The 49849-nt window shown below is 50.6% G+C and carries 45 protein-coding genes, 1 tRNA gene and 1 riboswitch; of the genes, 27 read left to right on the plus strand and 19 right to left on the minus strand.

Annotation, left to right across the window (positions count from 1 at the left end; all coding sequences use genetic code 11):
• Nucleotides 1–42 precede the first annotated feature (42 nt).
• Complete coding sequence (locus tag HYT77_08700; GenBank protein ID MBI2068073.1) at nt 43–3423, plus strand: S8/S53 family peptidase; 3381 nt, start codon at nt 43–45, stop codon at nt 3421–3423.
• Here HYT77_08700 and HYT77_08705 read toward each other — a convergent pair.
• Entirely contained in the window at nt 3420–3839 is a 420-nt protein-coding gene (locus HYT77_08705; GenBank protein MBI2068074.1) for a hypothetical protein, read from the minus strand. The genes HYT77_08700 and HYT77_08705 overlap by 4 nt on opposite strands.
• A gap of 200 nt (nt 3840–4039) precedes the next feature.
• On the opposite strand from HYT77_08705, the gene HYT77_08710 reads away from it, so the two are divergent.
• A complete protein-coding gene (locus tag HYT77_08710) occupies nt 4040–4750 on the plus strand; it encodes a carboxypeptidase regulatory-like domain-containing protein (GenBank protein ID MBI2068075.1) in 711 nt (236 codons plus the stop codon).
• A gap of 13 nt (nt 4751–4763) precedes the next feature.
• Here the strand turns inward: HYT77_08710 and HYT77_08715 are convergent, their stop codons facing one another.
• Genes HYT77_08715 through HYT77_08725 form a run of 3 tightly spaced genes read right to left on the minus strand, consistent with a single transcriptional unit; the run spans nt 4764 to nt 6732 of the window.
• A complete protein-coding gene (locus tag HYT77_08715; protein MBI2068076.1) occupies nt 4764–5168 on the minus strand; it encodes a hypothetical protein in 405 nt (134 codons plus the stop codon).
• Nucleotides 5169–5192: 24 nt separating this feature from the next.
• Nucleotides 5193–5759 carry a DUF1802 family protein gene (locus HYT77_08720; protein ID MBI2068077.1) on the minus strand — a complete coding sequence of 189 codons (567 nt, stop codon included), beginning with the start codon at nt 5757–5759 and terminating at the stop codon, nt 5193–5195.
• Nucleotides 5728–6732 (minus strand): flippase-like domain-containing protein, encoded by a 1005-nt coding sequence (locus tag HYT77_08725; protein ID MBI2068078.1) that lies wholly within the window; start codon nt 6730–6732, stop codon nt 5728–5730. The genes HYT77_08720 and HYT77_08725 overlap by 32 nt, the downstream gene beginning before the upstream one ends.
• Before the next feature lie 94 nt (nt 6733–6826).
• Here HYT77_08725 and HYT77_08730 point away from each other — a divergent pair, with 94 nt between their 5' ends.
• From HYT77_08730 to HYT77_08750, 5 genes are all read left to right on the plus strand, one after another.
• Nucleotides 6827–8254 carry an NTP transferase domain-containing protein gene (locus tag HYT77_08730; protein ID MBI2068079.1) on the plus strand — a complete coding sequence of 476 codons (1428 nt, stop codon included), beginning with the start codon at nt 6827–6829 and terminating at the stop codon, nt 8252–8254.
• A gap of 1 nt (nt 8255) precedes the next feature.
• Complete coding sequence (locus tag HYT77_08735) at nt 8256–9224, plus strand: radical SAM protein (GenBank protein ID MBI2068080.1); 969 nt, start codon at nt 8256–8258, stop codon at nt 9222–9224.
• 156 nt (nt 9225–9380) lie between these two features.
• Nucleotides 9381–9464 (plus strand) — tRNA-Leu (locus HYT77_08740).
• A complete protein-coding gene (locus tag HYT77_08745) occupies nt 9424–9924 on the plus strand; it encodes a hypothetical protein (protein ID MBI2068081.1) in 501 nt (166 codons plus the stop codon). The genes HYT77_08740 and HYT77_08745 overlap by 41 nt, the downstream gene beginning before the upstream one ends.
• 35 nt (nt 9925–9959) lie before the next feature.
• On the plus strand, nt 9960–11303 hold the full coding sequence (locus tag HYT77_08750) for a glucose-6-phosphate isomerase (GenBank protein MBI2068082.1): 1344 nt from the start codon (nt 9960–9962) through the stop codon (nt 11301–11303).
• On the opposite strand, the gene HYT77_08755 is transcribed toward HYT77_08750, so the two are convergent.
• Both HYT77_08755 and HYT77_08760 read right to left on the minus strand, forming a co-directional pair.
• The gene (locus HYT77_08755) at nt 11300–12064 is read right to left on the minus strand and encodes a hypothetical protein (GenBank protein ID MBI2068083.1); all 765 of its coding nucleotides are present in this window, start codon (nt 12062–12064) and stop codon (nt 11300–11302) included. The two genes, HYT77_08750 and HYT77_08755, sit on opposite strands and share 4 nt — an antisense overlap.
• Nucleotides 12064–12930 (minus strand): TIGR02147 family protein, encoded by an 867-nt coding sequence (locus HYT77_08760; GenBank protein MBI2068084.1) that lies wholly within the window; start codon nt 12928–12930, stop codon nt 12064–12066. Before HYT77_08760 ends, HYT77_08755 begins: the two co-directional genes overlap by 1 nt.
• Before the next feature lie 300 nt (nt 12931–13230).
• Here HYT77_08760 and HYT77_08765 point away from each other — a divergent pair, with 300 nt between their 5' ends.
• Complete coding sequence (locus HYT77_08765; protein MBI2068085.1) at nt 13231–13989, plus strand: hypothetical protein; 759 nt, start codon at nt 13231–13233, stop codon at nt 13987–13989.
• Between the two features lie 10 nt (nt 13990–13999).
• Here HYT77_08765 and HYT77_08770 read toward each other — a convergent pair whose 3' ends face one another.
• From HYT77_08770 to HYT77_08800, 7 genes are all read right to left on the minus strand, one after another.
• Nucleotides 14000–15067: an acyltransferase family protein gene (locus HYT77_08770; protein ID MBI2068086.1), complete on the minus strand. Its 1068-nt coding sequence runs from the start codon at nt 15065–15067 to the stop codon at nt 14000–14002.
• The gene (locus HYT77_08775) at nt 15064–16065 is read right to left on the minus strand and encodes an NAD-dependent epimerase/dehydratase family protein (protein MBI2068087.1); all 1002 of its coding nucleotides are present in this window, start codon (nt 16063–16065) and stop codon (nt 15064–15066) included. The genes HYT77_08770 and HYT77_08775 overlap by 4 nt, the downstream gene beginning before the upstream one ends.
• Entirely contained in the window at nt 16062–17384 is a 1323-nt protein-coding gene (gene thiC / locus HYT77_08780; GenBank protein MBI2068088.1) for a phosphomethylpyrimidine synthase ThiC, read from the minus strand. Before thiC ends, HYT77_08775 begins: the two co-directional genes overlap by 4 nt.
• A 140-nt stretch (nt 17385–17524) precedes the next feature.
• A complete protein-coding gene (gene thiH / locus HYT77_08785; protein ID MBI2068089.1) occupies nt 17525–18481 on the minus strand; it encodes a 2-iminoacetate synthase ThiH in 957 nt (318 codons plus the stop codon).
• Entirely contained in the window at nt 18478–19320 is an 843-nt protein-coding gene (locus HYT77_08790) for a thiazole synthase (protein ID MBI2068090.1), read from the minus strand. Before HYT77_08790 ends, thiH begins: the two co-directional genes overlap by 4 nt.
• Nucleotides 19321–19324: 4 nt before the next feature.
• The gene (gene thiS, locus HYT77_08795) at nt 19325–19528 is read right to left on the minus strand and encodes a sulfur carrier protein ThiS (GenBank protein MBI2068091.1); all 204 of its coding nucleotides are present in this window, start codon (nt 19526–19528) and stop codon (nt 19325–19327) included.
• A riboswitch (TPP riboswitch) is annotated at nt 19518–19620 on the minus strand. It overlaps the preceding gene by 11 nt.
• Before the next feature lie 31 nt (nt 19621–19651).
• Nucleotides 19652–20446 (minus strand): MBL fold metallo-hydrolase, encoded by a 795-nt coding sequence (locus tag HYT77_08800; GenBank protein ID MBI2068092.1) that lies wholly within the window; start codon nt 20444–20446, stop codon nt 19652–19654.
• Nucleotides 20447–20522: 76 nt separating this feature from the next.
• Here HYT77_08800 and alr point away from each other — a divergent pair, with 76 nt between their 5' ends.
• The 8 genes from alr to purH all read left to right on the plus strand — a co-directional run bounded on the left by alr (nt 20523) and on the right by purH (nt 32815).
• Nucleotides 20523–21644 carry an alanine racemase gene (gene alr / locus HYT77_08805; GenBank protein MBI2068093.1) on the plus strand — a complete coding sequence of 374 codons (1122 nt, stop codon included), beginning with the start codon at nt 20523–20525 and terminating at the stop codon, nt 21642–21644.
• Entirely contained in the window at nt 21580–22416 is an 837-nt protein-coding gene (locus tag HYT77_08810; GenBank protein MBI2068094.1) for an ABC transporter permease, read from the plus strand. Before alr ends, HYT77_08810 begins: the two co-directional genes overlap by 65 nt.
• Nucleotides 22416–23144 (plus strand): ABC transporter ATP-binding protein, encoded by a 729-nt coding sequence (locus HYT77_08815; GenBank protein ID MBI2068095.1) that lies wholly within the window; start codon nt 22416–22418, stop codon nt 23142–23144. Before HYT77_08810 ends, HYT77_08815 begins: the two co-directional genes overlap by 1 nt.
• Nucleotides 23145–23158: 14 nt before the next feature.
• Nucleotides 23159–24412 carry an MCE family protein gene (locus tag HYT77_08820; protein MBI2068096.1) on the plus strand — a complete coding sequence of 418 codons (1254 nt, stop codon included), beginning with the start codon at nt 23159–23161 and terminating at the stop codon, nt 24410–24412.
• 179 nt (nt 24413–24591) lie between these two features.
• Nucleotides 24592–27366 (plus strand): DUF11 domain-containing protein, encoded by a 2775-nt coding sequence (locus HYT77_08825; protein ID MBI2068097.1) that lies wholly within the window; start codon nt 24592–24594, stop codon nt 27364–27366.
• A complete protein-coding gene (locus HYT77_08830; GenBank protein ID MBI2068098.1) occupies nt 27363–30077 on the plus strand; it encodes a hypothetical protein in 2715 nt (904 codons plus the stop codon). Before HYT77_08825 ends, HYT77_08830 begins: the two co-directional genes overlap by 4 nt.
• An 8-nt stretch (nt 30078–30085) precedes the next feature.
• Nucleotides 30086–30796: a hypothetical protein gene (locus HYT77_08835; GenBank protein MBI2068099.1), complete on the plus strand. Its 711-nt coding sequence runs from the start codon at nt 30086–30088 to the stop codon at nt 30794–30796.
• A gap of 351 nt (nt 30797–31147) precedes the next feature.
• Nucleotides 31148–32815, plus strand: a complete 1668-nt coding sequence (purH, locus tag HYT77_08840; protein MBI2068100.1) for a bifunctional phosphoribosylaminoimidazolecarboxamide formyltransferase/IMP cyclohydrolase — start codon at nt 31148–31150, stop codon at nt 32813–32815.
• On the opposite strand, the gene HYT77_08845 is transcribed toward purH, so the two are convergent.
• Nucleotides 32812–33762 (minus strand): hypothetical protein, encoded by a 951-nt coding sequence (locus HYT77_08845; GenBank protein MBI2068101.1) that lies wholly within the window; start codon nt 33760–33762, stop codon nt 32812–32814. The genes purH and HYT77_08845 overlap by 4 nt on opposite strands.
• Before the next feature lie 133 nt (nt 33763–33895).
• On the opposite strand from HYT77_08845, the gene purD reads away from it, so the two are divergent.
• Genes purD through HYT77_08865 form a run of 4 tightly spaced genes read left to right on the plus strand, consistent with a single transcriptional unit; the run spans nt 33896 to nt 37630 of the window.
• Complete coding sequence (purD, locus tag HYT77_08850) at nt 33896–35164, plus strand: phosphoribosylamine--glycine ligase (protein ID MBI2068102.1); 1269 nt, start codon at nt 33896–33898, stop codon at nt 35162–35164.
• Entirely contained in the window at nt 35161–35670 is a 510-nt protein-coding gene (purE, locus tag HYT77_08855; protein MBI2068103.1) for a 5-(carboxyamino)imidazole ribonucleotide mutase, read from the plus strand. Before purD ends, purE begins: the two co-directional genes overlap by 4 nt.
• Nucleotides 35667–36314, plus strand: coding sequence for a threonylcarbamoyl-AMP synthase (locus tag HYT77_08860; protein ID MBI2068104.1), 648 nt, complete (start codon nt 35667–35669; stop codon nt 36312–36314). Before purE ends, HYT77_08860 begins: the two co-directional genes overlap by 4 nt.
• Nucleotides 36311–37630: a DUF1015 domain-containing protein gene (locus HYT77_08865; GenBank protein ID MBI2068105.1), complete on the plus strand. Its 1320-nt coding sequence runs from the start codon at nt 36311–36313 to the stop codon at nt 37628–37630. Before HYT77_08860 ends, HYT77_08865 begins: the two co-directional genes overlap by 4 nt.
• Here HYT77_08865 and HYT77_08870 read toward each other — a convergent pair.
• Nucleotides 37558–37920, minus strand: a complete 363-nt coding sequence (locus HYT77_08870; GenBank protein ID MBI2068106.1) for a DUF721 domain-containing protein — start codon at nt 37918–37920, stop codon at nt 37558–37560. The two genes, HYT77_08865 and HYT77_08870, sit on opposite strands and share 73 nt — an antisense overlap.
• A 43-nt stretch (nt 37921–37963) precedes the next feature.
• On the opposite strand from HYT77_08870, the gene dksA reads away from it, so the two are divergent.
• Nucleotides 37964–38329 (plus strand): RNA polymerase-binding protein DksA, encoded by a 366-nt coding sequence (gene dksA, locus HYT77_08875; GenBank protein MBI2068107.1) that lies wholly within the window; start codon nt 37964–37966, stop codon nt 38327–38329.
• 5 nt (nt 38330–38334) lie between these two features.
• Here the strand turns inward: dksA and HYT77_08880 are convergent, their stop codons facing one another.
• The 4 genes from HYT77_08880 to HYT77_08895 form a co-directional block, all read right to left on the minus strand.
• Nucleotides 38335–40224 carry an ATP-dependent helicase gene (locus HYT77_08880; GenBank protein MBI2068108.1) on the minus strand — a complete coding sequence of 630 codons (1890 nt, stop codon included), beginning with the start codon at nt 40222–40224 and terminating at the stop codon, nt 38335–38337.
• A 30-nt stretch (nt 40225–40254) separates the two neighbouring features.
• Nucleotides 40255–42921, minus strand: a complete 2667-nt coding sequence (locus HYT77_08885; protein MBI2068109.1) for a beta-propeller fold lactonase family protein — start codon at nt 42919–42921, stop codon at nt 40255–40257.
• Between the two features lie 97 nt (nt 42922–43018).
• Nucleotides 43019–43507: a Rieske 2Fe-2S domain-containing protein gene (locus HYT77_08890; GenBank protein MBI2068110.1), complete on the minus strand. Its 489-nt coding sequence runs from the start codon at nt 43505–43507 to the stop codon at nt 43019–43021.
• A gap of 42 nt (nt 43508–43549) precedes the next feature.
• Entirely contained in the window at nt 43550–44815 is a 1266-nt protein-coding gene (locus HYT77_08895) for a nucleoside transporter (protein ID MBI2068111.1), read from the minus strand.
• 113 nt (nt 44816–44928) lie between these two features.
• Here HYT77_08895 and HYT77_08900 point away from each other — a divergent pair, with 113 nt between their 5' ends.
• From HYT77_08900 to HYT77_08925, 6 genes are read left to right on the plus strand one after another with little or no spacing between them, the layout of a single operon-like run.
• Nucleotides 44929–45426, plus strand: a complete 498-nt coding sequence (locus HYT77_08900; protein MBI2068112.1) for a nucleotidyltransferase — start codon at nt 44929–44931, stop codon at nt 45424–45426.
• A 2-nt stretch (nt 45427–45428) separates the two neighbouring features.
• Entirely contained in the window at nt 45429–45629 is a 201-nt protein-coding gene (locus HYT77_08905; protein MBI2068113.1) for a hypothetical protein, read from the plus strand.
• A gap of 13 nt (nt 45630–45642) precedes the next feature.
• Entirely contained in the window at nt 45643–47136 is a 1494-nt protein-coding gene (locus HYT77_08910) for a PAS domain-containing protein (GenBank protein ID MBI2068114.1), read from the plus strand.
• Between the two features lie 42 nt (nt 47137–47178).
• A complete protein-coding gene (locus HYT77_08915; GenBank protein ID MBI2068115.1) occupies nt 47179–47553 on the plus strand; it encodes a response regulator in 375 nt (124 codons plus the stop codon).
• Nucleotides 47543–48178, plus strand: a complete 636-nt coding sequence (locus tag HYT77_08920; GenBank protein ID MBI2068116.1) for a hypothetical protein — start codon at nt 47543–47545, stop codon at nt 48176–48178. The genes HYT77_08915 and HYT77_08920 overlap by 11 nt, the downstream gene beginning before the upstream one ends.
• A gap of 13 nt (nt 48179–48191) precedes the next feature.
• Nucleotides 48192–49589: a sigma-54-dependent Fis family transcriptional regulator gene (locus tag HYT77_08925; protein ID MBI2068117.1), complete on the plus strand. Its 1398-nt coding sequence runs from the start codon at nt 48192–48194 to the stop codon at nt 49587–49589.
• Nucleotides 49590–49849 lie beyond the last annotated feature (260 nt).

Raw genomic sequence — 49849 nt, forward strand, 5'->3', positions numbered from 1 at the left:
ACCTTGTTAATTTGGCATTGATTATGCATCATCTAAGACCCTGTGAGAGAGATGCTCAAACGGTTTGCCTTTGGGCTGATTATTCTGCTCCCCCTTTTCCCCTTAATTTTATTGGCTGGCTCCCCAGTGATCAAACAACCGGTCCCGATCAAAAATATTGCGGGAATCAAACCAACTTGCGGGAAGAAGGTCTGTATTACTGTCGAGTCTACAGAAAATCTGAAAAAAGATTTCCCAAAACTCTCTTTGGAAGGAAAACCGATTGCTATCATGGTTGGGCCGAATAAAAAACCACAGAGGTTCATCCCTGATCAGATTATTTTCAAGCCACGCGACCTGGCCCACTTAAAGACTTTTCTCAAAAGGACGAACGCAAAGATCCTTCATGACGGGACACTGGCTCTCCCCCCTCAACGAGCAGGATTAAACAATCCAAAGATTCGTCCCAAAAAAAGTGGTTATTACCTCCTCAAAATACCGGCTTTCACTAGACCGAATTCAAAAGAATTTGCGAAACTGATGGAATCTCAATTGAAGTCGGCAAATGGGACCTATCGGTTGAATCAAGAAGGATTGGCCCTCACTCATTTCATCTTGAAGGAAACGGCACGAGGAGAAAAAGTATCGCCCAATGTAATCATTGATTCAGCGGCGCAACCTGATGTCATGAGCTTTACGGAGGAAGAACTTGTTGATGACCTTTTCCTTGATGCCTTCGATTTCCCAGGAGTTGGCACCCCTTATGGTGTTAATCTCCAGAAGGCATGGCAGTATATTGATCTCCTGCAACCATCAGCCGCAACAGCAAACCCCAACACAGAGGAGCGAGACACGATGGTCAAGGTCGCCTTCATTGATGAGGGATTCAGGGCTGTCCCCGATCTCATTTCCACTGATCTCACATTGGATGGCTGGGATTCGGAATGTTCTACATGGGATAATGGGCCCTGGTATTATTCGCACGAACCGGTTTGTACTGAGTGGAACGTTGATTACAGTGTTATAAACGAACCGATCATCTCAGCCGTAAATTCGTCCACATGTCTAAACGACATCTGTTGGCATGGGTTTAATGTTGAAAGCGTCGCCGCCTCGAGGATCAACAACTCCGTAGGTATTGCCGGGACCGGTGGACAGGTCATCTATCCGATCCTCATGCAGCGTGGCAATTTAATTACTCGCAGACCCACAACCTACGAAGATGCCTGGCTCGTCCTAAGTGCCACGATGCCAGAGTGGGGCACACAGATTATCAATATGAGTTTTGGCATGATTGATGACGGGTCAGAGACGTTTGACTATAATATAGACCCTTTAAGGGAGGCGGTTGGTGCAGCAGTCGACGCGGGAGTCATTGTCGTCGCCGCTGCCGGTAATGAGAGTGTCAGTCTTGATCTTCATGCGAGCACGGTCTGTGGAGTTGACGGGATCATCTGCGTCGGTGCCGGAGATACGGCACGATGGGTCGTACGCGGTGTCTTTCGCAGTGTAGAGCTACCCGCTGGAGGTGGTGTCGGAGTCGAATGTGTGGCTCCCGATCCCGAAGGGCCAGCGACATTGACTGATTGTGATAGAGCTGGTTCCAATTGGGGAGGGAACGTCGACATCTGGGCCCCTGTCCCCCTAAAAACTCTTAATGCACCAAAATGTGATACGGATTATCCCTGTTCCACTCCCGAAGAGATTGAGGCAAGACCAATCAATGTCAGTAGTGGAAGTGCAACTTCTCATGCAACTCCTTATATCACTGGTGTCATTGCGATGATGAAGGCATTGAAACCCTCACTGACAGCGGATGAGGCAAGAATGATTCTGAGAGATACAGCGACACCGAGCGACGATCCTCTCGTCACGCCCGGTTATGTCAATCCCTACAAGGCGATCCAGCATGTGATGGAGCTTCAAGGGCTGACACTTCCCGATGACGGAAATGACACCCCTGAAGAATCGATTGCAACCAGTATCGGACTCGCCCCAGAATCGTCAGCATTAGGATCGATCATCCCTGGAGGGGATGAGGATTTTTACACCTTTACCTTTCCTGACACCTATTCATCGCTTCGCATTGAATTGCTAGCGGGAAATCACGAGATCAATGGACCATTTTATGCCCACCTTTATACAGATGGTTACTTGCTCGGCGAACCTTTTTTCTCGGTCACCCCTTATCCGGGTGGGTCTTATGATGCCTCTTTGGTCCCTCCTCGCCAAAGATATGACGTGAAGATAAAGGGACTTGACGATACCTTCGGTAATTATCGTCTTCGATTCATTCGGAGTAACGGCGCCGTTTCACCCGATCGTTATGATGATCAATCTCCCACGGGAGAGGCTCGAAATGACCGACGGGAAGATGCCGCAAGACTCGGTATTGATTCCGGAGGTGAAATCACACGAGAGGATCTGATCAGTCCCTTCGGGGCAAGGGTCATGGATCTGAATTTCGATCGGGCCGCCGGAGGCACGAGTCCGTATCCTGCCGACCCTGAGGATCTCGACATTGATTATTTCATTCTCGAACTCCCCTCAGAGGTACCAACAGGTCAATTTGGGATACTTGGAACCGACTGTCTTTCAGACGATGCCCTTACATCGATGGAAGCGGAAATAGAAGGTCTTAGGGGTCGCGATATGGACCTCAACTATTCACCAGGATATCTCCAGGTCTATGCAGAACCTTACCATTACTTGGATCATGATTGGCCTGAAAGTATTCATATCGAGCTTTTCAACGGCGACACATGGGCCCCGCTCGAACTCGAATCGATTCCACCGATCGATTTTGGACTCCCCGGTTATGATACCAGAGAGGAAGGAACAGATATCACCCTCACTGGACCGCCTGTACTCACATGTCCTCGTCAAAAGGTTCCATCAGGCCGTATCGGAATAAAAGTGACCTCAACAGGTACAGCAGAACCAAGAAATTTTTACAATCTCACATTGAAGTATCGAGGATGGGGAATCTATCCTGTAGAACACCGAAATCCACTTCCCCCTTTGGAGCTCCTGCTCGATATTAGCCGCCTGCTGGCTCTCTTTAAGGATTTTGACCTCACGGGGGGTAACTCCGAAAAGTGGTTCTCGTTTCAATATCCTAAAATTCTTGACAAATGTGCAAACACAGCCTGCCCTGATCCACTACCGGATTATTTTGTCATCAGTCTTCAGAATGAACTCAGGGACTTTATTTTCGAGGTCATGACTGACTCCACCTGTCATCTCAATACAAGGTTCCTCGATAACCAAAAAAGTCCGATACACGCCCGTGAAAAAATGGAGATACGAAAGGATGGCCGACGAGAAACGAAAGGGTTTCAGATCGACAGGCTCACAAAAGGAAAATATCTCATTGAGATCGACGGCAGCTCTCCTTGTCCCTATCAGATAAGAATGGGGAATAAGAGACGTCAAAAAGGTTAATAATAAGGGATATAATTACAGGCCTCGGCTTCAGTCTCTGTAGAATTCAGGATCTGAATTCCCAAAGTTGTACGATCATCGAGTTGATAAGTAATTGTTGATTGGCATCTTTGCATGTTGTCGACAGGGGAAGTCCAATACGTAATGGTGGTACACTGACCACTCTCGACGATTCTTTTCAATTCTTCCAGATCTTCAGGCGGATTCTCAAATACCTGATCACCCCATGTCTGAGATAAATTCGGTCGATGGCTAGCAGCATTGATACGAGCCTCAATCTCCTCACAATTGTTATAATATTGATTGTTTAAACACTCCCGATCCCCTTTGGCGCACGACTCCTCAGCCGCTCTGCCACCACAAGCCCAGGCCAATGACGCCCCTACTGCGGCCAAGACTGTTAAGAATCGACTCATTGAGAACCCCCCTTTTTAATAATTCTTACCAAGAGACACATCATGTGTTATCGATTTCGAATCAAAAAAGTTGCTTCCCCAAAAAGTCTTCTTAAAATTCATCGTGTTAACCTGTTACCTGCTAGTTGACACCTTTTCTTCACTTTGCTACCAAGGCGCAGGCATTGAACAAATATTCAAACAGAACAAGGAGGAATAATATGAAGGCTTTAAGGTTACTCACGTTGGTTGCGGTTCTCTTGGTGTCAGGTCTCTTGCTTCTTCCGGAATTACACTCTCAGGGAGCCGCGGGAACGATCAAGGGGACAGTCAAGCTGACAGGGACCCCCCCTGCGGTCAAGCCGCTCAAGAAACAGGCCGACCCGTACTGTGCCAAAAACCCCTCCAATGATGAGACGGTTGTTGTCAATGGCAATGGGACCCTCAAGAATGTGGCCGTGAGGATCAAGGGACCTGTTGTAGGCGCTGTCGCCTCCCCTACAACTGTTAATGTGACTCTGGATCAGAATCAGTGCATGTATGTCCCTCGTGTTGCTGCCTTGGGGTTGGGGCAGAAGCTTAGTATCAAGAATAGCGATCCGGTTCTCCACAACGTTCATTGTTATAATGGACCGCAGACCTGCTTCAACCAGGCCCAGATGAAGGGGGCGAAGGATATTGAGAAGGAGCTGGCCCCTGGTCTCTACAAGATGAAGTGTGATGTCCATCCCTGGATGACCGGTTACGTCGTTGTGGGTGAAAATCCATTTGTTTCCGTTACGGGGGGTACCGGTGAATTTTCGCTCGCCAATGTTCCCGCTGGAACCTACACCGTAGAGGCCTGGCACGAGCTGTACGGAACTCAAACAGCTCAAGTGACGGTCGCTGCCGGTGGAGCCGCAACGGCTGATTTTACGTTTGCAGTGAAGTAGGGAAGAGACGAAGTTATTTACTGTCGGTAAAAACACCGAGACAGAATCCAATGGTGCTGCCGAGGAGAACTCCGCCAAGAGTTCCTCCGAGAACAGCCCCGAGACCTCTCCATAGTCCAAGGCCGTTTCTTGCCTTGATAAGGCCAAGCGTAAAGCCGACATCCCCTGCCAGGAAACCTCCAATGAGAGAGAAGGTGACGGGCCTTTTTATTCTGTCTTGGTAACCTTGTCCCGGATTGAGGCACTCCAGGCCATAGCTCCCGATGAGTCTTTGCAACGCCTCAGGATCATTGGGATCATGCGGCAGATCTTCCATTTCGGGGATGCCATTTTTATTGCCATATTTCGACTGGTCAATGTTTTGGCAGAGTACGGGAATACAATGGCAGACATCAGATTGAATCGGGGTCAAGGCCACAGGTTTGTTCTCCTATCACCCCTTTTATCGTTTGATGAGGGAGAGAGATTGCTGAAAAAATTCACTGTCCGACAAAACGGGTCTAAGCCCGAGAGGAACAGTTAAAGGGGGAGAGATCGTTACCCACGATTTGCAGCCCCGATAAGAGGTCTTCATCGGCAGTTCGATCATTTGAGGAAGTTCATAGACCCGGAGGATAAGGAGGGTCAGTCGGCCGTCCCCTCGATAATCAAAGCGACTTTCGAGAAAGGAGTTTGTCCAAATATGTTCTTTAAGAAGGTGATGCAAGGAACGTTTATCTTGACACACAACGGTAGCCGTCACTTCCGCAAAATATTGAAGGAGAATTTTTCCTTGTGACTCTTCGGAACCGATGAGCTCAAGATCAAGATAAAACTCCGGCTTAATCTCTTCCCGGTTTTGGTGGAGGGTCGTCGGAAAAAGAAAGAAACTCCGGTTTTCCACGACAAATCCTTCTGTCTCCTCGGAGATCCCCCCTTTTCGTGCAACAAAGATCTGCCGGCCCTCACCGAGCGCCTTGCAGACAATTGCCCACTCTTTAAGAAGCTTGTTGCAGGTTTTTTCCTTCATCTCTTTTCCTCACAACGGCTTCCCTCTTGAAGGTCAGGGCGATCGCTGCCCCGACAAAATACCAGAGCCCCGAATTCAGTTTTCTCAAAAGTTCCAGTGAAACTCCTGTGGCAGGATCGAACCCGAGCCAGTGAAACAGGACGCCATAAGTTCCCTCCAAAATGCCGAGGTTACCAGGAAACAGAAAAAAAAGAACGGTCATGAGAAGCGACATGGAGGAGAAGATAATCGCCTCAAGAAAACCTAAGGGAATGTTCAGAAACTTAAGCAGAAGGAAAATTTCAAGGGCGACCGTCAGGCGGGCGACAACGATAATCCCAACCGCCTTCAAAAAGTCGGAATGTCCCTTTTCGTAATAACGTCGTATCGAGGTGTCGATCTCCTTCGTTTTTTCAACCCAGGTTGGTTTGATCCATCTTTTAAAACCGATTCTGCCCAGAAGATTCAGCAATGATTCAAAGGCGGTTTTTTTCTGGTGTGAGATAATAAAAAAGAGTCCCGCAAAAAGGAGGCCGACAAGGAGCCAAAGGGTTAATTGGGGCAGAAGAGAAAGGGGGAGTCGGAAGCTGGCCAGCATGAGTCCCAAAAGAACGATAATCCCCCCACCAAAGGTCATGACGGTCCGGTCGATGATGACGGATCCAGCCTGATCGGTCCTTGAGAGCCTTTTCCCCATGAGAAGGATTCGGGCCGTGTCTCCGCCCAAAAAGTGGACAGGGGTCGATCGGGTGATCAGTTCGCCGGCTACCTTGATCTGAAATAATTTGCCCAGGGAATAGCTGTTTGGTGGCAGAAACATTCTCCAGGCGATCGTGTAGAGAATATAGCGTGGGAACCCTATCAGAAAGACCCATCCTAAATTCCAGCCAACCAACCTGATATTCTGGAGAATTTTTGAAGGCCCCAAGACATAAATGATAGAAGTGGCGAGTCCGATCGCGAAGAGAAGAAAAAAAAAGCGTAGGAATTTCACGGTTTGCACTTGGGGTATCAAGAGAACTCTCTTATTGTAAAGGGAAATAGCGATTGACCGGGGATCGTTGCAGAGGTAGGTTCCGCGACTCCATATGGTCCAGGCTGTTATCATTGCCGCCGGAAAAGGGAATCGTCTCCGAAAAGAGAATGGGCGTTTACCTAAGCCGCTTTATTCCGTTGCGGGCCTCCCGATTATTGAAAGGGTGATTCTCTCTGCCAAGAAGGCCGGGATTTCTGAATTTGTGATTGTTATTGGCTGGGCAGGAGAAAGAATTCAACGGTGGCTGGAAGGTCGGCAGAAAAAACTGGGGGTTCGTCTCCAGTTTGTCGTCAATCCTGAATGGGAGAGGGCAAACGGTTTCTCACTGCTGAAGGCAAAGGATCATTTGAGAGATGACTTTGTTCTCCTCATGTCAGACCATATCTTTGATTGGAAGATTCTGGAGAATCTTCTTAAACGACCGCCAGCGCCCGATGAGATGACGTTGGGTGTTGATCGTCGTCTGGAAGAGATTTTCGACGAGACTGATGCGACGAAGGTGAGGACGGAGGGAGACCGGATTCGCGTGATTGGCAAGGAGATCGGTCCGTATGATGCGATTGATACGGGTCTTTTCTATTGTTCGCCTCTTTTTCTGAAGGCCGTGGAGAAGAGTTGTAGAGAAGGGAATGGGAGTATTTCGGAGGCGGTCCAGGCGATGGCGGCTGAAGGGAAGGGAAAGATTTTTGATATTGGCAACCGGTATTGGCAGGATGTCGACACGCCGGAGGCCCTCAAAGAGGCCGAGAGGATTCTTTTTCAGGCGGCGCGGAAGCCGGCAACGGATGGATTTGTGTCGTCGCTTCTCAACCGAAAAATTTCCGGAGTGATTTCCCGCATGCTCATTCGGCTCCCCGTTACCCCGAATCAGATCACCTTTTCATCATTTTTGATTGGTCTGCTCTCCTCCTTTCTCATTTCGCGCGCTGATTATCCCAGTGTCGCACTCGGGGGGCTCCTCTTCCAGTTCGCCTCGATCTACGACGGCTGTGATGGTGAAGTGGCAAAGATCAAAATGGCCCAGTCAAAACTCGGGGAATGGATGGATACCGTTTCTGACAATCTCACGTATCTTGCCTTTTTTGGTGGTGTTTTGATTGCCAGCCTTCGGCAGGGGATTTTCCCTCACACAGTTTCGGTGGGGATCTCGGCACTGACCGGGATTGTTCTATCGATGTTTGTGATGGCCTTTTATTTGATACGGTATACGACTTCCGGCAGTTTTGTGACGGTGCAACAAGACTTGACGAGTGATATCAAAAACCGGCAGCAACCGTCCCTCGGCCGTCTTTTTATGTCTCTCAAATTTCTCGTCAAAAGGGATTTCTTCGCTTTTCTTTTTATGATCCTCTGTCTCTTCAACAAACCACACTGGATCCTTGTCTTCTGGGCGATTGGGGCCAACGCCTTGTGGCTGACGCTGCTCTTTTTGAAGAAAGAGTTTACGCGGGCCAGAACAACGCTACAACCTCAAGATTAGCATGCTATCGAAACAGCTTTCGACCGCGAGAAAAATAGACGGTTTTTATAAATACCTTCATCTCAAGATGAAGGGCGGCGGCCCCCGCCTCATCAACCTCGAGGTGACGAAGCTCTGCAACGCGCAATGCGATTTTTGCCCCTGCTGGGAGATCAAGGACTATCCACAGCTCAAGGATTATGGTCCGGTTATGGAGAAGTTCAAGCCGATCGTCCTCTCCCTGAACGGCGGAGAGCCTCTTTTACGTAAGGATTTGATCGATATTATCGATCAGGTTCGGCCTCATTGTACCTATTTGACTTTGATTACCCATGGACAACTGCTGACGGAGAAGAAGTTCAAGGAGTTCTGGGATCATGGTGTCGATCAGGTCTCTATTTCAAGAAATTATATCGATGCGACCCACGATGAAGAACGCCACCTGCCCGGTTTGACAAAACATTTTGAAAATCTCATCCCCCATTTAACACGCCAGGGATTCGATAATATCGTTTTTAATACGGTGATTATGGATCGGAATATCGATCATATTGTCCCTCTTGCGAGGCAGGCCTATGAATGGGGGGCGAAGATCTCTTTTAGTTCCTATAGCTCGATGAAGAACGACCGGCCGGAGTATCAGGTTCGTGAGGCGGGGCTTCAAAGGCTCAAGGAGGTTGTTGAGGAAATTCTTGTTTTAAGAGGGAAACAGGGGAACATCCTGACCTCCGAGTATTATCTGAAAAAGATTCCGGAATACTTTGAGAATGGTTATGTGAACGACTGCCGGGCCGGTCTTAATTTTATCCAGATGACACCGGATGGTTATATCAAGAGGTGTTCCGAGATGCCGGTCATGATGCATTGGTCTGACTATGAGCCGAAAAAGGTAGAGCAGCCGAACCCCTGCAATGTCTGCTGGCTCTCCTGTCGTGGGGAGACAGAGACCCCGTTGACGGCGGCTCGGATTTGGGAGTTTATAAAGCATTAATGGAGATATGGTTGATCAGCTTTTGGTTAGTACATTTTTGTTGATAAACCATAAGTATTTCTAACTTTTAGCGGGTACAGTCGTATCCGCTAAAAGTTGAAATACTCTAACTTTTAGCGGGTACAGTCGTATCCGCTAAAAGTTGAAATACTATAGGCCGCCTTGGCGGAACTGGTAGACGCGCCAGACTCAAAATCTGGTGGGGGCAACTCCGTCCCGGTTCGACTCCGGGAGGCGGCACAAAAACTTTGACTTCGGGACAATTTTCAAGTTCTACTCCGTCCCTGTCATGGGGAAATCGTTCTTTTTTCTCTTGTTTGTCGTGCTGATCGCCTCGTGCGGGGGGGCTGAAGAGGAGTTTGCTCTCTCGTCTTCCCTCGATGAACCGGTGGATGAAGAGGAGTTTTCCCCTTCCGACACCCTCAAATCGGCCGTTACCAACACCGGGGCCACTGTTGCGGCAGAGGCCGGCTATATTACGGATGGAGCGACCATTACGATTCCGGAAGGTTTTGCTGCCTCACAGTGCGTCTTCACAGCAGCGCTCGCTAACGTCAGCGGCTCGGCTATTTCCTCAAGGGCTACCGTGAATCCGACGACCGGCCAGGTGACCTGCCGGTCGGTGGTTCAGGAGAGGGAGGAAGTTCAACCAACGGAGAAGAGTTGTGTCGCCTCTTATACTGTGATCTGCGCCAAATGACCTCTTTTTCTGATATCACCCTAGATTTTAATAACATGATGGCCGACCGGGTCGGACCGGGCGGAATCCAGGTCTCGGAGATCGACGAGTTGATCCCGGGTTTACGCCAGATCTATCAAGGGCATACGGATTTAAGAAGATTAGGACAGTTGCCGTTCCGCGACCTCCCTTATCAGGAAGAACAGGTCGAGCTTATTCTCAAGGTGGCTCGAAAAATTCGCGAACAGTTTGAGAGTGTTCTGCTCCTGGGCACCGGAGGTTCTTCTCTGGGGGCTGCCTTTCTGCTTCAGGCACTTAGACCGGAGGGCGATCGATCGCCAAGAATCGAGATTTGTGAAGATCTCCACCCTCATACCTGGAAGCTCATGACGGAAAGATTGTCGGAGAAGAAGACATTCTTGGTCGTTGTGAGCAAATCGGGAAAGACGATTGAAACGCTGGCTGCCTTTCTTTTTTTCAGAAAGTGGATGATTGAGAAGGTCGGAGAAGAGACCTACAAAAAGAGCGTGCTGTTTATTACCGATCCTCAAAAAGGCCCCCTTCGGAGGATCGCTGAGTCTGAAAAAATTGAGACACTGTCTGTTCCGCCTGGCGTGGGGGGACGTTACTCGATCCTTTCCACGGTCGGTCTGATCCCGACCGCCTGTGTTGGTATTGAGATCCGCGAGATTATGGCCGGGGCGCGTCGAATGGACCAACGTTGCCAGAGGGAGGATGTCTGGATGAATCCTGCGGAGATGTCGGCGGCCCTTCATTATCTATTGGATCTGAAACGTCGTAAGAAGATGAGGGTGATCATGCCGTACGACGACCGGCTTCGGGCCTACACCGATTGGTTTGCCCAGCTTTGGGCTGAGAGTCTGGGGAAGAGGTTTTCACTGAAGGGTGAGGAGGTTCGGGCTGGCTCCACACCGGTCAAGGCGCAAGGGTCGATTGATCAACATTCCCAGCTCCAGCTCTATCTGGAAGGGAGCCAGGACAAGACCGTAACGCTCATTGCCGTCGAACAGCCGGCGGTTGATTACCGGATTCCACAGGCATACGAAAATATCCCGGAATTCAGCCTTTTGGTGAACAAGGGGACCCAGCAGCTCCTGACGATTCAACGGCGATCGACCGAGGCCGCTTTGAGTCAGGTCGGTTGTCCCAATATGACGATTGAACTTAAGTCGGTGAATCCGTACACGATCGGTCAACTTCTCTATCTGGCGGAGGTTGAGACCATTTTTGCCGGGACGCTCTATAACATCAATCCGTTTGATCAGCCAGGCGTTGAATTGATCAAGAATTACATCCGGGGTTTTCTGGGTGAACCGGAGTACCGTAAATACAGGCAGGTTGTGGAGGGGAACAAGAAGGACAGTCGCTACACTATTTAGAGATGAGAGGGGTCTCCTCCGTTTCCCGTTCGAGAACCAATGAGCCCTCCCGTCGTTGGAGCTGGTAGTGGTGTAGAATGCTCCTCGGCATAGGACTCTGTTCCAGGGATAGATGAGTCTCCGCTTCCCGTTTGAGAACTCGTAAAGCCTCCTCCCGTCGGTACATCCGGTGATGTGTCAAAAGTAATCTCGGAATAGGATGATGGGTCTAGAAGATTACGATTTGATTCAAAGGCGCTTCTTAAGCGAAGGCGGTCTCTCAGCTCATCCCCCACAGTAAAGCGGACCTCGAGAGAGGTTGTTTCATCGAGTGAGACCTGAAGACTCAACCCCTCCGGATCGCTTCTGAGATTCCCGTCCGGGTCAACCTCGAAAGAGGCGCTCGTGGAGTGAAAAGGTTCATCGCTTGTCAAATCGTCATAAAAGGAGACCGTGAGGTCCTGCTGATCGACATCAAAGGTCGTCTCAAAAAAGCCTCCCTCCAGTTCCAGAAGGGGCCGTCGTTCGGAAGTCGGATTATCCCGGAGATAAGTGATGAGTCTCTCCAGGGGGGAGAGGCTCTCTTCCGTCTCCTCTTCGGCCTGATCTCCCGTTTCCGAATCAGAACTCTCGGAACCGGCGGTGTTTGTCGGATTGCCGGCACGTGTCGCCTCCTGGGTCGTTGGGATGAGGAGAGAGATCTCACCAGATTCTTCGAGGCATCCTGCGATCAAGGCAGAGGAGAATAACAGGGTAACCAATAAGGGAAACGGTGTATTCATTATTTTCCTCCTGAGACTACCGTCAACGGAAAGAGCTGAAAGTTAAATTGATAGACGGTTGTTGCTAAAGGATCCTCCCCCTCAAGATTCTGCATGAGTCGGTTCTGAAATTCCTGTATCTCCTGCTTCATTTGGCGGAATTTTTCCGGTGAGAGGGCCGCTGTGATGCATGAAACCTCGCGGTCGGTACCATGGTTTTTTGAGAGAGATTCCTTGGCACGATCGAGCATCTGTCGATGAAAATGGGTCATACAAACCTCCTCGACCTCTGGAGAGGTTTCCACATTTTTACTCGTCACGCTCAATCGTCCATCGGGGTCTCTCTCGACGAGCTTTAATTCAAAGAGGAGTTGGATCCCCCGTTTGATCTCAGCCGGGGTTAATTGCTTCCCCAACTTACGGATGATCCAGGCGTGGTCCTCTTTAAAATGAGACGTCCCGATGAGCTCACGAATGACCGGCAAGTACCAGTGGGAGAAATATTCGTACTGACAACTCTGGATCCGGAGCCCGTTCTCCTTTTTAAGGATCGGGAGCAGTTGTTCATAGTAATGCTGTTTCGTCTCCATATCCTTTGACTGATTGAACCGAACAAGGTTTTCAAAGTAGAATCGTTCTTTGGTTGTGAGTCCCAATGCCCGACAGATACCGTCTATCGATTTATCGGCGATGTTTTTCTTTCTCCGGATCAGATCGAGCAGATAACTGGGCGAGGTGAACCCGGCCTTTCGTGAGAAAACTCGGTGGGAAAATCGGGGATTCTCCTTTTTTCGTTTAAGATAAAAATCGGCCAGAAACTGTCGATAATCGGTGTATCCTATCAGGGAAGGGGTTTCAGGCCCTTGTGTTGGTTCTAAGGAATCCATAACGCGTGTTTATTATCGTATTCCGTACCCATAGGTTTCGTTAAAAAACAATCGCCGGGAATTTGACTTTCGGGATCAAGTCAAATTGATTGTAATCAATTGATTTTAAATAACTTTTATAAAAAGCCCTTCAAAAATATTCTACTCAAAATAGTGTTTAAGTGTACGCCAGGTAGGTACAGATTTCTCAAAAACGGGTCATTTTTAAGCGACATTAATAGTTCTTCATCGAGACCTGAAATGAAAAATGATCCGAGTGGTTCGGATCTTAAAGATCAAATTCAAGGAAGAGGAGGAATTATGAGAGGCATCCATCCAGCGGCATCCGCTGTCGTAGAGGCGGCTATTGCCATGTTAAGAGCGGGTAGAGGAACAAGGGTCATCAGTGCAACTCAAGAGTTTGTTGTGCCGGTTGGAAGGATCGTCGGTGGAGGAGAACGGTTGGTCTATCCTGCCGGAGAGAAAATAGGTCAGGCGATTGTTGATTGCAGAGGGAGGCCGGTTGGCAGATTAGGAGTCGTCTTTTTTAATAATGAGAAGCAGGCCTGGCAGGCGGCAAGAGGGGATGGAACTGCTGTTATTATAATGAACGGGATTGACAAACTGACGGCGAACCGTCTTCGTGGCACGTATAGAGAGCTTATTGGTAGTTCTGCTCTTAGTCCTGAAACCCCCAATCTAGTGGGGCTCCTTAATTTTTTACGGGCAGCCAATGTCAGGGATCTCTATGGGTCTACCAGGAAGTATGTCCAATCTCACATGGTGCCGGTTGACGGTTTAAATGTTTTTACCGCCTTTGGTGAGACGTTTGGTCATATGAGGGGTTCGCATGATGTTTCTTTGGCTATCTACTTCGCGCAACCATTTGCATTTGCCGGTCCGGTGGCAACGTCTCAGATATTTAAACGGGGTGGAGTTCTGCTCTTTCGGTCCTCAGCAGATGCAGTCCAAGCAATACCACCGGATGTTTTTGCGCGGACCTACAGGTTGGCAGATGGAGCCCGTGAGATTAGTGATATGAGTGAGATTGTTCCGGTTCCACCCATTTCACCAAACTGAGAAAAATCTTTTAACCAAACCAGGGGGAGCGGCGTTGTTTCAATCCGTCCATCACCATCTCCTGGATCGTCCCACGAACCTCTTCGGAGAGACGGTTGACGAGGAGCTGGTCTTCTGCCGCTTCAGACGGGTATTGCTTGTGGAGCTCAATAGGCTTTCCGAAACTGATCGTCCATTTGGAGGGGAAAGGGATGAGCCCCAGCGGACCGAGGAGCGGGAGGGTAGGGGTTACCGGTAAATAGGGGATCCCCAACGGTTTGGCCAGTACGGTCGACTTGTAAAGGATCGGATGGATCTCTTCGGCGCCGATAACAGAAACGGGGATAATTGGGGAACCGGTCGTAAGGGCCAGCTTGACGAAACCGCCGCGCCCAAACCTCTGGAGCCGATAGCGGTTTTTGTAATGTTTCCCAATCCCCTTTACCCCCTCCGGGAAGACGACGACGAGGTGCCCCTTCTTGAGTAAGCGCTCGGCATTCTCCGGACAGGCGCGAACCCCACCGATGCGGTACATAAAGGTACCGAGAAATGGAAAGTGGTAGACAAAATCTTCTACGAGAAAACGGACATCACGTCGTGAGGGATGATCATTTTCAACGGCGAGCCGGATCATCGCCCCGTCGTAGGGGAGTGTTCCGGAGTGATTGGCCACAATAAGTGCCCGCCCATCCGCGGGGACGTTCTGTATCCCCTGCACGCGGACGCGCCAATAATCATAATAGAGGAGGTCGAAGAGCGGTTTGACCCGTCGCCCGAAGGAGGGGTCCATGCCGAACTCATCGACTTCACTCTCCTCCACCTTTGATTCTCCCCACCAGAGAGATTTGAGCGAACTAAGGGCCCCCTCCAGCTGGTGGCCGGAGAGAAGGGTTTCCATGAGGGAGATCGAGGCGGGCTTCTTCTCCGGACGAGAAGAAGGTTCCTTGCCGGTCTTATTGAGAAGGCTTTTCATCTCCCTTTCTACCTTTTCGAGACGCCGTGAAAGCTTCATTGCGAGCTCCTTCCAATTTTCGGTTTTAGGGCTGTCACCCGCTCCCTGGAGAAGCTTAAGGTAAGAAATTTTATGAGGTTTGGTCATTTTGTCTCCTCCATGAGGTGAACCTTCTTCAAGCGCTCCGCCCCCAGAAAGTCAAGGAGTGCGTCACGACTGGAATATTTTGGGCGGAAGCCGATCAATTTGGCCCTCTCTCCATCAGCCACCGACAGGTATTTCAAAAAATTAAGACGCGAGGAGGGGGCGTTCAAAATTCCGGCGTACCAGAGTGCCTGCACCACAGGGTAAAGAACGGGGGAGGGGACGGGAACGGAGATTTTTCCGGCCAGTTTGCGGACACGCGAGATCGGCATCACCCCTTCACCGACAATATTGTAGGTACCCGGACAATCCTTTTCGATCGCCAGCCTGAACGCCCGCACGACATCCTCTTCATGGACAAACTGGAAAAGGGGGTCGTATCCCATCGGTGTATACAGGACCGGCCTCTGGAGAAAAGAGGTTTTATAATTTCGGACGTTCGGCCCCATCACCGTGCAGGGGCGAAGGATCGTGACGATCGCCCCCGGGTGTTTTTTTGCATATTTGAAAAACTGGTCCTCCGCATCGATCTTGTCCCTCAAAAAGCGGCTCCTCTCTCCTCCGCGTCGCCGGTGATCCTCCGGCAGAAAATTGGGATTGGACGGATGGGCCCCATAGACCTCCGTTGTAGAGGCCATGATGAGCTTCCTCACCTTGAGGGCGGCACAACAATTCAAGACATACATCGTCCCAACCGAGACGAGATCATGCGCCCACTCCAGGTTATGAGGAGGGGAGACCGGAAACGCCATGTGAATAAAGGTATCAACCTTCTGGTCCTTCAAAAGCTCGACCAGTTTGGAATCGGCCAGCGTTTCTGTGAGATCGATCCGGAAAAATTTTGTCTTTTTAAGTTCAAAAGGAGGCTTCTTCGTGTCGAGGGCGATCAGATTGGGAAAATGGGGATCATTCTCAAGATTCCTTAAGAGGGAGCTTCCCAAAAAGCCGGCGGTGCCGGTTAAGACGATGGTCTCCAATGACCTTTTGTTCTTTTGACTCATGCGACCTCTCTTTGCTTCAAGTCTTCGATCCCTTTTTCAATTTTCTGTGTAATATGCATAGAACAAAATTTGGGACCACACATGGAGCAGAATTCGGCCGATTTGAAGTGTTCGGCCGGAAGCGTTTCGTCGTGGTATTCCCTGGCACGCTCCGGATCGAGTGAGAGACGAAACTGCTCGTTCCAGTCAAAGCGGTATCGAGCGCGCGAGAGGGCGTCATCACGGTCACGGGCCCCTTTTCGGTGACGTGCAACATCCGCCGCATGGGCGGCAATTTTGTAGGCAATGACCCCTTGTCGGACGTCCTCCACGTTCGGCAAACCAAGATGCTCTTTTGGAGTGACATAACAAAGCATCGAGGCACCGGACCAACCGGCCAAGGCCGCCCCGATGGCTGAGGTGATATGATCGTAACCAGGTGCAATATCGGTCACCAGAGGCCCTAGAACATAGAACGGTGCCTCGTGGCAGAGTTCCTGCTCGAGTTTCATATTGTAATCGATCTGATCCATCGGGACATGGCCGGGCCCTTCGACCATCACCTGGACATCGTGCTCCCAGGCCTTCTTGGTCAACTCTCCCAAAACCTTGAGTTCGGAGAGTTGTGCCTTGTCACTGGCGTCGTGCAGGCAACCGGGACGGAGGCTGTCGCCTAAGGAGAATGAGACATCATGCGCCTTGAAGATTTCACAGAGGAAATCAAAATGGGTGTAGAGAGGGTTCTGTTTTCTATGATGGACCATCCATTGGGCGATCAGAGAGCCACCTCGAGAGACAATCCCGGTGAGTCGACCGGCAACCAGTGGAAGAAAATCAAGAAGCATTCCGGCATGGATGGTCATGTAATCGACCCCTTGACTTGCCTGATGTTCGATCAGATCCAGCATCATGGATGGGGTTAACTCTTCAACGGATTTCACCTGTTCCAGCATTTGGTAAATCGGAACCGTTCCAATCGGTACCGGAGAGGCGTCAATGATCGCCTCCCGTGTCCCATCGATATTTTTCCCCGTCGAGAGATCCATGACGGTATCGGCACCGTATTGGATCGCCAGCTTGAGTTTCGCGACCTCTTCCTCAATGCAGGAGGAGACGGCTGAGTTACCGATATTGGCGTTGATCTTACATCGGGTGGCGATGCCGATCGCCATCGGCTCCAGGTTCGTATGGTGGATATTGGCCGGGATAATCATTCGCCCCCTCGCAACCTCACTGCGAATCAGTTCGGGGGGGAGCAATTCACGTTTGGCAACGAACTCCATCTCTTTTGTGATGATTCCGCGACGGGCCGCGTGCATTTGGGTTCGATTCTCTTTCATTTTTTCTCCTTGCCCTCACCCATCAAAATATTAACCTAAGTCTCTTCCCTCTCCCCCAGGTGGAGAGGGCCATAGTGCACCCTCTCCCTCTGACGGGAGAGGGGATGGGTTATCTGGAAGTAAGAGTGGGGGTGAGGGTTTCATAAAATATTCTCCCAATCCTTCCAGACCGGCTCGTAACCGTGTGCCATAATGGCGGCGGCAACCTCAGCCGGTGTTCGCATGTCTTCAATCTCAAACTGTCCTTCTGACTCTTCGGGTTTTAAATAACCTCCCGGTTCCGTTCTGGAGCCGGCACTCATCTGCGTTACCCCGACCCCGATCAACCGATCACGCAATTGAGGCGATTCTCGCGTTGAAAGGAGAATACCAACATCCGGCAGGGCGATCCGGAGAGCACAGATCATCTTCAGAAACTGTTCATCAGAGACAGGAGAGGAAATCTCATAGTTTCCGGCGCAGGGGCGGAGGCGAGGGAGGCTCACCGTAAATTCTGTCTGCCAGAATTTTTTCTTCATGCAACGGACATGCTGTATCAACGCTTCCAAATCGTCCTTCCATTCGGAAAGGCCGACCAGTATTCCCATACCGATCCGACGCATACCGGCCCGGGCTGCTGCTTCCGGGGCCTCGAGACGGCGACTATAATTTTTCTTGGGGCCGGCTAAATGAACCTCTTCATATCGCTTTTGATTGTAGGTCTCCTGGTAGATCACGACCCCATCGACACCGGCAGAGATGAGCTCTCGATACTCCTCCTCCCGAAAAGGGGCCACCTCGATCGAGAGGGATGCCAGACGGGGTTTAAGTTTTGTTGCAATCTCCTTGAGATAGCCCGGTGAAACCAGGCGTGGATGCTCGCCGGAGACGAGCAGGAGGTGTTTAAAGCCTTGGCTGGTCAGGTAGTTTGCCTCTGATAACACCTCCTCGACGGAGAGGGTTTTACGGGTAATTTTATTCTCCAGGCTAAAACCACAATACTTGCAGATGTCGATACATTCGTTGGAGAGGTAGAGGGGGGCATAGAGTTGGATGGTCCGGCCGAAACGCAAGAGAGTAAGCCGGCGAGCCTCGTCTGTCAGATCTCGAACGATCATAACTCTCCCCGTCCTTTGGCTCGCCCCGCTCGCTCAGGACTTCCCCCTCTTATCTTAAGAGGGGGAGATAAAAGGTCTGGGATATTATCATAGGGACTCGATGCCTCTGCCCCTGTCTGCTCCCCCATAATTCCCGCCAAAAATCCTTTTCGTCCCGCTTCAACAGCGAGACGAAACGCCTCGGCCATTTTTACCGGATTCTCTGCGACAGCGATCGCTGTATTAACCAAGACGGCGTCGGCGCCCATCTCCATCGCTTCGCAGGCGTCTGAAGGAGAGCCGATTCCGGCATCGACAATGACCGGAACGGTTGATTGTTCAATGATGATTCTTATCGTTTCTTTCATTCTCAGTCCTCTCCCTGAGCCGATTGGTGCGGCGAGTGGCATCACTGTGGCACAACCGGCCTCTGTCAATTTCCTGGCGAGAACCGGATCGGCCTGAATGTACGGTAACACGGTGAACCCCTCTTTGGTTAACGTCTTGGCCGCCTCCCATGTTTCAATCGGATCCGGCAAAAGGTACCGAGGATCCGGAATCACCTCCAGCTTCAACCAGTTTCCGAGCCCTGCCTCTCGGGCGAGGTGGGCGAGCAGGATCGCCTCTTTGGCATTTCGGGCGCCGGAGGTATTCGGAAGAAGCGTGAAACGATTTCGGTCGATGAAGCTTAATATATCCTGTTCGGGTCTCGCCAAGTTGACCCGACGGAGCGCTACGGTAACAATCTCTGTTTCGGACGCCTCGAGACTCTCTCTCATGACAGGACCCGAAGGAAACTTTCCGGTCCCAACCAGGAGACGGGATCTGAATTGTTTATTAAATATGGTTAGTTTATCCATTTTTTTATCCCCCTCCCACGGCCTTCACGACCTCAATCCGATCCCCCTCCTTGATTTTGAAGAGGGGAAACTCGGAGCGGGGGACAATCTCCCGATTGACAGCGATCGCCATAGCGGAAAGAGGGATTCGTAGCCTCTCCAGAATTTCACTCAAGGTGATTGGAGCCTCGAACTTTTGAATCTCTCCATTGAGATAGATGTCAATCATTGGATCTCCCTACGCCGGCATTACCCGGATCAGGTTAAAGGGTCTCATCTCAGCCCTCTGGCACAAGTTGAAGGGCACCCCTGATAGTTCCGGTTCGTATCAACCTGGCTTGAGGATGTCAAATTATGAGCGAATTTGTTTGGACTCTACGAGTCGGAGTGCTTCGGAGGATGCCCAGGCCTCCCCCGGGTTTAGAATCTGAATCTGCACTTGAAGCCGTTTTTCGCTCGCAATCTTCTTGAGCCACTCAATTGGCTCTTCCATCGGTTCGGTTGAAAGTTTGAACGCCCCCCAATGGATCGGGATCATCTGCTTCGCCTGAATCTCCTCAAAAACACGAACGGCCTCCTCGGGATTCATGTGGCGCCCCTTCATGAGCCATCGGGGTTTATAAGCGGCGATCGGAAGCAGTGCCAGGTCGATTTTTTCATCCGGGAAGAACGATCCAAAGTCGGATCGATAGGCGGTGTCACCGGGGAAGAAGGCCGTCTCTTCATTCATCTTGATCAGGTAGCCGTTGCAACGGGTGTATCGAAATGGAAGAAGCCTGAAACCGTAATGCCTCACAGGAAACGCCTTGATGAGGAGTCCCTTCTTGATCTCCGTCGATCTCCCTGTTTCAAGTTCAATAAGGGGATTTCTTAGGAATTTACCGACCAGTTTCGCCAGCCCCGGGGGGAGAACAATCGGTACGGAGGAGGGGATATATTTGAACGAAGGGATATCCAGATGGTCATAATGGGCATGGGAAATAAGGATGGCATCAAGGGGAGGGAGGTTTGAGGGGTCAATACCAACGGGGGTATGGCGCCTTAAAAAGAAGATCTTCTCGCTGAAGAGGGGGTCTGTCATGACCTTCACCTCTTCATTTTCGAGCAGGACGGAGGCGTGTCCAAGGTAAGTCGCCTTCAGTGGCATAGGAGGAGAGTTCTAGTATTTTAACGACCCCGTTGCAAATTTAATTCAAATAGGGATATAACGCCCCCGCTTTACTATGAGGGATACACCGACATCGATTGAGATTGATCTTGGGGCCGTCCGCCATAATTTTCAGGTCTTGAAGAAACTGATTCCTCCGACAACAAAGACGGTGACGGTCGTCAAATCGAATGCCTATGGGCATGGCGCAGTACCAACCGCACGGATCCTGCAGTCTCAGGGGGCAGATATTTTCGGAGTTGGTACGATTGATGAGGGAATTCAGCTTCGTGAGGCAGGGATCAAGCGACCGATTCTGATTCTCCTGGGATTGGTCGAGGGGAGAGGGGCGGAGCTGCTTCGATATCAATTGACCCCCGTTCTCTATGATTTAAACACGGCACGGGATCTGCAGAGCTATCTGAAGGGGCGTGGAGAGAAATTGGATCTTCATGTCAAGATCGATACGGGGATGACGCGCCTCGGTGTAACAGTCGAGGAGACCCCTCGCTTCTTTGAAGAATTGAGCAAAATGGACTGTCTGAACCCGATTGGTCTTATCACACACCTTTCGGATGCTGATAAGACTGATTTTGCTGGCAAGCAGATCGTTGCCTTTGAAAAGGCCCGCGTTGAGTTTCAAAAGAGATATCCAGCCGCTTTGTGCCATGTGGCGAATAGTCTGGCAACGGTTGACAAGCGGTACGGGGACTATGGTGCCGTCCGACTGGGTGTGGTTCTTTATGGGGCCTACCCGATCCCTCGACAAAAAAAGATTGTCTCATTGCAACCGGTTATGAAGTGGAAGAGTCGGATCATCTCGATCAAGAAGGTTCCCAAGGGGACCTTTGTCAGTTATGGGAGGACCTTCCTGACCAAGAAGCCTTCCCGGATCGGTTGTGTCCCGGTCGGTTATGCGGATGGATATCCGCGGCTTCTTTCCAATAAGGCCTCTGTCCTGGTGAGAGGACAACGAGTCCCGGTTGCAGGAACGGTCTGCATGGATATGTTTATGATCGATCTCACGACTCTCCCATCGGCTCAGGTGGGAGACGAGGTGGTCCTGCTGGGGCCTCAAGGCAAGGGACTGATCACAGCCGAAGAGGTGGGGGCCTGGGCCAACACCATATCCTATGAAATCTTTTGCAAAGTGGCTGAACGACTTCCGCGCCACTACATCGATCCCGACCGCCGTTGAGCGACTGGGACGATCTGTTTTGGTTGGAACCGCGGAATTGGGGGAGTTTCTTCTCTTTGCCCGCTCCTTTTTCAGCTGGCTTTTGAGGCCTCCTTTCAGAAGGCCTCTTTTCTTCAGGCAGTTTGAAAATCTGGGTATCCGGTCACTCCCGATCATTCTGCTCACAGCGACCTTCACCGGAATGGTCTTTGCGCTGGAGGTCGGATTCGGTTTTCAACTTTTTCATGCGGAATCACTTGTGGGGGCGACAGTTGGCCTCGCCCTCTCACGTGAGATTGCCCCTGTCTTTACGGCCCTTATGGTGGTTGCGCGCGTCGGTTCTTCGATGGCGGCGGAGATCGGCACGATGCAGGTGACTGAACAGGTCGAGGCGATGTCATCGATGGCAGTCAGTCCCGTTCAGTATCTTGTCGTACCGCGGGTTGTTGCCGGGACTTTAATGGTCCCCTGTTTGGCCGCTCTTTACTGTTTTGTGGGGGTTTTGGGTGCCTATGTTGTGGCGGTGGGGCTCATGGATATTTCGCACATCGCCTTTATCAGAAGGCTCACCTATTACGTCGATGCCGACGACTTTGTCTCCGGCCTGCTCAAGGCGGCGGTTTTTGGATTCGTTCTGACCCTGATCAGCTGTTTTAAAGGATATCGGACGACGGGGGGCGCCGAGGGGGTGGGGCGCGCGACAACACAGGCGGTCGTGGTCTCCTCTGTCACAATTCTGATCCTCGACTATTTTCTGACCTCCTTCATTATTGAGCTCTTTCCGGAATTCTAATGATACAGATCTCTTCCCTTTATAAATCTTTTCACGGCCAACCAGTTTTAAACGGAGTGACCCTTGAGGTGCCTCAGGGGGGGATTACCGTTATTCTGGGGGCCTCGGGGCAGGGGAAAACCGTCCTCCTGAAGCATATCATCGGTCACCATCGGCCCGATCGCGGAAAGGTTTTGGTCGATGGGGTTGATATCAATCTTCTGAACGAGAGGGAGAAGAACGAATTTCGGAAAAGATTCGGGATGCTTTATCAAGGGGCTGCCTTATTTGACTCCATGACGGTTGGGGAGAACGTTGCCTTTCCACTCCGGGAGCATACAAAACTCTCCGAGCGCGAAATTACTCTCAAGGTTGGCGGTTTTCTGGAGATGGTCGGTTTGAACGGTATCGAGGCCAAAATGCCTTCAGAACTTTCCGGCGGGATGAGAAAAAGAGTTGGACTCGCACGGGCCATTGCGTTACAACCAAAAATTATTCTTTATGATGAGCCAACGACAGGGCTGGATCCGATTACAACCACGCAGATTAACCGTCTTGTTCTGGAGATGCAGAAGAAATTGAGAATTACGTCGGTTATTATCAGCCACGATATTGAGTCAACCTTTGCCGTTGCCGATCAGGTGGCAATGCTTCATGAGGGGAAAATTATTGAAGTGGCCCCCCCGGAACTCTTTCGCTCCTCTCGGCACCCGTTTGTGAAACAATTTTTGGCCAAAGAACCGGTATGAGAATCAGCTCTGAAATGAAAGTGGGACTGTTTGCCGTCGTGGTGATTCTTGTGGTCGCCTACATCACGGTCCGTATCAGCGATCGTGAGGCGGTTCAGGGGGAGGGGTATGAGGTCAAGGTTGTTATCGATTCCGCCGAGGGGCTCATCCGTAAAACGCCGGTTGAGGTGGCCGGGATCCAGGTTGGCTATATCAGCCGCCTCGAGCTGGTCGAGGGTCGGAGGGCGATGGCAGTGCTTCGGATCGACAATCGGGTCAGAATGGCCAAGGATGCCGTCGTTGCCGTTCGGACAAAAGGTTTTCTGGGAGAGACCTATATCGATTTGATCCCCGGTAATCTCGAAAAGGGAGAATTGGGGCCCGGCGATGAGATCACCACCACAAATCCTTTTGTGGATCTCGGCAAGGTGGCCGGCGGGGCTCAGGAGTTTGTTGATCGTTTAAATAAACTTTCCCAAAAAAATGAAGAAAACATCAACCGTATTCTTGAGGGACTCGCCCAGTTCTCTGAGGATATCAGCGGTATCCTTTCGGAGGAGAAGGAGAGCCTGTCGGAGACCTTTCAAAGAGTTTCCAGTATCTCCCGGAAGATCGACGAGGGGCGTGGTACGGTGGGACGTCTCGTGAACGACGAGGAGATTGCTGACAATATCAATCAGGCGGCCCGGGGCGTTTCCGAGACGATTGGCGGGATCAATCGCTTCCAGTTCCAGTTTGATTACCATCTTGAGTACCTGGGGAGGACGACCGATTTCAAAAACTATGTCGGGCTAAATCTGCGCCCGCGACCCGACAAGTATTTCAGGCTGGAATTTGTCGTTGATCCAAGCCCATCACCCAATCAGACGGTTACAACAACCGAAACGACAACAGGAGGAGTCACGACGGAGACAATCAGTGATGAACGGGTCGTTGCGATGGACGACTTCCGGATCTCTGCCCAACTGGCCAAGTCTTTTTATGACTTCACCATTCGTGGAGGGATGATTGAGTCCCGGGGTGGTATCGGCCTGGACTGGCAGAGAGGTCCCCTTCAGATGCAGTTTTCTGCCTTTGATTTCCGGACGAATTTGAATCAACGCCCCCATCTCAAGGGGATGGCGAATCTGTACATGACCCGCAATCTGTTTCTCGTGGGCGGTCTTGACGATTTCATCTCCCGTCAAGAGAGGCCTGACTGGTTTGTTGGGGCCGGTTTCAGCCTGATCGACGAGGATATCAAGTCGCTCTTTACGGCCGTCTCACTCGGCGCAACACGAGGGAAATAGCCCTAATCAGCAAAAACTCTAGTGATGACTATAGCCTGCCTTTCTGGTGACTCAGTGCCATATCTTTTTGATAATTCAAAAAAACGCATAATTTTTATCAAATTATATCAATAAGTTGAATAAAAAATATTTTTTGGTGAATGGCACATTCTTTGCGTTAACCCCCTCTTGGGAAGTCTATGTCCGGAAGTTTACAACGGCTCTTTTTATCGTTGGTTCTTCTGCCTGTCTCACTTGTGGCAGGGGAATATGGGGCGAATAGAAATCAGCAGCAGTTTAATCAACTCAGTGAGGCCGGCCGGACCTTGGCGAACGGTAATTTTACATTGCTGGGGTACAACAGGATCCAAAAACCGCAGTTTTCTCTTGAAGAGGTAAGCGCGGGGGATCTCATTTACAATGGAGGCGTTGGGACCGGCTCAGGTAATTCCTATTTTTGCAGCGGAGAGGATGAGGCGAACGAATATCGGCGTCTCCATCCGGATCTGGAGATCAATTCACAGTGGAATCCAAATAGCGGGTTTGAAGATTATGGGCAGTACAAGATTCTCCGTTTGGTCGACCACTGTCGAACCGGTTCTGGTTGCGGTGATCTGATTCCTGATGGGAAGACGTTTCTCGTCGGCATTCCGCTCCATGCCACCAATTGTCATCCGCTCGGTCGGCAATTTGTCAGGGATGGGACGGGTTGGGGCTCTTCGACAAATCTTCGTCAGAGATCAGACGATGCCTGGCAGGGGAGAAATTATATCGATGATGGCCATTTCTTCACCTATGGGCGCTATTTGATCAATCAGTTGTCGGAAAATCTATCGGGGGCGGCGCTTCGGACGGAGGCGTATGATGAGCTGAGTGTCTCGATCACGAGTGGGGACGTTTATAGTTTAGGTGGAATCAGCCCCAATTATCTCGACCTTCCCTACAGCTCCGCCCATCTCCAATGGGGTTTTACCTGCTCACAGGCGTTTCGGGCCGGTGGTTATCGAAAGAGTCTTTCTCTCTTTCCAAGGGGGAACTCTTTAACGAGCAAGACTGTTACCGTACGACAGGCAGAGGCGGAACGTGGGCTACATTATCGGACACTCCTTGAATATGCAACGAACCGGCTCGGTCACAAAATCAATCATGGGGAATACGGTGTTGTCAGGTCACGCATCGAGGGGGATCTCAAGCAGGGGCTCAGTACGGAAGAGCGTGAAATGCGTGAGATCGTCGTTAATATCTGGAGGATTTTAGACGAGATCATTGGCGATGTCGAATGGGAACCATGCACCGGTGATTTCTGTTGGATCCGGGCAATTGCGGAATCCCTGTACGGCCCAAAAATCAGGATAAAACGATGCGCCGTGGCACGCGGTTCAATTGTCGATTATCAACATGACGAGGCCCGAATCTGTATCAAGTCGGAGGTCTTCAACGACTGTCAGAGCAAACGGACGAACAACTCACATCCATTTTATAATACGGGTGGTGTTACCCAAGGCTCCTCTTGCACTCCCTCGTATGGTGAAAAGGTCGATGGCGGACTTTACATCCGTAACTGGGAGGTCGATCGCGGTTATCAACTCCGGGATGTTGGATCCCACATGGGGGCGATTCGTGGTCTAAGCGGCTATCTCCCGGCGGATGGGTACAGCCCGGTGATCGTCTCCCTTATTGCGCATCAGCTGGTCCACGCCTATTTTCAAAGAGAACTTGATCGGAACCGGATGAATGGATGGCCCAACAGCCCTGAATCGCTTTGGGAGGAGGAGTTGGCTGTCATGGCCCAAGCGATCGTCTTCGACCTCCTTCGTCAGATGGATTACGTCGATTCAACCTTTAAGATGAAGAAAGAGGAGTTTACGCGCTCTATCCAAAGAGAGACACCAGGCGATACAAGTACTGGCGTCGTTGATACGACAAGTGGTGTCCGCTACTTCTATCCGGATGAATGTCGAGGCTACGGTGGCATCTTTCTGGGTCCTTTCTGTGCCAACATGCGGAACATCCACGCGACGCTTGCGAATCAGGATAATCCTGAATTAGGTCGTATGATGGCGCTTTTCCATTCTCTTGCGCCGATCTTCGATCTTCCAAACAAAATGACCTTCAATGGTGTTGAGATCGATGTTCGAGAGTCTCGTCCCTCTGATTCTACAACCTCGGCCAGTGCAGAACATCCCAGATGGGTGACGGCAAGTGCCGACTTGGCTGTTAGTCTCGAAACGAATCCAGTAAGGGTCGATAGGGGCGGGACACTGATGAGTACTGTCCATGTGCGGAATGTCGGACCCGATCGTGTCGAACAGGCCTCTCTCAGTATCACCTTGCCTGCGGCCCTTTCGTACGTCTCTTCCGCTGTTGTGCAGACCGGTGGAGGCGAGTGCAGCCATTTTCCCGCAGTCAATCGACTTTTTTGTGATTTGGGGAGTGTTGAGGGGGCACAGATTGTTGATGTCAATTTTACTATCATAGGGAGTGAAGAAGGCTCCTATGCGGCGATCATTGAAGTAGACGGCAGCATTGCCGATTTGGATACCTCCAACAATGAGCAGGAACTCCAGATTGTCGTTGGGCCTCCTCTGGCCGATTTACAAGTCAATATGGATTCGGATCCGTTGCCCACTTACGCTGTCGGTAATCCCGTTTTGTATGTTGTCGTTGTTGAAAATTTGGGGCCTGAGGCGGCTCTGAATGTGTCACTTGTTTTTGATGACATCTCCAATCTCCTCACATTTAATTCTGTTAACATGATTCCATCATCGGCAGGGGATTGTTACTATGAGGAAGGTTCCGGGGTAATTTTTTGCGGTTTTCTTGGAAGCGTTGCCCCGGGTGCCTCCTTCACTATTTCTATTGAGATGACACCGCTCGGCAGCGGGACCCACATCACCAAATCGGTTGTGAGTAGCGATTCGAATGACCTGATCGATGGCAATAATCAATCAACCAACGTCATTGAGGTGCCGTGATGAGAAAGACCTGGTTTACTCTTAACCTTTTTGTCTCTCTTCTTCTCATGCCGGCGGCCGAATTATGGGCGATCAACTGGTCTGAATTCATGCGCGATGATCGGATGTTTGTCGGTGCGGAGATCACGCAAATAAATGATTGGCGTCTTCCGGAAGGGTGCCGCCGTGAATCGCTTTCCCCGAATGATGATGAGGTGGAAGAGGAGGATTGCGAACGAATCATCTGCGACGGGCATTTTTGGGGGAAATCGGCGATCGATGTCTGTTGTGCGGAGGAGGTGACCACAGAAGGAGAAGGGGAGGAGGCACCTGCCTACAAACGATGTCATGTGAGGGAACCCCGTTTCAGTTCTACTTCGGGAAGATGGAGACAGGTTCGATTTCAAACACGAGGGATTCCACGATCCGGCTGTGGAACTCATGTTTTAAGGCCAACCGAGGCAGAAGAGACGACCTCACTCGTTGATCTGTTATTGTCATCGGCTTATGCCCATCCTGGTTCACGTCCTTCGGACAACCCGATCCCATGGTCCTACGAGGAGCGATTACTGATCGCAAACAGCCTCTCTGTGGCGGCCGACCGGATCGAATATGCCCTGACGTCAGGCGATACGTCGGAGGTAGGCACGGAAGGTTCACAATTTAGGGGGTGGATTGAAGATGCCTTTCTCGTGAGTCGATTTTTGGGCCATACCCTCTCCCCCGTGGGGTTTCCGGCCTGCCCCCCCGAACTGCTCGGGCTCTGTGACTTTATTGGACACCAGGTCGACGGATATTGGGCCAACCTTTCCCTTTATTTGTTGGGGGAAACACATCACCTGAACAGCTTTATCATCACCGCTGATTTTGCCGTCGAGTTGAATCCCACAGCCTTGGGGCTTGCCCTCAATACGATTTCCCATGAGGCAACCCACATTGTCTTCCACTGGAGTCGTGGACTCTATGCCGATCCGACGGCACCAGGTTTTGATTATGATTTTATAATGAGTACCGATCCGGTGTTGAATTATGAAGACGAGATGACGGCCCGAATCGTTGGGGCGATTGTCTATCATTTTTTAGCGGATAGTGTCCGCAACGAGTCTCCTGAGGAATGGAATTGGTTGGCAGAGCATTACGGTGGTTCTTTCGACGATATGGCGAGAGATCCGGAATACAATGCCAGCAACTCGATGCCTGATTCTTATGTGGAGACCTTCTTTTGGCAAAGTTTAACCGATGAGCAGAGGGCAGAGGTCTTGGAGTGCATGGATTGGGGGAGCCGCCATGGCTCTATTACGCCGGATAATGAGGAGCTGTACCTCCAGTGGCTTGTTTATTGTATTGGAGAGACGCTCGGCGAGACGAACGCCGCCGCCTTGCTCAATGAACTTCACAACAGATTGATGGGGCAAGGAGGAGGTGAAGGTTTTGGGGAGAGTGCTGGTTCTTCGGGTGGGACAGGTGCGGTGTTTGATCTGGCAGAGCATCCAGCCATTCACCACGATTATGTCGATAGTCCAGAGACCGAGACGAGTCCCGGTGGTTCCTCCGAAGGGGAACCGCCACCGAGCGATTTTGACTGGCACCACCCCGGTAATTTTACGGAGGATCCGAATGATCCAAATTATGAGCCGCCGAACACTTCCAACCATATTCCACCGGAATGTGTTGGGACATTTGGTGCGCCGGAGGTAGCTGGGGCGTCAGTTCCTGCTTCTTGTTTTGACTGGTGTTGGAACCATTTTTCACGTGGACGAGACGGTGGAATCTGTCAACAGATGAGCGATCGTGATCTGGAGAGCGGATGTACCTACTCAACGGGAGATCAGTGTGAGGAGGAGAACGAACAACGACTCGATGACTGTAATACAGACGCCTCCTTCCGAAATTCGGAGTTCTGTCAAGAGGCCTGTGGCAGCTCAGGAACTCCGGCCCACTGCGACGAGTTGTGCGCCAGCAATAGATCACTGCCATTTTGCGATAATATCTGCGGCCGGAATCACACCTACGGATTTTGCGGCGATATCTGTCACAACGACAATAATTCTCACGGTTTCTGTCAGGATCGATGCGTCGATGACCCCGGGCGACCGTACTGTGACAACATTTGTGCAACGAACCGCTCCTTAAGTTTCTGCGATGATACCTGTTCGAGAAACCGCTCCTACAGTTATTGTGATGATCTTTGTGCGAGCAATCCGGGCTTAAGTTTCTGCGATGATTTTTGTAGTGAGAACAGCTCGCTTGGTTTTTGTGACGATGTCTGCCGAAGAAATAATTCTTATGCCTTCTGTGAAAGCTTCTGTGATGCCAATCCGAACCTCGATTTTTGCGCACCTCCCACAGAGAGTTTTCGGGGTTGGGAGTGCAACGGCCCTTGGGTTTCCCGGGGTAGTCGCACCCTCTGGGAGCATTGGATGTTGACCAACTGTTATCCCTATGTGGGGCCTGTCCGCTGCTGTGGAACACCCACCGCGGAAATGTCGGAGCTCATGAGTGCATTCGGGATTTCAGGAGAGCTTTGTCTGCCGGAGACATCAGGTCCTGAATGTAACGCGAGGGATTACTGTGGTTGCGGAACTCATTACACATTGGCTGATTCTGCCAATTGTTGCATTGAGCCTGGGAGTGGTGCGGTCGGTTATTTTGCCTGCGATACGGACTTTATCTCGGACGGTGTTGATAATGTCGCTGGCTGCAACTGTTATCTTGTCTCCGGTTGTCGTTAGGAGGAGTGATGATTAAAAAATATCCTCTTGTGATCCTTTTGGTTGTCATCGGGACGTTACTTTTGTTTCCCCTCGAAGCGGTTTCGTCCCTCCTTGAGGAGGTGAGATCGAAAAGTCTGCTCGGTGAAGTTCAATATGATGAGGAGAGGAACGAACAGGCCAAGGAACGCCTGATATCAGTCCAACCTCTCCCTGACCCTGGACAAAAAGGAACGAGTTCACGCAGAAAAACAGAGGTTCATATTTTTAGTTCTGGAAAAAGTTTTGAGGAGTGCCTCAATCTACTCAAGGCAAAAGGAGTTGATCTCCATGAGACGGACGTCTTCTCTCAGAAAGTGCGTTTGCCAACCGTCATGAAACAGGTTGAGGATTTAAAAAAGAGGAACCGGCAAATCCATGAAATGGAAAATCAGCTCCCCAATCCGATTTATATTGAAGGATACCGCGAGGCTCGAGGGAGGGTCGATGAGAGCTCGTTTCTTATCCTCTCCTCACACACCTTTGATTCATTTCTTAATCAATGGGTGCTGAGGAGCTCTCTCACCTTTGTTGTTTCTTCTGAGGAGATGGACAACTCTCCATTGCCGGAATCCCCAAAAGGATCCGCGCCGAGTTACAAAGCTGATCCTCATAAGAAGGCCGCTCCGAAACAATCGACTGGTAAAATGCCACCTTCTCCTCCTGTCTCGAAAAAGACATTAAAACCCGTTGCAAAGTGATTGGGACGAGTGGTTCCCCATGAAGCAGATCTATCTTGGGACCTTGCGATGGAATCAGGTTCAGAACGGCCCCTCTGACATTATTCAGAAAAGTAGTCGTGAGATGCCCTTGGGACAGCTGTCTCATAGAGCCTTGTAGGAAAGACCGTGCCTTCTCTTCTGGGGTTGGTTGCGGAGCCGGCTCCGATCGTTTCTCTTCGGTGCCGCAGGAGCTGACGGCCAATCCCAAGACCCCCAGTAATGTGGCCATAGAGGATGGAAAACAGATTTTGGGTGACATGACATCTCTATTATCGGTTACTCTACAAAAAGAGTTGTGTAGAGACTCCCAGCTCGATTATATCCAATCTTATGCCAAAGATAAGAAGGGCCTTGGTAAGTTTGTCGGATAAGTCAGGGATTATACCGTTTTGCCGTGCCTTAGGTGAGTTAGGAGTTGAGATCCTTTCGACGGGAGGGACCTGCAAGCTGCTTCGGGAAAACAAGATAGCTGTCATTGAGGTCTCGGATTACACGGGTCAGCCGGAGATCCTCGATGGGCGTTTGAAGACGCTTCATCCCAGGATTCATGGGGGGATATTGGCAATCCGGTCGAACAAAAAACACGAGGAGGAACTCAAGAGGTCAGGAATTCAGGCAATCGACATGGTTGTTGTAAATCTCTATCCATTTGAAGAGGTGGTTGAAAAGCAGATGGGGGTTGTCGAAGAATCTGGCCTTGCCAGTTCTGAGCGAATCGCCGAGGCGATTGAGAATATCGATATTGGTGGCCCGACAATGCTTCGTGCTGCCGCCAAAAATTGGCAAGATGTGACAGTGATTTGCGATACAGGAGATTATATTGGTATTCTTGAAGAACTGCACAAGGGTGCGGCAAGCGGCGCCCCTACCATTTCAAAGGAGACGAATTTTCGACTTGCTCAAAAGGTCTTTGCACTAACGGCCCGCTATGAGGCTGCAATCTCCAATTACCTCTCAGGCGGCATGGAAGGGAAATTCCCCCAAACATTTACCTTTCAGGGAGAGAAGATTCAGGATCTTCGGTATGGAGAGAATCCGCATCAAAGGGGGGCGTTTTATCGAGAGGGGAGGTGTGAGGGGGTTACCGATGCAAAACAACTCCACGGCAAGGAGCTTTCCTTCAACAATATCCTCGATCTCGAGGCTGCGATTGGAACGGTCAGAGAATTTGAGACACCCGCCTGTGTTATTATTAAACATACGAATCCTTGTGGGGTTTCAGCCCTCACCCTTGATCCCTCTCCCGTAAAAGGGAGAGGGGAGGAGGGGGCGACGAGGGGGGTCTTTATTGCCGCCCGTTCCTGCGATCCTCTCTCCGCCTTTGGTGGCATTGTTGCGATTAACAGGGAGATTGATCCCCAAACGGCTGAGCAGATCGGAAAAGACTTCTATGAGTGTGTCGTGGCACCGTCATTTTCCAAGGAGGCGTTTGAAATTTTGGCCAGGAAGAAGAATATCCGGTTGATGGAGTTGCCATCACCCCCGACCCCTCCCCCGCGAGCGGTAGAGGGTGCTTACGATATCAAAAAGGTGTCCGGTGGTTTTCTTCTTCAGGATCTGGATGCCAAGAGGATTGATATTCGTCAGTGTCCGATTGTCACAAAAAAGAGGCCATCGGACGAGGAGTGGGCCGCCCTCGACTTTGCCTGGAGGGTTGTAAAACATCTCAAGTCGAATGCGATTGTAATCGCGGGAGAAGAGGAGGGCATTTTGAAGCTCTTTGGTGCAGGGGCCGGTCAGATGAGCCGGATTGATTCTGTAAGAATTGCCATTTCAAAATTTGATGGGATGGACCAGGCATTCCCCCTCACTAAACCAGTGGTTCTGGCCTCCGATGCCTTTTTCCCTTTTCGTGACAGTGTTGATGAGGCGGCTGAGGTGGGTGTAACGGCGATCATCCAACCCGGAGGCTCACTGAAAGATCAGGAGTCGATTGATGCGGCCAATGAGCAGGGGATCGCGATGGTTTTTACGGGCACCCGGCATTTTCGGCACTAATCCCACTTTCCTCTTGCGACAATTCCTCCCCGAAACACTCCGTCCACATTGGTGGCGATACTTAAGCCCAAAGACCAACTTCTGTCCTCTGACTCGATGCGAGGGGTCCATTCGAATCCGAGTCCATCGGCCGGATTTTTTTCAGAGCTTCGAACGCGGTATTGAATGTTCGTATCGAGAATGATCTTGTTTTTTCTGAAACTTGTTATCTCTGAGTCGGCGCCTCCTGTGAGTGTTGTCAAAATTCCAAAGGGGTTGGTCCCCACCGTTGTCAAGGCGCCGGCGTAGAATCTCAAATTGGGATCAAAGGGAAGATATCGGTTGGTCATTCTTTCGTCAAACCAGCGGTTGAATTCCGGATTCGTCGCCCGAAAGCGAAGCTGGTGAAGGCTCTTCCCTTCCTCGCTGGCTGTCTGCACCATGCGGAGTTCACCATAAAGGTAAGGAGGCAGATGATAGGTAAATCCCTGTGTGACAAATTCGCGAACAAGTTCGGTCGTGTAGAATTTGAGTGAGGGGGAGATGAAGAGGCTATTTTCATCGCGGGAGACCCAGTAAAGTGAGGGGCGTCTCTTGGGGTCAACCCTCTTTCGGAGGGGTTCCAGAAACTCAGGGGTATTGAGGATATTGTCGTCCCACTTCTCTGCCTCCTGAAGGTAGAGGTGATCAGGCTCCCAATAAAAATGTTCCGGTCGAGAATAATCTCTTGGAAATCGTCGCACAAACTCTTTCCTTTCGAGATTGATCAGCTGCAACCTTCCCGACGGGGTGAGGTTAATGAGTGCTGCTGTGGGGTAGGTTGTCAGATATCTGGCAATGGGGACGAGAAGGGGGTCATCAAATTCGATCACGGTCCCCTTGATTTCGCAGGAACCGTGGGTGTTGTCAGGGAGATAGCGGCAAGGCGGCGGCTCTTCGGATCTCATGGTGAGGGGAGAGAGGCTCATTCGGTTTGCTCTTAAATCGGGGCCGAAGAGAGGTGGTTGCTAGATAACCAAGGCAACAAAATCAATTAGTTGGCGATAACATTATTGAATTTGTTCTAGATTTTAAAGACCAACTCACGCTAAAGATAGACTCATGCGTCTCCTCGTAGTTGGCGGCGGTGGTCGTGAACATGCCCTCGTCTGGAAGCTCAGGCAAAGCAAAAAGGTCTCCAAGATTTACGCTATTCCCGGCAATGGGGGGATTGGTGAAGAGGCCGATCTGCTTTTGGGGCGTCCAGAGGATCTGGAAGGGATTGTGACCCACTGCAGGGGACAGAAGATCGATTTTGTTGTTGTCGGCCCCGAATTACCTTTGACACTCGGATTGGTTGACCGCCTGGAAAGGGAGAAGATTCCCTGTTTTGGTCCCTCCCGACAGGCGGCGGAACTCGAGGGCTCCAAGGCATTCACGAAACAACTCTTGAGAGAAGAGAAAATCCCGACTGCCCATTTTGAAACTTTTTCGGATTTTGACAGGGCAGTCGATTTTCTGAAGAGCCAGGCGTATCCGATCGTCATCAAGGCGGATGGGTTGGCGGCAGGGAAGGGGGTTCTCATTTGTAAAGACCGGTCTGAGGCAGTCGGTGCACTGGAAAAAATTCTTAAAAAGAGGATTTTTGGAGGAGCAGGAGAAAGAGTTGTCATTGAGGAGTTTCTCAAAGGAGAGGAGGTCTCTTTTCACGTTCTGGTCGACGGGGAACAGGCCGTTCCTCTTGCCACGGCGCAGGATTACAAAAGGGTGCGTGATGGAGATGAAGGGCCCAATACCGGCGGGATGGGGGCCACCACCCCAAATCAGTTTTTCTCGCCCGATCTTGAAAAAGTCGTTCTGCGGACGATCATCCGGCCAACGATCGAGGGGCTCAAGAGAAGAGGAATTATTTATCGAGGAGTTCTTTATGCCGGCTTGATGTTGACCTCGTCCGGTCCACGGCTTTTGGAATACAATGTTCGTTTTGGGGATCCTGAAACCCAGGTACTGATGGCACGACTTGACTCTGACTTGATGGAACTCATGGAATATACTATGGCCGGCCGACTTGATCGGGCCGCTCCCGTCTGGAAGAAGGAGGTAGCGCTCACCGTTGTTTTGGCGGCCCATGGTTATCCGGATGAGGTTTGTAAGGGCGATGAAATAGCCGGTTTGGAGAAGGCAAAGTCAGTATTGGGGACAGTGGTATTTCATGCTGGCACGAGGAAGGAGGAGGGGAGATGGCTGACCAATGGAGGGAGGGTGCTGGGGGTTACCTCCTGGGGTAAAGATTTGAGACAGGCACGGGAGAGGGCCTATGATGCTTGTGATAAGATTTATTGGAAAGGGGTTCATTACAGAAAAGATATTGGATTAAAGGGGTCTTTATGAACAACAAACAACCACTCGTTGGTATTTTGATGGGAAGTGATTCCGATCTTGAGGTCATGAATGAGACGGTCAAGGTTCTGGAACAGTTCTCAGTCCCCCATGAGATTGTGATTACCTCGGCCCACCGGTCACCGAAGAGAACGACCGTTTATGTGGAGTCGGCGGAGAAGAGGGGACTGCATCTTCTGATTGCCGGTGCCGGTTATGCGGCCCATTTAGCCGGAGTTCTGGCCGCCCATACGACACTGCCGGTCATTGGCGTGCCGATTGATTCCTCGTCTCTGCAGGGGCTGGACGCGCTCCTTTCCACGGCCCAGATGCCCGGCGGGGTTCCTGTTGCCTGTATGGGTATTGGAAAGGCGGGGGCAAAAAATGCAGGGATCCTTGCCGTAGAAGTTCTTGCCTTGCAGGATCCTGAACTCAAGAAGAAGCTGATTCAATATCGCCAGGAGATGGAAAAAAAACTGGCTGAGAAGAACCGCCAGGTTGGCGGAGGAGAGGTATGAGCCACATTTTGAAGATCGATTCTGAGAACCCTGACGAATCACTCGTCCGTGAGGCAGTCGGGATGATCCGTGAGGGGGCGATCTGTGCCTACCCGACAGAGACTTTTTATGGGCTGGGGGTTGATATCTCCAACGAGGCGGCGATCAAACGTCTTTTCGATTTCAAGAGGCGTGATTATGGAAATCCGATTGCCGTGATTGTCTCCGATCGTACCATGTTGGCGAATTATGTTCGCGAGATCCCTGAGAAGGCGCTACTCTTGATCGATCTCTTTTGGCCCGGACCCCTGACGATCCTTTTTCGGACGAATGGGAAGATCTCGGATCAACTGACAACCAACACCGGCAAGATTGGAATCCGCATCTCTTCCCATCCTGTGGCAACAGCGATCGTGCGTACCCTCGGCAGGCCACTTTCCACCACGTCAGCCAATCTCTCTGGCTTTCCGCCGTCAACGCATCCGAAGCATATTCGGAACTACTTTGGTGAAAAGATTGATTTGATAATTGATGGAGGAGAACTCCCCCCCTCAAACGGCTCGACCGTTGTGGATGTCACCGAGGAGAAACTGTCCGTTATTCGTGAGGGAGTCATTCCTGTCGAAATGATCTTCAAGCATTTTGAAAATGAGGAGGCGGTTTGAAAACAACTTTGCCGGTGGAGGGGGCGACGCGAGCCCCTAAGATTGTCCCGTTTCGCGGGCTTCTTTATCATCAGGAGAAGGCAGGGGATCCCTCCCGGTTTGTTGCCCCTCCTTATGACGTGATCTCTCCGACACAACAGGAGCGTCTTTACGCAAGAGACCCTCACAATGTTGTTCGCCTCATTTTGGGGAAGCAACATCCGGAGGACACCGAACAGGAGAACCGCTACACCCGTGCGGCGGCCGATCTCAAAAAATGGATCCAAGAAGGGGTTTTGGTTCGGGACGAGAAGCCGGCTCTTTACCTCTATGAGCAGGAATTTGTCCTACAGGGGAAGAAGCGAAAGAGGAGGGGTCTGATCACCCTCCGGAGGCTCGAGGATTTTGGGCAGTCGATCCATCGACACGAAAAGACCCTGGAAGGACCCAAGCGGGATCGGTTTCAGCTCATCACCCATTGTCATGCCAACTTAAGTCCCATCTTTTCCCTCTATGAGGATCCGCAAAAAGAGGTCGTTTCCCTGCTGGATCCCCATTACAAGACCGCTCCGTTTTTGGAGGTGGTGGACGATGACCAGACTTTTCACCGTCTCTGGCGGCTTACTGAGTCGGCCCTTCTGAAAAAAGTTTCGGAGAGACTTGCCGCGAAAGGGATGTTCATTGCCGATGGACATCATCGCTACGAAATTGGGCTTGCTTACCGGGATTGGATGAAAAAAAAATATCCGGAGGCAGGCGATCAAGCCCCCTTTTACTACATCATGATGTTTTGTGCCGAGATCTCTGATCCGGGCCTTATTATTCTTCCAACGCATCGACTGGTTCTTCGTCCGAACCTTGATTCCACCACCCTCATTTCAAGGCTCCGGGAGAGGTTCAAAGTTCATTCCTTTTCAAAAGAGCGCCTCGGCCTTTTTTTACAGGACTTCGGAGCAAAGGCCGATCGTCGCGGATTCGGAGTTGTTTTGGGACAAGAAGCGACCCCCTACCATTTTATAGAACTGCCGCCTTCCGATCTTCTTGACGTCCAGTCGGTCCATCAATCGGTTTTGAGAGAGATCCTGGGCTTTACCGAGGAGGATGAAAAGAATCCGGAACGGATTGCCTATGTTAAGGATCAGCAGGAACTGCTCTCCCTCGTGGAGAGAGAGCCGGACGATTTTGGGATTCTCCTTTCAGCCCCCTCTCCAGCGGAGGTGTTTCGAGTGGCCCAAAAAGGAACGGTTCTTCCTCCCAAAAGCACCTATTTTTTTCCAAAGCTTCTTTCGGGGCTCGTTTTTAATCCGATTGATCCGGAGGAAGAGGTCATAATCTGAAAGCGGAGTTCAGAAACCTTGAGTGAGGGGATCTCTTTTTTGATCCGTTCGATCAAGGTCGATTGCAGAAAGATCAGTTCATTGGCGAGTGTTGAATGGACCACTCCGATTTTTAATTTACCTTCTTTGATCGAGAGGGGACGGGTCTGTCGGGCAAGCGGCGCCCCCACAATTTGCTCCCAAAGGTCGTCGAGGGACCAAATAATTGACTTTTGATCAGGCACTGTTTGATGCATGGCATTGGGTAGAATCTCCTTGATTGACAACAACTTGGGAAGCCTTTTTCGCATTGACAAGGGAGAGTAAAATACAGATACTTCCGGGAGTCAATCTATGAACAAAAAAGAACTTAAACGGTTCAAGGAGATCTTGCAGGAGCGCCAGAATGAGCTTCGCAAGATGGCTGAATCAACAAAAGATCAGGGGATCGGTTTCTCGACGGACGATCTTGCGGATGAGGTTGATCTCGCCTCCTCGGAGTCGGATCAATCAATGGTTCTCCGTCTTCGTGATCGTGAGAGGGTCCTCTTCAAAAAGATTGAAAAGGCGCTGCAGAAGATCGAGGCGGGGGAATACGGTGTCTGCGAGCGCTGCGGTGAGGATATTGGCCTTAAGCGGCTCGAGGCACGTCCCGTCACGGATCTCTGTATCCGTTGTAAGGAAGAGGAAGAGCGGGTTGAGCGGACCTTCGCTGAGTAATTTTTTTAAGTCTCATTCAAAAGAAGAGAAGGCCAACTATGGGATGGGCTGTTTCCCTTTGGGGGGCGTGAAATCGGCAAGTAGAGCTGTTCTTTGGCCCGTGTCAGGGCAACATATAGGAGCCTCTTCGATTCTTCCTGTTCCGCCGCCTTCTCCTGCAATTCGGAACCGACATACTCCTCTGATTTTTCGAGTTTATTCTTGAGACCGTTCTCCTCGTTACTCCTTTCTTTGAAGAAAATCTTTCCATCCGCCCTTTTTAGGTACGGGAGGTGGGAGTTGGTAGGGCGGGCCCCCAGGTCACAAAGAAAAACAATCGGAAATTCGAGTCCTTTGGCTGAATGAACCGTCATGAGCCGGACCGCGTCACGGCGAGACTCCTTGTCGGGAGAGGGGATTTGGACCTTTTCTTGGCGAAACAGATCTACGGTTTCGAGGAGTCCCTTGAGGTCTGGTGAGTCAAGCCGGTTTAACTCCAAAAGCCATTCCTGAAACCGTTCCAGGTTGTTTTTGGCTGTGGAATCCCCTTCGTAAAGACCAGTCAGTTGTTTAAAGAGATTGGGGAGCCATTTTGTGAGCCCCTCTTCCGGGAGAGAAAGGGAGAGATTCCTTAAGGGGGTACTTTCAAGGCCTAGCAGGAGATAGGGATCCGAACGGTTTAGAAGATGTTTCATGGCAAACAGGGCGGCGATACTCTCCGGCTGATCCAGAAGAGACTCCCCTTTATCAGTCAGAAATGGAATCTTCCGGGAGTTGAGTTCCTCTTCATAAGACCTCATGGCGAGACGGGTTCTGAAGAGAAGGACAATCTCGTGCCAGGCGTTTTTTTCACGAAGCAGGAGGATTTTTTCCGCAACCGTCATGGCCTCCGCCTTGCGTTGTTCTTCGGCGTTTTTTTGGGAGTTGATTTCAAGGTATTCAACCTTCGCCATCTGGTTTGAAGGGCGGGTGGCGATGATCGGACGATGAAAATCCGGGAAGAGTTTGGGAGAGATTCCGTTGACGTAATCGATCAGCTCCGGTCGGGAACGAAAATTCGAATCGAGATAAAAAACCTTTCCCCCTTTTTTTTGGAGGTTTTCCGTCTGGCGCAAAAAAAGTTCCGGGACGGCACCCCGAAAACGGTAGATTGATTGACGTGGATCTCCGACAAAAACAAGATGGTTCTGTGTCGGATCATGAAGCCTATCCGCCATTTCATTCTGGGCAAGGCTCGTATCCTGAAACTCATCGATCAATATCCAGCGGATCTCTTGTTGGATCGATTTTTGAATGGAGCGATCCCGCAGGAGTTGAAGTCCCCATCGTTCGAGATCCTTAAAATCCATGAGGTTTCGTTCCCGTTTCTTTGTCTCATAGGCCTCATGGAGTCTCTGCAGAACCGCCTCGCCATCGGTCTCCGCAAAGTGGAGTTCCTTTGTCAGCAATTCCATTGCCATTTTGGTTGATGTTGAAATTCCGAACCTCTCAACCCACTGGGTTATCTTCTTCTCCCCCTGCTGCAGTGCTTCTTGAATCGTTATGTGACAGGTTTTAAGCCTGAGAAGGTAGGCGATCGCCTCATCGATAATTTCAAAATCTGTTTTAAGATGAAGACGATTGCCGTGACGACGAAGAAGAGAGGCGAGATAGGAATGCATTGTCCCAATCGGCATTCTCTCAAGCTGTTCCAACGTCCTCTTCAACCGGGAAGAGAGGCGCCCTTTGAGCTCGGCTGCGGCCTTCTCGGTAAACGTCATGACAATAATTTGATCTAAAGGGATTTTTTTCTGCTCGTAGAGATAGGCGACCTTACGGACGAGGACCTCGGTCTTTCCGGAGCCGGGGGCGGCAATGATCACGGAGTCGCCCGGGTATACAACCGCCTCTTGTTGCTCCGTTGTCAGAGTGATCATTTTTCAACACACCCATCATGGGAAATAAGCCTATCGTGCAATGCTGATAACCTTAATGTCAAACGGGCTTGACCCCGCCGAAAATGGGGATCCGGAAATAGCGGTCAAGGCGCCGGTCGAGCTGTTGACAGTAAAGCCTGAAATATTGTTGCTTCCCGGATTCACAACATAGAGGAATTTGCCGGTCGGATCAAGCCTGACTCGCGTTGGTGTTGTGCCTCCTACCGCATAGGTGCTGATTTGTGTCAGGAAACCGTTTGAGGTGTTGATTGCAAAGGCGCGAAGGCCGTTGCTATCGTTGGTGTCGACGGTGTAAAGAAATTTACCGGTTGGGTCGATGGTTATATCACTGAGGCCCGCATTATCACCCAGATCAAGGTACTTTTCATTCGGAAGCTCTGAAGGGGAGAGATCGAGTTGATTGAGGGCGCCTGTAGAGGCATTGACTGAAAAACCCCAAATGGTACTGGTGCCATCATCAACAGCATAGAGAAAGTTGCCATCTGGTGTTATCGCCATGCCTCGTAGCGACATGACGTTGAGCGGATAGGGTGAACCGAAATATCGCGTCAAGGCACCCGTTGAGGAATTAATCTCAAAAATGGAGATATTTCCATCGTCATAGTTTGATACATAGAGAAACTTTCCATTCGGATGAACCACAGGCTCATAGGGGCTGTCGCATGTCGGCGAGTCCACAAAAGGAGAACCCGAGATCGGTGTTAAGGCGCAGGTTGTTCCGTTAATGCTGTAACCGGAGATATCGTCAGAGACATAATTTAACATATACAAAAAACTGCCGTTGGGAGTAACGGCGGAGCTCCATGGTGTTGTCCCTGTACTTGCCGATGACCCCTCCTCGAGGGCACCGGTCGAAGCAGTAATTGGCTTGATCAAGACCGAGCTGTTGTTCTGGTTGTTGACGTAGAGACATTGACTATTCGGAGTGATCGCTATCCTTTGGGGCACGGAACCGGCTCCGAAGGGAGAGCTGCTCAACGCGGTGAGGGCCCCTGTTGTCGCGTCCAAGCGGTATGCAGAAATATTATTACCCATTACGTTCGGTGCATAGGCAAAATAGAACGTATCGACTTGATTGTCATTCTGCTGTTGGACCCCCACCCCCCCGGCCGTATAGCTTCCCCCACAGCTTTCCAGGGTACCTCCACGGCCAAGACAACTCCGAAACGAGGTGTTTTCCCCGACGTTTTCAAAATCACTCTCAAGAACCCCACCCAGAGATGCAAAATTAGCTGAATCAGGATCAAAGGTCCCCCTCTCGAGTCCCTCCTCGACGTATTGATCAAAATAGCTCAGCTTATCCAGATCGAGTTCTCCATTCTCCTTGAGCATCCCGTTCCAACCTCCTACGGAATTGACAAGGCCTTCGAGTGACATGCCCCAATCTCTCCTCTGGTCCGGTGTCAGTGAGGCATCGATTCCGTTCATAAGGGTATAGAGCCCTTCAATTGGGGCGTCTGCTAGTTTACCATCACCTGCAAAGTAGAGATCAAAACTGTCGACGCCTTCGAGGAAGGCGGCAATCCCCTCCGGGGCATCCTGAAGGAGATCAAATTCTCCTGCATTCTGGTATTGTTCAACCAATCCAAGAAAGACCTTCATCCCCGTCCTCGAAAATGTCTTCTCGAGTGTCGTTGGGCTTGAGGAGGCAAGAATAACTCCGATGAGCGACTCGGTATAATTGAAGTTAGCTGAACTCTTGATAGAATCGCAGGCACTCCCGGAAGCGGTTGTCAAGGCGCTGAAACTCGAAACTGCCTCGACCCCGACATCGCTGGCCAGCTGAGTCCCAATAACCTCCTCCAAACCCTCCATGGCCTCTGCAGAATTCGAGTATCCGGAGGTACAGGCGGAGGCGTCCATTCCTGTTGTTGAAGAGGCAGCGGCACAGAGCTGTGAAATGGCGTTATTCGACAGCTCTCCAGAGAGGGCCTTCTTTATGACGCCAGACCAGCTCGAGTATCCCAAGCCGGCAGGTGTCACAGAGCCTCGGGCCATGACCCCCTGGATCATATCTTTCATAAGCCCCATATCATCCTGGAGTCCCTCACCAGTTCGATCCCCCTGATCTGAGGCGGTTTCCATGGCACGAAAATAACAGGCAGGGTCGAGAGAGGAGGCTGGTGTGCGGCAATCACCTCCCCAATCACACCCGATCTTTTTTTGAAGTGCCGCGGAGGCAAGTGTTGTCTCGATATCGGCTGTCCCGAGCGAAATCTGGCTGGTGTTTCCCTCCGTAATAGTCGCTTCGACATACGTTTCAATCTGAATTGTCCCTGTCTCATTGGTGGCAACGAGGATCAGTGAAGTTGTCCAGGTTGTGCCGGTGATTCCGCTTGGTTTTAATGATGAGAGATTTGGTGAGAGGACGAACGATCCGTTTGTAATAGCAGCAGTCCCAAGATTCGTCCCTTCGAGTGTGTAGAGGGTCCCGGTCAATCCTGAGGCGGCTGTTTGTGTCACTCCCTGTTTTGTCGGTTTACCGAGTTCAAGTCCCAGGATCGATAGTCTGCCCGAAGAACTTGTTGGAGAGTTGACAGTCGCTGTGATGGCGACCGTTGAAGTCGTTATAGCAGCGGTGCCAGGATCTCCTATGGTGCTTGAACAGCTGACAAGAGAGGCGCAAAGCGTGATGAGGGGCCCCCAACTTAAAAAGTAAGCAAGCCGTCTCCCCACGAGTCCCCCTGGGTAGAACTTCATTCCTTGTGCTGAAGCAATTATCGAACCAACAGAATAATAATATAAATATCTGATAATGCACTACTATTTTGTTTTAAAAATTGAAGGAATGGGTTTGTTTTAACCCTTTTGAGCGGCCAATTTTGACACCTGTTAGCAGTCTGTTGACAAAGGGGTTTGAAAGGATGTTGAGAAAGGTCCCAGATACGAGGCAGGCTGCTGAGGCGCGACGCAGGCGTACTTGCCGGTACGTAAGACAGAGACCGGTTTTGATATTGAATCTCCAGTTGTGCGAGGCACAGGTGACTGTTTCACCTCGGACCATGCCTTTGGAGAGCGGATACTCGGCATGGGGGCAGGCATCCTTGATCGCATAGAACTGACCGTCAAGATTGAAAACCGCTACCCTAAAGTTATTTAATACAACGGCCCTTGCCTTGCCGGGTGGAATCTCATCAATGGTACCGACAAAAACCTTTCCCCTTGTATCCGGGCTCTTTCTGCGTTTACGGGGGACATAGTCGACACCAAACGGTCGGGGCAGATTAATGCTGTGGCCCTCGGGATCTTCTTTCTTCTTCACTCAGCAAGAATAAACAGGCGAGAAAAAACTGGCAAGGGTCAATTAATTCGCAAGAAAGAGGAGGGACCCTTTTCCATAGAAGGTGCCGGCAACCGCCGCGGTCATGAGACAGGCAAGGGTGGCGGCAAGAAAGGAACGCATCGCAATCTGGGCGAGTGTAAGTGTCCTCTCCGGAACGAGCGCTGCTGTCCCGCCGACAAAAATGGCAACGCTGGAGAGGTGGGCAAACCCACAGAGGGCGTAGGCGGCAATCACCGCACTTCTCCCATCGTGGAGTGCCCCATGTGCCAGTAAATCGTTTAGATGTTGATAGGCCGGGATCTCCGTCAAAATCATCCGTTCGCCCAGGAGTCGGGCGATCTCCATCGCATCGGATGGGGGAACCCCAATGGCGAGGGATAACGGATAAAACGGATACGCCAGGATTGTTTCAAGGTGAATACCACCGATCGATCCGATCCCCATATTGAGAAGCCGCACCATTCCGAGAAAGGCAACAAGGAGGACGATAATTCCCATCACCAGTTTTCCTCCGGCCGTTGCCCCGTTGATAATTGCCTCCATCCAGTTTCCCTCCCGCTCATAATGGGGTTCAATCGAGGTCCCGAGTGTGATCGGTCTTTCCGTCTCCGGGAGAAGGATCTTGGACATGACAATGGAGGCGGGGGCCGAGATGAGGGAGGCGGAGATCAGGTGCCCGGCAATATTCGGAAAGTGGGATTGAAGAAGCAGGACGTAAATTCCCATCACACTGGAGGCGATTGTTGCCATGCCGGCCGTGAGAATCGTGTGAAGTTCCGATCGGGTCATCTGATTGAGGTAGGGCAGCACGGTTGTATTCGCCTCGATTCCGACAAAAATATTGCTGGTAGTACAGAGTGATTCGGCGCCGCTGATACCGAGCAGTTTAGTAAAAACCTTTGCAAACAGCTTGATGATAAACGGCATCACCCTGAAGTAATAGAGAAGACCCATAAGCGCCGAGAAGAAGATGATCGTCGGTAACGCCTGAAAGGCGAGGATGAAGCCGGGGCTTCCTTCCGTTCCGGGCGGGAGTCCCAGAGGGCCAAACACAAATTCAATACCTGCGGAGGACGCCTCAATGATTTTGACCGTGATATGACTCAAAAAAAGAAGGGCCTGGGTCCCCGGCGGGAAGAGAAAGACAAACGCCCCCATGGAAAACTGGAGGAGGAGACCGACAACCACTAATTTCAGGTTGACCCGCCTCCGGTCGGTCGAAAAAATCCAGGCGATGAATGCGAGCAGGAAGACGCCTGAAAGGCTGACAAGATTGTAAACTGACATCAACCCGCCTCCATATCATTTCCGCGGTTACCTGGACAAGAAAAATGCAAGAAACCGGGTAAGTTCCATTTTTGACTTTAAGAAGTTTTAGAGATAGGTTCGATCCAATTTCTATGGAGTTTTTTGAACTGCTCAAGCAAATTGTGAAGGCAGAGATACGCTTTGTCGTGGTCGGCGGCATTGCCGTCAATTTACATGGTATCGAGCGGCCTACAAAAGATATCGACCTGGTTGTTTATTTGGAAGAAAAAAATCTCCTCAAGTTTTTAAAGCTGATGGCAAAGCTCGACTTCCAGCCTAAAGTTCCGGTTGGTGCCACCGAATTTGCGGATCCCAAAAAACGTGCGGATTGGATAAAAAACAAGAATATGATTGTCTTCAGCTTCTGTCATTCAAGAGACATGATGAGGGTGATTGATGTCTTCGTGAAACATCCCCTGCCGTTTGGTCCGATGTATCGGAGGAAAGAAATGATTGTCGTTGATGACATTAAAATCCCTGTCATTTCAATCCTGGACCTGATAAAATTAAAACAAAAAGCCCGACGGGCCCAGGATAGGGCGGATATTGTTATGCTGCAAAAGGTCCTGAGGACCAGAAAAGAACTTTGAAAATGAAGGCGAAGAGAACCAATAAACGATTAGGGGGATTCCGGTATTTTCGGACCAAGGCTCAGATCCTTGATTACATGAAGGTGCCTGCCAAGAGAAAACTGCAATGGATTGAAGAGATGTACCAATTCAATCGTCGTGTCGCACGAGGGAATCCCACCATTGCCAAAATTCAGGAAAAATTCCGCCGGGGCGAGATTTAGAAAAAATATTGTCATGTCTTTTCTGGATGATATTTGGGATTGGTTCAAAGAGGAAGGAGGTCCTCCCGAGGGGTCTCCCCTTGCAATTTTTGCGAGCAGGATTGTTGGCTCCTTCCCTTTTCCTCTGCTTCTTTGCGATGAACGCCTTTCTATTCTTGCGGTGAATCGGCTCTTCAACAGGACTTTTATGATGAAGGGGGGGGATGGGAAAAATCTTGCCGACGTTCTCACTCACGAAGTGAAGATCGTTCGTCATAAGCAGGAAGAACCGATCACCGACTTGAATGCGATGCTGGATCAACGAAATCCGAAGGTGCTCTCGGGTCTCTTTCCGAAAATCGGGCAGAAGACCTTTCATCTTTATTCCCGAAAAATTTCAGTTGCCGGGGAGAAAGGCGTTCTCCTCGTCTTGCAGGATGTGACGGAGATGAGGGGACTGGAGGAGATGATCGACAGGAGCCGATATGAGCTTCTGTCGATCTTTGACGGGGTGGAAGATCCAATGGTTCTCATTGACAAAAACATGAGGATCCGCCGGATCAACCGCCGAATGCTTACAGTCCTCGGTGGAAGATCGTATCGGGATTTTGTGGGAAAGGCCTGTTATTTTAAACTTCATGGTTTGAACGAACCTTGTTCCGCATGTATGGTGCCTGAGAGTTTTCGTACCGGTGAGAAGAGGGAGAGGACCGGATTGCTGGAGAAGTCGCTGAAAGGGGATGAGTCCACCTATCAAATCATCTGCTATCCGATCAAGGATAACAAGGGAGAGGCAACCAGCATGGCCGAGTGTTATCGTGATATGACGGAGGTCGTGAAGATCAGGGAGGAGTTGTATGAGTCGGAGCGAAGCCGGGTCATGGAATCTTTTGCGGCGGGTGTCGCCCATGAGGTAAGGAATCCGCTTGCTGTGATCCAATCGAATGCCCAGCTTTGCCTGGATCAGGTAGGTGAAAAAGATAATGACTTGAAGGAAGGCCTGGAGGCGATTATCAAGAGTGTACAGACGGCCAATCGAGTCATTAAGGGCCTTATGAATTTTGCGCGGCCCCAGGAGGTGGAGTTCGAAAGGCAGTCAGTTGGACCGATCCTCAAAGAGGGGTTGGATCTCATTAAAGGGCGCGCCAGAAAACAGTCGGTCGGTCTAAAAATTTTAATTTTATCCAGACTCCCCAAAATAATCGTCGACAAGAAAAGGTTTTTGCAGGCCTATCTGAATTTCCTCTTAAACTCGCTTGATGCGATGCCCAAGGGAGGAAAGATCGAGGTTTCTGTAAAGAACAACCGGAAGGAAAAGAAAATGGAAATCCTTATCAAGGACACAGGAGAAGGTATTTCCGAAGAGATAATCCCCCGTGTTTTTCAGCCGTTCTACAGCACAAAAAAAGAGGGGTTGGGGTTAGGGTTACCGATTGCCGAAGGAATTATTCGATCCCATGGAGGGGAGGTTGTTTTCAAGAGTTGTCGTGGGAAGGGATGCGAGGTCAGGATAGAACTTCCTGTGTGAATTTCCTTGAAGGAGAAAGGCGGTTGTTTTACGGTTGCCTCAATGACTTCGAAGCGAACGATACTCGTTGTTGATGATGAAGTCGACCTCTGCACGGTCCTCCGAAAAATTCTGACAAGAGAGGGGTACTCCGTTTTGATAGCCCTCGAAGGGGGAAAAGTACTCCCCCTTCTTAAAAGAAATGTCGTTGATCTCGTTTTGCTTGATCTCAAGATGCCGAAAATGGACGGTATAGAGGTCCTCAAGGCGATCCGAAGAAAAATAAAAAAACCGATACCGGTTATCATCCTGACGGCCCATGGAAGTCTCTCCTCTGCGAGAGAGGCGATGGAGCTGGGATCTGTTGATTACCTGACGAAACCGTTCAATCTCCAGACAGTCAAAAAAGCGGTTCGGGAGGCACTCGGTGAGGACTAGGCGCAAGCTGGTCTATGTCCCGATCCTCCATACGACCTCTGACATGGGAAGTATGGCCGGCCCCATGAAAGAGGCCTACATCCAGAGGTTTGGCGAAAAGAAATGGCTGGAACATATCATGGTTATTGGCGAGATGTGGATCGGGCTTGCCCGCGAGGTAGAGGGACTGCATCTTCCTTACAAGAAACTGAAGATTTATCAAGATGGTCTCCCGGTCTGTGGCAAGGAGAGAGAGATTGTCGAAGATCTGGCAAGGCAGGGGAGTCCCAATCATCGACTCCTTTACCTCATGATGCGACGGGGGGCGACGGTTGTCGGGACGGAGGATGCCAAACTGCTCCTGGAAGAGTATAGCTATTTAAAAAGGATTGCCGAGACGAAGACACACCGTGAAAAAGAGAGGCTCCGGCTCGAATACGAAAAAAAGGCCCCGTCCTTGCTTAAGAAAAGAGACAACAAGATTGCCGAGAGAATTCTTTCGACCCTCAAGGAGGGCGAGGCCGGTATCCTCTTTATTGGACTGCTTCATCATGTGGATGAATTTCTGACTTCAAAGCTGGATATCAGCTATCTGATTCACCGTCTGCCGTTCCGGCGGAGCTTTGAAATGGAGATGGCGGTTTAGAGAGCTATATGTTATGGGAGAAGAAGTGGCCGAAAAAATTTTAATTATCGACGATGAAGAAGCTCTCTGCAGGACCCTCGATAAAATTCTCTCACAGGCAGGTTATGAGGTGGCCTGGAGGCGCAACAGCGCCGACGGCCTTAAGAGCCTTGGGGAATCGTCTCCGGCCTGTCTGCTTCTCGATCTAAAACTCCCGGATATTGATGGAATCAGTCTTTTAAGTGAGATTAAGGAGCAATATCCTCATGTTCCTGTGATCATACTGACCGCCCATGAGACGGTTAAAACCGCCGTTCTGGCGATGAAGAATGGGGCATTTCACTATCTTTCAAAGCCGTTTGATAATGAAGAATTAAAAGTGTTGGTCAGTAAGGCGGTGGAACAGTCGAGGTTGTACAGGCAACTGGAAGAATTGAAGGGTCGCCTCGGTGAGGAGGGGGGGCTTGAGTTGCAAATGGGGAGTTCACAAAAGATTCGAGAGGTTATCCGCTCGATTCATTCTGTTGCGCCCAGCAATCTAAGTGTCCTTATCTTTGGGGAATCGGGGTCCGGAAAGGAGTTGGTCGCTCGTTCTGTTCACCGTTTTTCTAAACAAAAGAATGGGCCGTTTGTCGCCGTTGATTGTGCCGCCATTCCGGAGACGCTCATTGAAAGTGAGCTCTTCGGTCATGAGAGGGGGGCGTTCACGGGAGCGGCCTGCCTCCAAAAAGGAAAATTCGAGATCTCCGATGGAGGGACAATTTTTCTGGATGAGGTGGAGAACATCCCTCTCGGCGTGCAGGCCAAGCTCCTCCGCTTTCTTGAAGAACATACCTTTCAGAGAATCGGCGGCAAACAGTCTATCCGCCCCTCGGTACGGGTCGTTGCGGCGAGCAACAGGGATCTTGAAGAGGCAACAAAATTGTCCGGCTTTCGTCTGGACCTGTTTTACCGCCTGAATGAGTTTCCCATACAGGTCCCCCCTCTGCGTGAGAGGCGTGAAGATATCCCGTTTCTTTGCAGTCTCTTTCTTCATCAGTATCGTGATGATATCGGAAAGGAAATTAATGAGATCCATCCGGAGGCGCTCGACAAACTCCTCCTTTATAGCTTCCCCGGCAATGTGAGGGAGCTTCGCAACATCTTGAGGAGGGCGATGATTCTGGCAGATCACCGTATAGAAATGAAAGACCTCCCTTCTGAAGTGAGGTTGTTCAGGAACACTGCTTCCTTAAGCGAGCTCCATATCCCGCTACAGACGGGCCTTCCCTTAAAAGAGGCCGCACATGAGGCGGTAGTTAGGATTGAAAGAGCGCTTATCCTGGAGGCCCTGACCCGATCTAAACAACGCAAGGGGAAGGCGGCCAAGCTCCTTGGTATTGATGAGAAGACGCTCTACAACAAGATGAAAGAGTTTGATCTCAAGGGGTAGGGAAAAAATCGGGAAGATCCGCCCAATTTCGGGAGGCAGTTCCTTTAATCTATCGATCAACAGCTTAACTTTTCGTTGCTACTATCCACACAGTATGGTGCCAGGCACGCGTCGAACTCATTGAAAGATAGATAGAATGATTTTTGAAGGGAGCAATTTTGACATGCTTATCCGAAAAGTGTACCAAGAGTCCTCGGAGAGGCAAAAACACAGGCGGTAAGAGCTCGATGGAACCATGAGTCTGGATCATGTCGGCGGTT

The organism is Deltaproteobacteria bacterium, from assembly GCA_016180855.1.
GTDB lineage: Bacteria > UBA10199 > UBA10199 > JACPAL01 > JACPAL01 > JACPAL01.

Bases quoted from the DNA above. Each gene is read 5' to 3' on its own strand.
- HYT77_08710 (MBI2068075.1), top strand. From the start codon at position 4,040: ATGAAGGCTTTAAGGTTACTCACGTTGGTTGCGGTTCTCTTGGTGTCA.
- HYT77_08775 (MBI2068087.1), bottom strand. From the start codon at position 16,065: ATGAGTCAAAAGAACAAAAGGTCATTGGAGACCATCGTCTTAACCGGC.
- HYT77_08760 (MBI2068084.1), bottom strand. From the start codon at position 12,930: ATGGATTCCTTAGAACCAACACAAGGGCCTGAAACCCCTTCCCTGATA.
- HYT77_08860 (MBI2068104.1), top strand. From the start codon at position 35,667: ATGAGCCACATTTTGAAGATCGATTCTGAGAACCCTGACGAATCACTC.
- HYT77_08810 (MBI2068094.1), top strand. From the start codon at position 21,580: ATGAAATCTTTTGCAAAGTGGCTGAACGACTTCCGCGCCACTACATCG.
- HYT77_08820 (MBI2068096.1), top strand. From the start codon at position 23,159: ATGAAAGTGGGACTGTTTGCCGTCGTGGTGATTCTTGTGGTCGCCTAC.
- HYT77_08915 (MBI2068115.1), top strand. From the start codon at position 47,179: ATGACTTCGAAGCGAACGATACTCGTTGTTGATGATGAAGTCGACCTC.
- thiC (MBI2068088.1), bottom strand. From the start codon at position 17,384: ATGAAAGAGAATCGAACCCAAATGCACGCGGCCCGTCGCGGAATCATC.
- HYT77_08900 (MBI2068112.1), top strand. From the start codon at position 44,929: ATGGAGTTTTTTGAACTGCTCAAGCAAATTGTGAAGGCAGAGATACGC.
- HYT77_08800 (MBI2068092.1), bottom strand. From the start codon at position 20,446: ATGCCACTGAAGGCGACTTACCTTGGACACGCCTCCGTCCTGCTCGAA.
- thiH (MBI2068089.1), bottom strand. From the start codon at position 18,481: ATGATCGTTCGAGATCTGACAGACGAGGCTCGCCGGCTTACTCTCTTG.
- thiS (MBI2068091.1), bottom strand. From the start codon at position 19,528: ATGATTGACATCTATCTCAATGGAGAGATTCAAAAGTTCGAGGCTCCA.
- alr (MBI2068093.1), top strand. From the start codon at position 20,523: ATGAGGGATACACCGACATCGATTGAGATTGATCTTGGGGCCGTCCGC.
- HYT77_08905 (MBI2068113.1), top strand. From the start codon at position 45,429: ATGAAGGCGAAGAGAACCAATAAACGATTAGGGGGATTCCGGTATTTT.
- HYT77_08815 (MBI2068095.1), top strand. From the start codon at position 22,416: ATGATACAGATCTCTTCCCTTTATAAATCTTTTCACGGCCAACCAGTT.
- HYT77_08705 (MBI2068074.1), bottom strand. From the start codon at position 3,839: ATGAGTCGATTCTTAACAGTCTTGGCCGCAGTAGGGGCGTCATTGGCC.
- HYT77_08910 (MBI2068114.1), top strand. From the start codon at position 45,643: ATGTCTTTTCTGGATGATATTTGGGATTGGTTCAAAGAGGAAGGAGGT.
- HYT77_08925 (MBI2068117.1), top strand. From the start codon at position 48,192: ATGGGAGAAGAAGTGGCCGAAAAAATTTTAATTATCGACGATGAAGAA.
- HYT77_08845 (MBI2068101.1), bottom strand. From the start codon at position 33,762: ATGAGCCTCTCTCCCCTCACCATGAGATCCGAAGAGCCGCCGCCTTGC.
- HYT77_08720 (MBI2068077.1), bottom strand. From the start codon at position 5,759: ATGAAGGAAAAAACCTGCAACAAGCTTCTTAAAGAGTGGGCAATTGTC.
- purE (MBI2068103.1), top strand. From the start codon at position 35,161: ATGAACAACAAACAACCACTCGTTGGTATTTTGATGGGAAGTGATTCC.
- purD (MBI2068102.1), top strand. From the start codon at position 33,896: ATGCGTCTCCTCGTAGTTGGCGGCGGTGGTCGTGAACATGCCCTCGTC.
- HYT77_08870 (MBI2068106.1), bottom strand. From the start codon at position 37,920: ATGCGAAAAAGGCTTCCCAAGTTGTTGTCAATCAAGGAGATTCTACCC.
- HYT77_08790 (MBI2068090.1), bottom strand. From the start codon at position 19,320: ATGGATAAACTAACCATATTTAATAAACAATTCAGATCCCGTCTCCTG.
- HYT77_08825 (MBI2068097.1), top strand. From the start codon at position 24,592: ATGTCCGGAAGTTTACAACGGCTCTTTTTATCGTTGGTTCTTCTGCCT.
- HYT77_08755 (MBI2068083.1), bottom strand. From the start codon at position 12,064: ATGAATACACCGTTTCCCTTATTGGTTACCCTGTTATTCTCCTCTGCC.
- HYT77_08880 (MBI2068108.1), bottom strand. From the start codon at position 40,224: ATGATCACTCTGACAACGGAGCAACAAGAGGCGGTTGTATACCCGGGC.
- HYT77_08730 (MBI2068079.1), top strand. From the start codon at position 6,827: ATGGTCCAGGCTGTTATCATTGCCGCCGGAAAAGGGAATCGTCTCCGA.
- HYT77_08735 (MBI2068080.1), top strand. From the start codon at position 8,256: ATGCTATCGAAACAGCTTTCGACCGCGAGAAAAATAGACGGTTTTTAT.
- purH (MBI2068100.1), top strand. From the start codon at position 31,148: ATGCCAAAGATAAGAAGGGCCTTGGTAAGTTTGTCGGATAAGTCAGGG.
- dksA (MBI2068107.1), top strand. From the start codon at position 37,964: ATGAACAAAAAAGAACTTAAACGGTTCAAGGAGATCTTGCAGGAGCGC.
- HYT77_08765 (MBI2068085.1), top strand. From the start codon at position 13,231: ATGAGAGGCATCCATCCAGCGGCATCCGCTGTCGTAGAGGCGGCTATT.
- HYT77_08895 (MBI2068111.1), bottom strand. From the start codon at position 44,815: ATGTCAGTTTACAATCTTGTCAGCCTTTCAGGCGTCTTCCTGCTCGCA.
- HYT77_08835 (MBI2068099.1), top strand. From the start codon at position 30,086: ATGATTAAAAAATATCCTCTTGTGATCCTTTTGGTTGTCATCGGGACG.
- HYT77_08770 (MBI2068086.1), bottom strand. From the start codon at position 15,067: ATGACCAAACCTCATAAAATTTCTTACCTTAAGCTTCTCCAGGGAGCG.
- HYT77_08750 (MBI2068082.1), top strand. From the start codon at position 9,960: ATGATGGCCGACCGGGTCGGACCGGGCGGAATCCAGGTCTCGGAGATC.